Annotated in this window: 54 protein-coding genes (1 of these 54 only partly in view); 24 read left to right on the top strand and 30 right to left on the bottom strand. The window is 69.1% G+C overall.

Translation table 11 applies throughout. The annotated features are described in order from the left end of the window. The 6 genes from ACL03I_RS21750 to ACL03I_RS21725 all read left to right on the top strand — a co-directional run. On the top strand, positions 1–121 hold the final stretch of the coding sequence (locus tag ACL03I_RS21750) for a DUF6912 family protein (RefSeq protein ID WP_379254974.1). Its footprint begins 425 nt before the window's first position; the window shows 121 of its 546 coding nt (coding positions 426–546); its start codon lies beyond the left edge, outside the window; its stop codon occupies positions 119–121. 125 nt (positions 122–246) lie between these two features. Then, entirely contained in the window at positions 247–1,401 is a 1,155-nt protein-coding gene (locus ACL03I_RS21745) for a ferredoxin reductase (protein WP_355077117.1), read from the top strand. A gap of 45 nt (positions 1,402–1,446) precedes the next feature. Beyond that, entirely contained in the window at positions 1,447–2,883 is a 1,437-nt protein-coding gene (locus tag ACL03I_RS21740; protein ID WP_355077119.1) for a fatty acid desaturase, read from the top strand. A 99-nt stretch (positions 2,884–2,982) separates the two neighbouring features. Continuing rightward, positions 2,983–4,239, top strand: a complete 1,257-nt coding sequence (locus tag ACL03I_RS21735) for a fatty acid desaturase family protein (protein WP_412806837.1) — start codon at positions 2,983–2,985, stop codon at positions 4,237–4,239. 103 nt (positions 4,240–4,342) lie between these two features. After that, complete coding sequence (gene bluB, locus ACL03I_RS21730; protein WP_364432698.1) at positions 4,343–4,963, top strand: 5,6-dimethylbenzimidazole synthase; 621 nt, start codon at positions 4,343–4,345, stop codon at positions 4,961–4,963. A gap of 136 nt (positions 4,964–5,099) precedes the next feature. Continuing rightward, entirely contained in the window at positions 5,100–5,270 is a 171-nt protein-coding gene (locus tag ACL03I_RS21725) for a hypothetical protein (protein WP_356967360.1), read from the top strand. A gap of 33 nt (positions 5,271–5,303) precedes the next feature. Here ACL03I_RS21725 and ACL03I_RS21720 read toward each other — a convergent pair whose 3' ends face one another. After that, entirely contained in the window at positions 5,304–6,596 is a 1,293-nt protein-coding gene (locus ACL03I_RS21720) for an acetyl-CoA C-acyltransferase (RefSeq protein ID WP_364432462.1), read from the bottom strand. Between the two features lie 305 nt (positions 6,597–6,901). Here ACL03I_RS21720 and ACL03I_RS21715 point away from each other — a divergent pair, with 305 nt between their 5' ends. The 4 genes from ACL03I_RS21715 to ACL03I_RS21700 are packed head-to-tail and all read left to right on the top strand — an operon-like array spanning position 6,902 to position 9,777. Then, positions 6,902–7,603 (top strand): helix-turn-helix domain-containing protein, encoded by a 702-nt coding sequence (locus ACL03I_RS21715; protein ID WP_355077127.1) that lies wholly within the window; start codon positions 6,902–6,904, stop codon positions 7,601–7,603. 10 nt (positions 7,604–7,613) lie between these two features. After that, a complete protein-coding gene (locus ACL03I_RS21710) occupies positions 7,614–8,051 on the top strand; it encodes a hypothetical protein (protein WP_355077128.1) in 438 nt (145 codons plus the stop codon). Between the two features lie 47 nt (positions 8,052–8,098). Beyond that, positions 8,099–8,623: a hypothetical protein gene (locus ACL03I_RS21705; RefSeq protein ID WP_355077130.1), complete on the top strand. Its 525-nt coding sequence runs from the start codon at positions 8,099–8,101 to the stop codon at positions 8,621–8,623. Then, the gene (locus ACL03I_RS21700) at positions 8,620–9,777 is read left to right on the top strand and encodes an MAB_1171c family putative transporter (RefSeq protein ID WP_364432469.1); all 1,158 of its coding nucleotides are present in this window, start codon (positions 8,620–8,622) and stop codon (positions 9,775–9,777) included. Before ACL03I_RS21705 ends, ACL03I_RS21700 begins: the two co-directional genes overlap by 4 nt. Here the strand turns inward: ACL03I_RS21700 and hpf are convergent. The 15 genes from hpf to cofD all read right to left on the bottom strand — a co-directional run bounded on the left by hpf (position 9,753) and on the right by cofD (position 25,097). Beyond that, positions 9,753–10,361 carry a ribosome hibernation-promoting factor, HPF/YfiA family gene (gene hpf / locus ACL03I_RS21695; RefSeq protein WP_412806847.1) on the bottom strand — a complete coding sequence of 203 codons (609 nt, stop codon included), beginning with the start codon at positions 10,359–10,361 and terminating at the stop codon, positions 9,753–9,755. The two genes, ACL03I_RS21700 and hpf, sit on opposite strands and share 25 nt — an antisense overlap. Positions 10,362–10,661: 300 nt before the next feature. Then, on the bottom strand, positions 10,662–11,306 hold the full coding sequence (locus ACL03I_RS21690) for a ComF family protein (protein ID WP_364432472.1): 645 nt from the start codon (positions 11,304–11,306) through the stop codon (positions 10,662–10,664). A gap of 216 nt (positions 11,307–11,522) precedes the next feature. Next, positions 11,523–13,346, bottom strand: a complete 1,824-nt coding sequence (gene lpqB, locus ACL03I_RS21685; protein ID WP_355077135.1) for an MtrAB system accessory lipoprotein LpqB — start codon at positions 13,344–13,346, stop codon at positions 11,523–11,525. Then, complete coding sequence (gene mtrB / locus ACL03I_RS21680) at positions 13,343–15,343, bottom strand: MtrAB system histidine kinase MtrB (protein ID WP_355077137.1); 2,001 nt, start codon at positions 15,341–15,343, stop codon at positions 13,343–13,345. The genes lpqB and mtrB overlap by 4 nt, the downstream gene beginning before the upstream one ends. Next, complete coding sequence (mtrA, locus tag ACL03I_RS21675) at positions 15,340–16,017, bottom strand: MtrAB system response regulator MtrA (RefSeq protein ID WP_039800350.1); 678 nt, start codon at positions 16,015–16,017, stop codon at positions 15,340–15,342. The genes mtrB and mtrA overlap by 4 nt, the downstream gene beginning before the upstream one ends. 78 nt (positions 16,018–16,095) lie before the next feature. After that, a complete protein-coding gene (locus ACL03I_RS21670) occupies positions 16,096–16,743 on the bottom strand; it encodes a dTMP kinase (protein WP_356967349.1) in 648 nt (215 codons plus the stop codon). 136 nt (positions 16,744–16,879) lie between these two features. After that, a complete protein-coding gene (gene ahcY / locus ACL03I_RS21665; protein ID WP_355077141.1) occupies positions 16,880–18,358 on the bottom strand; it encodes an adenosylhomocysteinase in 1,479 nt (492 codons plus the stop codon). A 105-nt stretch (positions 18,359–18,463) separates the two neighbouring features. Then, positions 18,464–19,600, bottom strand: a complete 1,137-nt coding sequence (locus ACL03I_RS21660; protein WP_355077143.1) for an alkane 1-monooxygenase — start codon at positions 19,598–19,600, stop codon at positions 18,464–18,466. 190 nt (positions 19,601–19,790) lie between these two features. After that, entirely contained in the window at positions 19,791–20,411 is a 621-nt protein-coding gene (locus ACL03I_RS21655) for a TetR/AcrR family transcriptional regulator (protein WP_355077145.1), read from the bottom strand. A 40-nt stretch (positions 20,412–20,451) separates the two neighbouring features. After that, positions 20,452–20,634, bottom strand: a complete 183-nt coding sequence (locus ACL03I_RS21650; RefSeq protein WP_355077147.1) for a rubredoxin — start codon at positions 20,632–20,634, stop codon at positions 20,452–20,454. Then, a complete protein-coding gene (locus ACL03I_RS21645; protein ID WP_355077148.1) occupies positions 20,631–20,804 on the bottom strand; it encodes a rubredoxin in 174 nt (57 codons plus the stop codon). Before ACL03I_RS21645 ends, ACL03I_RS21650 begins: the two co-directional genes overlap by 4 nt. After that, a complete protein-coding gene (locus tag ACL03I_RS21640) occupies positions 20,801–22,060 on the bottom strand; it encodes an alkane 1-monooxygenase (RefSeq protein ID WP_355077149.1) in 1,260 nt (419 codons plus the stop codon). Before ACL03I_RS21640 ends, ACL03I_RS21645 begins: the two co-directional genes overlap by 4 nt. A gap of 187 nt (positions 22,061–22,247) precedes the next feature. Further along, a complete protein-coding gene (locus tag ACL03I_RS21635; protein WP_355077151.1) occupies positions 22,248–22,766 on the bottom strand; it encodes an NUDIX hydrolase in 519 nt (172 codons plus the stop codon). A gap of 34 nt (positions 22,767–22,800) precedes the next feature. Next, positions 22,801–24,147, bottom strand: a complete 1,347-nt coding sequence (locus tag ACL03I_RS21630; RefSeq protein WP_355077152.1) for a coenzyme F420-0:L-glutamate ligase — start codon at positions 24,145–24,147, stop codon at positions 22,801–22,803. After that, positions 24,144–25,097, bottom strand: a complete 954-nt coding sequence (gene cofD, locus ACL03I_RS21625; protein ID WP_355077377.1) for a 2-phospho-L-lactate transferase — start codon at positions 25,095–25,097, stop codon at positions 24,144–24,146. The genes ACL03I_RS21630 and cofD overlap by 4 nt, the downstream gene beginning before the upstream one ends. A 537-nt stretch (positions 25,098–25,634) precedes the next feature. On the opposite strand from cofD, the gene ACL03I_RS21620 reads away from it, so the two are divergent. Together ACL03I_RS21620 and ACL03I_RS21615 are read left to right on the top strand one after the other, a co-directional pair. Beyond that, complete coding sequence (locus ACL03I_RS21620) at positions 25,635–25,868, top strand: WhiB family transcriptional regulator (RefSeq protein WP_029901515.1); 234 nt, start codon at positions 25,635–25,637, stop codon at positions 25,866–25,868. A gap of 124 nt (positions 25,869–25,992) precedes the next feature. After that, positions 25,993–26,472 carry a metallopeptidase family protein gene (locus ACL03I_RS21615; protein WP_168434228.1) on the top strand — a complete coding sequence of 160 codons (480 nt, stop codon included), beginning with the start codon at positions 25,993–25,995 and terminating at the stop codon, positions 26,470–26,472. A 116-nt stretch (positions 26,473–26,588) separates the two neighbouring features. Here ACL03I_RS21615 and ACL03I_RS21610 read toward each other — a convergent pair whose 3' ends face one another. Then, positions 26,589–26,756, bottom strand: coding sequence for a hypothetical protein (locus ACL03I_RS21610; RefSeq protein ID WP_412806836.1), 168 nt, complete (start codon positions 26,754–26,756; stop codon positions 26,589–26,591). Positions 26,757–26,769: 13 nt separating this feature from the next. Here ACL03I_RS21610 and ACL03I_RS21605 point away from each other — a divergent pair, with 13 nt between their 5' ends. From ACL03I_RS21605 to ACL03I_RS21585, 5 genes are all read left to right on the top strand, one after another. After that, positions 26,770–27,150, top strand: a complete 381-nt coding sequence (locus ACL03I_RS21605) for a DUF3499 domain-containing protein (RefSeq protein ID WP_039800382.1) — start codon at positions 26,770–26,772, stop codon at positions 27,148–27,150. A gap of 52 nt (positions 27,151–27,202) precedes the next feature. After that, positions 27,203–28,579 carry a phosphomannomutase/phosphoglucomutase gene (locus ACL03I_RS21600; RefSeq protein WP_412806835.1) on the top strand — a complete coding sequence of 459 codons (1,377 nt, stop codon included), beginning with the start codon at positions 27,203–27,205 and terminating at the stop codon, positions 28,577–28,579. A 118-nt stretch (positions 28,580–28,697) separates the two neighbouring features. Beyond that, positions 28,698–29,900: a serine/threonine-protein kinase gene (locus ACL03I_RS21595; RefSeq protein ID WP_355077157.1), complete on the top strand. Its 1,203-nt coding sequence runs from the start codon at positions 28,698–28,700 to the stop codon at positions 29,898–29,900. Further along, positions 29,900–31,120 carry a mannose-6-phosphate isomerase, class I gene (gene manA / locus ACL03I_RS21590; protein WP_355077159.1) on the top strand — a complete coding sequence of 407 codons (1,221 nt, stop codon included), beginning with the start codon at positions 29,900–29,902 and terminating at the stop codon, positions 31,118–31,120. Before ACL03I_RS21595 ends, manA begins: the two co-directional genes overlap by 1 nt. Before the next feature lie 74 nt (positions 31,121–31,194). Continuing rightward, positions 31,195–32,121 carry a cation diffusion facilitator family transporter gene (locus ACL03I_RS21585; protein ID WP_364432508.1) on the top strand — a complete coding sequence of 309 codons (927 nt, stop codon included), beginning with the start codon at positions 31,195–31,197 and terminating at the stop codon, positions 32,119–32,121. A 23-nt stretch (positions 32,122–32,144) separates the two neighbouring features. On the opposite strand, the gene ACL03I_RS21580 is transcribed toward ACL03I_RS21585, so the two are convergent. Continuing rightward, positions 32,145–33,614 (bottom strand): phytoene desaturase family protein, encoded by a 1,470-nt coding sequence (locus ACL03I_RS21580; RefSeq protein WP_364432511.1) that lies wholly within the window; start codon positions 33,612–33,614, stop codon positions 32,145–32,147. A 39-nt stretch (positions 33,615–33,653) separates the two neighbouring features. Continuing rightward, on the bottom strand, positions 33,654–34,088 hold the full coding sequence (locus tag ACL03I_RS21575) for a TetR-like C-terminal domain-containing protein (protein ID WP_412806834.1): 435 nt from the start codon (positions 34,086–34,088) through the stop codon (positions 33,654–33,656). Between ACL03I_RS21575 and ACL03I_RS21570 the strand changes: the two genes are divergently transcribed. Beyond that, entirely contained in the window at positions 34,071–34,286 is a 216-nt protein-coding gene (locus ACL03I_RS21570) for a DUF4287 domain-containing protein (protein WP_355077166.1), read from the top strand. The genes ACL03I_RS21575 and ACL03I_RS21570 overlap by 18 nt on opposite strands. Positions 34,287–34,340: 54 nt before the next feature. Here ACL03I_RS21570 and ACL03I_RS21565 read toward each other — a convergent pair whose 3' ends face one another. Further along, a complete protein-coding gene (locus ACL03I_RS21565; RefSeq protein ID WP_355077168.1) occupies positions 34,341–35,699 on the bottom strand; it encodes a cation:dicarboxylate symporter family transporter in 1,359 nt (452 codons plus the stop codon). 122 nt (positions 35,700–35,821) lie between these two features. On the opposite strand from ACL03I_RS21565, the gene ACL03I_RS21560 reads away from it, so the two are divergent. Together ACL03I_RS21560 and ACL03I_RS21555 are read left to right on the top strand one after the other, a co-directional pair. After that, positions 35,822–37,393 carry a sensor histidine kinase gene (locus tag ACL03I_RS21560; protein WP_356967325.1) on the top strand — a complete coding sequence of 524 codons (1,572 nt, stop codon included), beginning with the start codon at positions 35,822–35,824 and terminating at the stop codon, positions 37,391–37,393. Then, positions 37,390–38,091 carry a response regulator gene (locus ACL03I_RS21555; protein WP_355077172.1) on the top strand — a complete coding sequence of 234 codons (702 nt, stop codon included), beginning with the start codon at positions 37,390–37,392 and terminating at the stop codon, positions 38,089–38,091. Before ACL03I_RS21560 ends, ACL03I_RS21555 begins: the two co-directional genes overlap by 4 nt. Here the strand turns inward: ACL03I_RS21555 and ACL03I_RS21550 are convergent, their stop codons facing one another. The 3 genes from ACL03I_RS21550 to ACL03I_RS21540 all read right to left on the bottom strand — a co-directional run bounded on the left by ACL03I_RS21550 (position 38,092) and on the right by ACL03I_RS21540 (position 41,782). Next, positions 38,092–39,393: a cytochrome P450 gene (locus ACL03I_RS21550; RefSeq protein WP_355077173.1), complete on the bottom strand. Its 1,302-nt coding sequence runs from the start codon at positions 39,391–39,393 to the stop codon at positions 38,092–38,094. 106 nt (positions 39,394–39,499) lie between these two features. After that, the gene (locus tag ACL03I_RS21545) at positions 39,500–40,222 is read right to left on the bottom strand and encodes a TIGR03089 family protein (RefSeq protein ID WP_355077175.1); all 723 of its coding nucleotides are present in this window, start codon (positions 40,220–40,222) and stop codon (positions 39,500–39,502) included. Positions 40,223–40,225: 3 nt separating this feature from the next. Then, positions 40,226–41,782: an LCP family protein gene (locus ACL03I_RS21540; RefSeq protein WP_412806833.1), complete on the bottom strand. Its 1,557-nt coding sequence runs from the start codon at positions 41,780–41,782 to the stop codon at positions 40,226–40,228. A 162-nt stretch (positions 41,783–41,944) separates the two neighbouring features. Here ACL03I_RS21540 and rfbD point away from each other — a divergent pair, with 162 nt between their 5' ends. The 3 genes from rfbD (at position 41,945) to manB (ending at position 45,214) form a co-directional block, all read left to right on the top strand. Beyond that, positions 41,945–42,763, top strand: a complete 819-nt coding sequence (gene rfbD, locus ACL03I_RS21535; RefSeq protein WP_355077381.1) for a dTDP-4-dehydrorhamnose reductase — start codon at positions 41,945–41,947, stop codon at positions 42,761–42,763. 430 nt (positions 42,764–43,193) lie between these two features. Then, positions 43,194–44,090, top strand: a complete 897-nt coding sequence (locus ACL03I_RS21530; protein WP_355077177.1) for a glycosyltransferase family 2 protein — start codon at positions 43,194–43,196, stop codon at positions 44,088–44,090. A gap of 44 nt (positions 44,091–44,134) precedes the next feature. After that, positions 44,135–45,214, top strand: a complete 1,080-nt coding sequence (gene manB, locus ACL03I_RS21525) for a mannose-1-phosphate guanylyltransferase (protein WP_356967317.1) — start codon at positions 44,135–44,137, stop codon at positions 45,212–45,214. Positions 45,215–45,348: 134 nt separating this feature from the next. Here the strand turns inward: manB and ACL03I_RS21520 are convergent, their stop codons facing one another. The 7 genes from ACL03I_RS21520 to ACL03I_RS21490 form a co-directional block, all read right to left on the bottom strand. After that, positions 45,349–46,944 carry a carboxylesterase/lipase family protein gene (locus tag ACL03I_RS21520; protein WP_412806832.1) on the bottom strand — a complete coding sequence of 532 codons (1,596 nt, stop codon included), beginning with the start codon at positions 46,942–46,944 and terminating at the stop codon, positions 45,349–45,351. 211 nt (positions 46,945–47,155) lie between these two features. After that, complete coding sequence (locus ACL03I_RS21515; protein WP_412806831.1) at positions 47,156–50,929, bottom strand: ABC transporter ATP-binding protein; 3,774 nt, start codon at positions 50,927–50,929, stop codon at positions 47,156–47,158. Further along, the gene (locus ACL03I_RS21510) at positions 50,926–52,272 is read right to left on the bottom strand and encodes an LLM class flavin-dependent oxidoreductase (protein ID WP_355077185.1); all 1,347 of its coding nucleotides are present in this window, start codon (positions 52,270–52,272) and stop codon (positions 50,926–50,928) included. The genes ACL03I_RS21515 and ACL03I_RS21510 overlap by 4 nt, the downstream gene beginning before the upstream one ends. 12 nt (positions 52,273–52,284) lie before the next feature. Beyond that, positions 52,285–53,007 carry an ABC transporter ATP-binding protein gene (locus ACL03I_RS21505; RefSeq protein ID WP_412806830.1) on the bottom strand — a complete coding sequence of 241 codons (723 nt, stop codon included), beginning with the start codon at positions 53,005–53,007 and terminating at the stop codon, positions 52,285–52,287. Next, the gene (locus tag ACL03I_RS21500) at positions 52,983–53,831 is read right to left on the bottom strand and encodes an ABC transporter permease (protein ID WP_355077189.1); all 849 of its coding nucleotides are present in this window, start codon (positions 53,829–53,831) and stop codon (positions 52,983–52,985) included. Before ACL03I_RS21500 ends, ACL03I_RS21505 begins: the two co-directional genes overlap by 25 nt. A gap of 34 nt (positions 53,832–53,865) precedes the next feature. Next, positions 53,866–54,909, bottom strand: a complete 1,044-nt coding sequence (locus tag ACL03I_RS21495; protein WP_412806829.1) for an ABC transporter substrate-binding protein — start codon at positions 54,907–54,909, stop codon at positions 53,866–53,868. 168 nt (positions 54,910–55,077) lie between these two features. Next, positions 55,078–56,214 carry an ROK family transcriptional regulator gene (locus tag ACL03I_RS21490; protein ID WP_364432543.1) on the bottom strand — a complete coding sequence of 379 codons (1,137 nt, stop codon included), beginning with the start codon at positions 56,212–56,214 and terminating at the stop codon, positions 55,078–55,080. Positions 56,215–56,333: 119 nt separating this feature from the next. Between ACL03I_RS21490 and ACL03I_RS21485 the strand changes: the two genes are divergently transcribed. Continuing rightward, positions 56,334–56,561 carry an FmdB family zinc ribbon protein gene (locus tag ACL03I_RS21485; protein WP_355077194.1) on the top strand — a complete coding sequence of 76 codons (228 nt, stop codon included), beginning with the start codon at positions 56,334–56,336 and terminating at the stop codon, positions 56,559–56,561. The last annotated feature ends 10 nt before the right edge of the window (positions 56,562–56,571 follow it).

The raw sequence follows: 56,571 nt of genomic DNA, 5'->3' as shown, positions 1-56,571 counted from the left end.
CGTGGTGGACGCGGCCGATCTCGGCGACACCGACGCCGAGTTCGTCCTCGGCGACGCCGAGGACCATCAATTGGCCTGGTACGCGGCCCAAGAGCTGCCGTTTCTGCTCGAGCTCCTCTGAATCGCCGCGGCGGGCGCCCCACTGACCTGCCGCCGTAACCTACGATGCCGTAACCTTGCTGGCGAGGCCTCCGATCGGCGAGACGGCGGCCCGCGCATCCGACGACAGGGAGACCAACGGCAGCGATGGGTTCGAAAATTGGGAGCTCCGTGCGAAGCGTCCGTGCGTGGCTGGAGGCGCCCGCCGCGAGCGTCGCCGAGCGCGGCGGCAAGCTGAACGTGCTGCGCGGAGCCTTTGCGCGCGTGACCACACCGCTGCTGCCCGACGACTACCTGCACCTGGCCAACCCGCTGTGGTCGGCTCGCGAGCTGCGGGGACGCATCGTCGAGGTACGCAAGGAGACCGCCGATTCCGCGACGCTGGTGATCCAGCCGGGATGGGGCTTCGACTTCAAATACCAGCCCGGCCAGTACATCGGCATCGGCATCCTGGTGGACGGCCGCTGGCATTGGCGCTCGTATTCGCTGACCTGTCCGCCGAATTGGTCCGACCCCGGCCACGGCGGCAAGCGGCTGATCTCCATCGCCGTGAAGGCGATGCCGGAAGGCTTCCTGTCCAGCCACCTGGTCAGCGGCGTGCCGGTCGGCACCGTCGTCCGGCTCGCCGCCCCGCAGGGCGGTTTCGTACTGCCGTCCCCGCCGCCGGAGAAGGTGCTGTTCCTCACCGCGGGCAGCGGCGTCACGCCCGTGATCGCCATGCTGCGCGCGATGGACCGCCGCGAGGTGTTCACCGACGTGGTGCACCTGCACTCCGCGCGCACTTCCGACGACGTGATGTTCGGCGCGGAGCTGGGCGCGCTGCGCGACCGCAATCCCGGCTTCGACACCCGCCTGCATCTCACCGCCGAGCGGGGCAAATTCGCCCTCGCCGATCTCGACACCGAGATCCCCGACTGGCGCGAACGCCAGACCTGGGCGTGCGGCCCGGCCGGAATGCTCGACGAGATCGAGAACCACTGGCGCGACGCGGGGCTGTCGGACCGGCTGCACGTGGAGCGCTTCGAGATCGAACGCTCCGCGGTCGGTGCGGGCGGCACGGTCACCTTCGGCAAGACCGGTCGCAGCGTCGCGGCCGACGGCGCGACCAGCCTGCTCGAGGCCGGTGAGTCCGCCGGTGTTCAGATGCCGTTCGGCTGCCGGATGGGCATCTGCCAGACCTGCGTGGTCACCTTGAGTTCCGGACACGCGCGCGACCTGCGCAACGGTGAGGAGCGCCGCGAAGGCGACAAGGTGCAGACCTGCATCTCGGCGGCGGCGGGCGACTGCACCCTGGACGTCTAGTCCGGCAGGTACCCTCGAGGTGTATCGAGTAGGGAAAGGACCCCGGTGGCCATCACCGACATCAAGACGTTCGCGCATCTCACGGCGGCCGATATCGAGACACTGGGGCAGGAACTCGATTCCATCCGGCGTTCGGTGGAGCTGTCGCGCGGCGAGCGCGACGCGAAGTACATCCGGCGCACGATCGCGGCGCAACGCGGTCTCGAGGTAGCCGCCCGGGTGGTGCTGTTCGGCAGCCGCAACCGCTGGGCCTGGCTGGCAGGCACCGCGATGCTGTCGGTGGCCAAGATCATCGAGAACATGGAGCTCGGGCACAACGTCAGCCACGGGCAATGGGACTGGATGAACGACCCGGAGATCCACTCCAGTTCGTGGGAGTGGGACATGACCGGCCCCTCCGCGCAGTGGCGCCGGGCGCACAACTACTCCCACCACACCTACACGAATGTGCTGGGCAAGGACGAGGACCTCGGTTTCGGCATCCTCCGGATGACCCGGGACGAGCAGTGGCGGCCGATCCATCTGGTGCAGCCGCTGGCGAACTTGCTGCTCGCCGCGACCTTCGAGTGGGGCATCGCGCTGCACGACTGGAGCATCGACAAGGAGCTGTCGGACACCCCGCGCTGGGAGGTCGCCTCCGGTCCGAACGTGGAGTTCGCCCGCAAGATCTGCCGTCAGGTGGCCAAGGACTACCTCATCCATCCCGCGCTGACGGGTCCGGCGTTCAAGCACACGCTGAAGGCCAACGCGATGGCGAACCTGGTGCGCAATCTGTGGGCGTACGCGGTGATCTTCTGCGGGCACTTCCCCGACGGCGCGGAGAAGTTCACCGTCGAACAGCTGGAGAACGAGACCAGCGGCGAGTGGTATCTGCGCCAGATGCTCGGCAGCGCGAACTTCGAAGCGGGGCCCGCCATGGCGTTCATGAGCGGCAACCTCTGCTACCAGATCGAGCACCATCTGTTCCCCGACCTGCCGAGCAACCGGTATCAGGAGATCGCGGTACGGGTCCGCGAGCTGTGCGACAAGTACGACCTGCCCTACACCACCGGGTCGCTGGGCAAGCAGTATCTGCTGGCCTTCCGCACGATCCACAAGCTGGCCCTGCCGGACCGGTTCCTCAAGGCTACCGCCGACAACGCGCCGGAGACCTCCTCCGAGCGCAAGTTCGCCGGTATCACGCTGCCGTCGCTCGGCGCGGAATCCACGCACTGGCTGCGCGTCGATCCGGAGACCGGCGAGCGGCGCGGCCTGCGCTCGGCGCTGCACGAGGCGAAGATCGCGCTGCGCGAGAAGGCGCGGCAGGAGAAGGAGATGCTCCGCGAGGCCAAGGCGGCCCTACAGGAGAAGGCCGAACACGAGCGGCAGGTGCTGCGCGAGGCCAAGCTCGCGTTCCAGGAACGGGCCCGTCATGAACAAGCGGCGCTGCGCGAAAAAGCGAAGCGGGACAGGCGTTTTCGCTTTCCGGGCAGGGCGCGCTAACCTACCATTCGACAGCCGGGATCGCAATAAGGTATTTGACACATCCGTGCGGCGCACCTCGCAACCTACGGTTTCGTAACTTACGGTAAAGTAACCCGCATGGCGATCTCGGATGTCAAGGAATATGCGCACCTCACCGAGGCCGACGTGGAAGCACTCGGCGCGGAATTCGACGCGATCCGGCGGGAAATCGAAGCCTCGCGCGGCGCACGCGACGCGAAGTACATCCGCAACGTCATCCGGTTGCAGCGCGTTCTCGAGATCAGCGGCCGTGCGGTGCTCTTCGCGAGCCCGAAGCGCCCCGCGTGGCTGGCAGGCGTCGCACTGCTCGCCACCGCCAAGATCATCGAGAACATGGAGATCGGGCACAACGTCATGCACGGGCAGTGGGACTGGATGAACGATCCGGAGATCCACTCCAGCTCGTGGGAGTGGGACAACACCGGCGCGGCCAAGCACTGGAAGCACACCCACAACTACCTGCATCACAAGTACACCAACGTGCTCGGCATGGACGACGACATCGGCTACGGCCTGCTGCGCGTGACCCGCGACCAGCGCTGGAAGCCGTTCAACCTGGGCAACCCGGTCTACAACCTGCTGTTGCAGCTGTTCTTCGAGTACGGCGTCGCCATCCAGCACCTGGAGCTGGGCAAACTGGTGGCGGGCCGGTACAAGCCCGGTTCCCCCGAACGGGCCGAGTTCGAGCGCAAGCGCGACGAGGCGCTCACCAAGATGGGCAAGCAGGTCCTCAAGGACTACGTGGTCTTCCCCGCCCTCACCGGTCCCGCGTTCTTCTCCACGCTGACGGCCAACCTGGCCGCGAACGCGATCCGCAACGTCTGGTCCAACGCGGTGATCTTCTGCGGGCACTTCCCCGACGGGGCGGAGAAGTTCACCAAGGCCGACATCGACGGCGAAACGCACGGCCAGTGGTACCTGCGCCAGATGCTCGGCAGCGCCAACATCTCCGGCGGCCCGGTCATGCACTTCATGACCGGCAATCTGAGCCACCAGATCGAACACCACCTGTTCCCCGATCTGCCGAGCAACCGGTACGCCGACATCGCCGTGCGGGTGCGCGAGCTGGCCGACAAGTACGACCTGCCCTACACCACCGGCTCGCTGCCGGTGCAGTACTTCAAGGCGTGGCGCACCATCCTCAAACTGGCGTTGCCGAACAAGTACCTGCGGGCCACCGCCGACGATGCGCCCGAGACCGCCTCGGAACGCAAGTTCGGGGGCCACACCGCCGCCTCCATCGATCCGGTGACGGGCCGCCGCCGCGGTCTGCGCACCGCGCTCGCCGGGGGACGGCGGCGGCTGGCCCGGCGCCGCGTGTCCGCGGCAGGCTGACTTCCACTCCCGCCACGCCGCGGTCGGTCGGCGACGCAGGAGCCAACGCCGTGTGCGGCGAGTTCGCCGGGTTTGATTGACTCGGGCGGTGCATGCTGAAGTTCTGAGCGTCTACGAGGCCATCCGGCGCCGTCGTGACGTACGCGCGGAGTTCACCGGCGAACTCGTCGACGATGCGACACTGTGGCGGCTGCTGGATGCCGCGCACCGGGCGCCGAGCGTCGGGAATTCGCAGCCCTGGGATTTCGTGGTGGTCCGCGAGCCGGCGACGCTGCGCGAGTTCGCCGAACACGTGGCACAGAAGCGCATCGAGTTCCGCGACGCGCTGCCACCCGAGCGCGCCGCCACCTTCGAGCCGATCAAGATCGAGGGCATTTCGGAGAGCGGTACCGGGATCGTGGTCTGCTACGACCACGATCGCGGCGGGCCGCAGGTGCTCGGCCGGGCCACGGTGCCCGAAACCGGTATCTACTCCGCGGTTCTCGCCATCCAGAACCTTTGGCTGGCCGCCACCGCCGAAGGCATCGGCGTGGGGTGGGTGTCGTTCTACGATCCCGGTTTCCTGTCCGATCTGATCGGCCTCCCGGAGGGCGTCCGCACGGTCGCCTGGCTGTGCGTCGGGCCGGTGCGCGAGTTCCAGCGCATTCCCGATCTGGAGCGCTTCGGCTGGCGCGCGGGCAGACCCCTCACGGACGCGGTGCACCGCGAGACCTATCGGGGCTGACCTTCCGCGCATCGTTACCCAAATGTGCGGATCGTTCATGCTTCAATCGGATCCCCACTGGGTACGACAAGGGCGAAACTGTCACTTACGCAGTGCGCTTCATCGTGGTTTTCGTCGGTTCCAGGAGGTTTGTGCAATGGCCAATGTCGATGCTGTTCGGCTGTCCAGCGAGCTGGGCATCGATCTGGCACAGGCGACGTTGCGCCTGCGTCGAGAAGGCGTCCCCGGCGAGACCAAGCACCAGACCTGTCTGCGCATCCTCGCGGACGAGGGGCGCAAGCGCCGGGGCTTCACAGGCAAGGCCTGAGAGAGGCTCCGGCAGGGCCACTCATACGTCGCCTCAGACGCGTTCGAGCACCGCCGATGCGCCGATGCCGCCCGCGGCGCAAATACCGAGCAGGGCCGCGTTCTTGCCCGTGCGAGTCAGTTCGTTGGCCATGGTGGTCACCATGCGCGCCCCGGTGGCGCCGAACGGGTGACCGAGCGAGATCGAGCCGCCGTGCACGTTCAGCTTGTCGACGTCCACCTCGCCGACGGCGGTATCGCGATCCAGCCTGGTCTTGGCCCATTCGTCGCTGGCCAGTGCGGTAAGCACCGCCAAGGTCTGGGCGGCGAAGGCCTCGTGGATATCCACGAGATCGACGTCGGCCAAGGACATTCCGGCTTTCTCCAGCGCGCGTGGCATCGAGATGGCCGGCCCGATTAGCACCTGATCGGCCGGGTCGACGCTCACGTAGCTCCACGACCGGAACGCCGCCAGCGGCCGATATCCGAGGGCGTGCGCTTTCTCTTCGCTCATCAGCAGCACCGCGGCGGCACCGTCGGTGAGCGGGCTGGCGTTGCCAGCGGTCACGCTGCCGTCGGCGGCGAAAACCGGTTTCAGCGCGGCCAGTTTCGCGACGCTGGTGTCGCCGCGCACCAGACCGTCGCGCCGGATCTCCGCGTCTTCGGGCGTGCGGATCCGCAGCACCTCGTCATCGAACCGGCCGGAGTCGATGGCGGCCGCCGCGCGGTGATGCGAGCGGGCGGCGAACTCGTCCTGGTCCGCGCGGCTCACGCCGTGGATACGAGCCATCTTCTCGGCCGACTCGCCCATCACCTCGCCGGTGGTGCGCTCGGCGATCTTGGGCCTGCTCGGTAGCAGGTCGGTGAACGGCGCCAAGCGCGCGACCGCGGACAAGTAGTCCTTCGGCTTCGGCTTGCCCAGCGCCAGCGGCGCCGCCGCGTGCACGACCTTTTGCGGCAGCTTGACCTCGGCGTTGGAGGTGGAATCGCTGCCGCCCGCGATCATGACGTCGTATTCGCCCCGCTCGATCGCGGCCGCCGCCGACGTGACCGCCTGCAGACCGGAGGCGCAGGCCCTGGTCACGGTGTAGCCCTCACAGCCCGGGTCCAGCGCCAGGTCCAACGCGACTTCGCGGGCGATGTTCGGCGCCGCGCTGGGCAGGATGACCCCGCCCCACACGATCGCCTCCACTTCCGCACCGGGCAGCCCGGTGCGCTCCAGCAGTCCACGGACCGCGGCATCGGCCAGCGCGATGGAGTCCATCCGGGTGTATCCGGTGAACGCACGCAGGAACGGCGTGCGCGCACCGGACACGATCACAGCACGGCGAGCAGCTCTGGTGGCCATGCGATTTCCTTTCGAAAGCCTGGGACCACCAAACTTACTTCAAAGTAAGTTCACCGTCGACCCCCTTCGCCGACGGTGAACCCCGACGCAGCGACGATCCCCTCCACCGCCGCTGAACCGGTCCGCCGCGCGCCGTTGCGCGACGGACCGAGACGCCCGTCCCGGCGAACGCCCCTGCCCGTCCCGGAACCGTCGCATGCACTCCGTCATCCGACGCAAAGAACCGTAACAAACTTTCGACTAACTTTCCAAATAGTTTCTATTTGTTTGCCTTGAGCCTCCCATCGGCTTACCATGAACGCACTATGCATAGCCCTTCGGAGCTGTCGCGGCAGAAGAGATTCGGGCGAATCATCAAAGAACGCCGGGACGAGCTCGGCCTCACCCAGCTACAGATCGGCGACCTCGGGGGACCTTCGGCGCCGACCATCAGGAAGATCGAGGACGGCGAAGCGACCATCAGCATGCAGACGCTGAACAAGCTCGACGCGCCGCTGCGATGGCTGCCGGGCAGTGCCGCACGCACCTACGCGGGCGGCGTACCCGCCGCCGACGAACCCGCGAACTCCGCGCGCGGCGCGGGCGACTCGGTGGTGGCGGGGCCGGACGCGATCCGCTTCGAAATCTCCGACCTGACCGGCCTTCTCGCGGCATCGGGCAGTCTCAACGACGCCGTCGAGCACGGCCGCACCACCGACCCGCAGGTGGTCGCCGCGATCGCGGAACTCAACCGGGTGGTCTCCAAGCTGTCGGCGCGATACGCGACCGCCATGCTCGAACGCAACGGTGGACCGGGCAAGCAGTTGCATCCGCTGGTGGAAATGGCCTTCGCGCACTTGCTCGCGGTCCCCGCGGAGTCCAGCGACCCCGACGAGCTACAGGAACGCCGGTACCGCCGCTGGCTGGCCGGTCGATCGGAGGATATCGATGCAGCGACCGAAGCCCGATTCCGCGCACGCTGGCTGGCGGCCAACCTGGCCACGACAGCGGTTCGAAACGGCGAGTGACGAGGCAGCCATGACCGACCACGGATCGAATCGCCCGGAGCTGACCCTCAGCCACAAGATCAATCGGCTGTTCTCCGTCGTGCACCCGCGCAACGCACCGGAACGCAGCACCGAATCCGTCGCCGAGCAGATCGGCGAATTCCTCGGTCGCACGGTGCCGCCCGGTTACCTGGAGCGCCTGCGCGACGGCGAGTTCGACGACCGGAACGCGGGCGCCACAGCGGATGTCGAGATCCTCGCGGCGGTGGCGCGCAGTTTCGGCGTGGCGGCCGACTATCTGCTCACCCGCGGACCCGCGGCGGACGCGATCGACCGGGAACTCGAACTCCTCGCCACCATGCGAGACGCGAACGTCGCCAGCGTCGCGCTGCGCGGTTCGAACATCGATCGGGCCATGCTCGCCAGGATCATCCAGAGCACAGAAGGATCGATGCCGCCGAGTCGGTAACATGCTTCCCTACATGGGCCACTGAGCTTTTGTAGGAGACCGATCACATGGCCATCCAGGCCCGGTTCCGGAGCTTGACCCGGGACCTCCCGATACCCCACCCATGGAATCTGCAGACCTACCTCGATGCCGTCGCGGCGCACCGTGGTCGCAGCATCAGCCTGCTGCCGATCGATACCGCGCTGCTCGCAGGCACCGGTTGCGGCACGGGCAGCGGCCTGTGGATCGCGAAGCAGGACAGCGACGTCATCGTCTACGGCGCGGACACCACCGAATGGCATGCCGAGCACATCATCGTGCACGAACTCGGGCACATGTTGCTCGGGCACGGCCCGGAGCAGCACCGGCCCGGTGAGCCGCCCGCGGGCACGCCGACGGTGGCGGCGGTCGCCGACCTGCTGCCCTCGATCTCGCCCGAGTCGATCGCCCACGTGCTCGGCCGCACCGACTACGGCACCCTGCGCGAGCGCGACGCGGAGACCTTCGCCGACATGGTGATGCTGCACGCCATGCGTCCACCGCGTCGCGATTCGCTGCTGCACCGCACGTTCTTCCGCGACCGGCGGCGGTGAACTCGCCGATCCCCGCGCCGATCGCGATACCGCTGATCGTCTTCGTCGCGGTGGTCGTCCTCGGACGGTTGATCGTGCTGCACCACGCCGCCGTCGACCGGCTGCTCAATCGAGCCTTGCTGTGGGGTACGGCCACGCTGGTCCTGCTCGAGCGCGGCGTCGCTCCGGGGATCGGCAGTCTGCTGCACCAGCTTTCGATGGTCACACTGCTGATGGAGGTGGCCGGTCTGTACGGTGCGGCCCGGCTGTGGTCGGGCGCCGACCCGGTCTCCGCATCGGCTCGGCAGCGGGTCTACGACTTCACCGGACTGGTGGGTGGCGCGATCATCCTTGCCGTCGGCACTCCGGCCCGACAGGAGGGCAGGCTGCTGGGGCAAGCATCGGACTGGCCGACGGTAGTGGTCTGGTCGATCCTGTGGCTTCCGCTGCTCGCCGCCGGTCGGCTGGCCTGGCGCGCGGCACTGCGCGAATTGCGCTCGGCCGAATCCACCGCCGCCGAACGGATCGTCTACGCGACCCTGCTGGCGACGCTGGTCGTCGGTTCCGCGGGCCTGGTCGTCTCCGCCGTGCGGCTGGCGGCGCCTGGTACGGCCGCGGACCCGGCCATGGTGCGCTGGGCGGCACCGACTTTCGCCGCCTCGACGCTCGGCGCGGCGCTGCTCGCCGTGCCGCTGCTCGCCGGGCTGCGGGCCCGCGCGGGCTGGGACCGCGCCGGACGGTACTGCCGTCGCCTGCGGCCGCTGTGGCGCGATCTCACCGCGGCCGTGCCCGAGGTCGTGCTCGAGCCGGACATCCCCCTCGGATCCGAAGCGCGGCTGATCCGGATGACGGTGGAGATCCGCGATGCCCTGATGCACCTGCGGCACTACCTGCCCGGGGAGACGAGCCGGCCGGACTACGTGGAACAGATCGTGCAGGCCATCGCCGCGAAGACGAACGGCGCGGCCGTGACCCCGCGGCAGTTCGACCAGCCCGTGCGGCTGCCCGTCGGCGACATCGACTCGGATCTGCGGCTGCTGCTCGCGCTGGCCCGCCGCTGGCCCGCCGAGGGCGCATCGACGAAAATCTCCGGGCATCCGGCCGGTGAGCCGAATGCCCGGAGAAGTGGGGACGGGTGGTTTCCGTTTCGTCAGGCCAGGCGGATCAGGCCGTAGTCGAAGGCGTGACGACGGTAGACCACCGAAGGCCGGTCGGTCTCTTTGTCCTGGAACAGGAAGAAGTCGTGGCCGACGAGCTCCATTTGGTACAGGGCGTCATCGACGGACATCGGCGTCGCCGCGTGCTCCTTCGTGCGCACGATGTGGCCGGGACCCTCCTCGTATTCCGGTTCCCGCTCTTGGTGCGCGTGGGCAGCGCCGGACTCGGCGAGCCGGTCGAACAGGGAGTCGTCCACCAGATCGGCAGTGGCCTGGGCGACCGACAGCGGCGTCTTGTCGCCGTAGTGCACCCGGCGCCGGTCCTTGGTGCGGCGCAGTCTGCTCTCCATCTTCGCGGTAACCGACTCGAATGCGGCGTAGAAGCTGTCCGCGCAGGCCTCGGCCCGCACGACGGGACCCTTTCCGCGCGCGGTGATTTCGACGCGCTGACAGTTCTTGCGCTGACGACGGTTGCGCTCGTGGAACAGCTCGACGTCGAAGAGGAAGATCGACGGGTCGAAGCGTTCTAATCGGGAGAGTTTTTCCGCGACGTAGATACGAAAATGATCGGGCACCTCGACGTTGCGGCCCTTCACCACGATGTCGCCGCGCGGCGCTCGTGGTCGTTCCGCAGTGGGTTGCTCGAGTGCTTCCTGGGTGCTGGGCTCCAGCACCGAAGCAGCGGGATCTTTCACTGAAGGTCGTGAAGAAGTCGTCACGCGTACCTCCCGGATCTGGCCGCACCGACCGATTCCAGTGCGGCGGGATTGAACCGTGCCGAACGACGATTGCTCGGCACTAGACGTCCGAGGCGCCACCTCCAAACTTGCGGTTCGGGTGTGTGTCCGCGACGCTAGTCCGCCGACGGGCTGATCGCCAGTGTTCACGCAAATTTCCCGGAGTCAAGCAGCACAAGTAACCAGAACGCCACGTGTCGGCAACCCGGCGCGCTGTAGCGCGCGCACCGACTCGAAGGCCGTCGCACCGGTGGTCAGCACGTCGTCGACCAGCACTACCTCGGCATTCGCCGGTACTCCCCAGTCCGCGGCAGGGCCGGGCGTCGTGGTCACCCGCCCCTTCAGGTTGCGAGCGCGCTCGGCGGGTGTCAAGCCCACCGAATCGCGCACCCCTTGCCCCACTCGCAACACCGGCACCACTCGGCAGTTGGGCAGCCATCGGGTAGCTACCGACGCCGAGCGAAGCACCGGATCGCCGCCCCGGCGCCGCGCCGCCACGCGTCGGCTCGGCGCGGGCACCAGTACCAACGGAACACCCGGCGAACGCAGTTCGGCGAGCGCGCCCGCGAACGCCTTTCCGAGTGGCAGCGCCAGATCCCGCCGTCCCCGTTCCTTGGCGGCGAGCACCGCCCGCCGCGCGGGCCCTGCGTACGGCCCCAGCGCCCAGCACGGAATGCCCGGGTCGTTGCGCGGCCACACCCGCACCGGCGGACCGGCCAACGTGACGGCGCAATCGGCGCACCAATCGGCTCCGGAACGTCCGCAGCCCGCACAGGCGGCGGGCAACACCAGATCGAGCAGGGTTCGCATCGACCGAGTGTGCGCCCGCCCCCTGACAGAATCGCTCGATCATGTCGACAGCATGCACCTGGCAGAACGCTATGCCCTTGCGGCGAAGTCTTTTACGCTGCGCTCGCACCCTGCTCGAACCGCCATGCGCGCCCGCGCCGGATTCTTCCGAGTGTGAGCGAGCCTTCCGAAGTGCCGACGTGCGGCCGGCCTCGCGTACTCGCGACAGATCGCCGCTCAGCCGGGCAGGACGGGCGTGGCGTTCGCGCCCAGACCCGGCACCTCACGCCAGTAGGGCTGGCCTTGGTCCGGGGCGGAGGTCAGCTCCAGCACCGCACGTGAGTCGGCGACGTACTGATGGTCGGGGCTCGCGCTCACGGACCGCACCGGGGCGGTGAGGTTCTGCGACGTCAACGGGGTCGGCTCCGAGCCGTCCACCGACACCGTGCTCACGGGGTCCACATTCCCCTCGCGCGCGATGATGATCGTGTCCGCGTCCAGCCAGTCCACCGACACCGCGGCCGTGCTGAGTCCGACACCGACGGGCACCGCCGAAGTCAGCGCCAGCTTCCCGTCCGGTTGCGGCGCGACGACCGCGACGTACACCCGGCCGTCGGCGATCATCGCCGCCCGCGCCCCGGTCCGGGAGATCCGGAGTTCGGTGATCGGTAGCCGCGGCGCCGTGGCCGAGGATGCCGCCGTCAACCTCGAGATGTCGACGTTCTGAATCGAGACGTTTCCGGTGCCGCGGTCGTTGACCGCGCGGATCACCCGGTCACCGTCGACCACCGCCCATGCCGCGCTGCCGTCCGCCGTCCACGAGGGCCGGGTGATGGTGAAGCCATCGGCCACCGGAAAAGCGTTGCCGCCGTAAGTGCCGACCATCAAGATCCGCGACGGCGCGCCCGGCGGTCGTCCGGCTTCCGCCACCGCGGCGACGAGCTGACCGTCCGCGGACAGCGTCGCCGACTGCAGGTTGTTCACTCCGCCGAAGTAGCCCGGAGCGGGAGTGATACCGCCGTTGTCGGCGATCTGCACCAGCCCGCCGCCGCGCAGAGCGTGCAGCCCGACCTGGTTGCGCGCGGCGGTCGCCGGATTGAACTGCTGCACGTCCGCCACGCTCCAGCCGTTCGCGGCGAAGCGCTCGTCCAGCGGCTTGCCGTCGGCCAACAGCATGTACGGCCCGAGGATGTCGGCGCTGGACAAGGTGAGCACCACCTGCGCGGCCAGCAGTTCGCGCTCGCGCGGATTCAGCGCCGACGCGCCCGCGAAATCGATCCGGACACCGCCGAGCCCGATGCCGACGCCGTCGGGATCACCGTTGGCCTTGGTGATCGCCCCGCGCACCGCGATCGGCGGCGTCAGCTCACTGTGCAGCACCGACGCCAGCGCGGGCTGCGGCCCCTCCAGCAGCGAGCTGATCAACCGCTGGGTCAGCTGCGCTTTCGGCACCGCGAGCCAGCGCAGGTCCGGCACGGCCATATTGCCGCCCGGATCGATGAAGTACAGCGCGTAGCGGCGGTAGGACTTGAAGAACGCGGTGGAGTCCATGACCACGCCGTCGGGCAACTCGTCGATGCGCCACTCGCCGTTGATCTTGGTCAGCTCGATCTTGTTCTCGACGAACGGAATGTCGTCGTTGGGCCGGTACCCGCCGTCTGCGGACAGCTCGCCGACCTTGCGCGCGCGGATCAGATAGTTGGCCTTGTCCCCGGAACGCGACTCCCGCAGGGTGTCCGGTTTCTCGACGATGACCGTGCCCGCCGCGTCGTCCCACTGGGTGGAGGCCGCAGGGGTCATGTATTGCCTTGCGGCCAGATGCCGGTTGGCCGGATCGGCGGTGGCCTGAAGGAAATCGCGCAGCAGCAGATCCGGATCGCGGTTGGCCAGCGGGGCCGGCGGGCCCTCGGAGGTGGGCTCACGATTGATGGTGCCGAGCGCCTCCGGCGCGGAGGACTCGGGGAGGCTGGCACAGGCGGTGAGCGGCATCACGACCGCGAGGACCGCCGCTGTCAGTACGGTCAGCCGCCGCATCCGCGCAGATCCGACACGCATTCTCATGACTGTACGTCCCCCGGTTCGCGCGCCGCGCCGCCCCCGGTCTGCGCCGACTCCGAGGCGGGCGATCCGTTCGCCCCGGACGCGAGCGGCTCTTCGGCCGCGGCGCTGTCGGTGGGCGTCGCCGTACCGTCGGCCGCTCCGGGCGACTCGCTCACGCTCGGCTCCGCGGCCGCGCCGCCTTCGACGTCCGTGCCGTCCAGCTCATCGCTGTCGGTCTCGGCCGCCTCGCTCGCGCCCTCCGCACGCACGCCGACCGGATCGGATGTGCCCGCGTGCGCGCCCTGTGGCGCGGCGTCGGTCACCTGCGCGGCGCCCGGCTCGGCGGCGACCGGCAACGCCGTATCGGTCGTGTCGCGATCGGCGGACGGTTCCGGCTCCACCACGTGCATCGTCTTGCGCGCGGGCTCCAGCGGCAGCGGGCTCGGGCCGAGCTTCTTACCGCGCACCAGCGGCAGCGTCAGGCGGAAGCTGGCGCCGATCCCGACCTCACCCCAGGCTTCGAGTCTGCCTTCGTGCAGGTTCGCGTCCTCCACGCTGATCGACAGACCGAGGCCGGTGCCGCCGGAGCGGCGCATGCGCGACGGGTCCGAACGCCAGAACCGGTTGAAGACCAGCTTCTCCTCTCCGGGGCGCAGGCCGACGCCCTGGTCCCGCACGACGACGGCGACCGCGTTGCTCTCGACGTCGCCCCGCATCCGGATCAGCACCGGCTTGCCCTCGCTGTGGTCGATCGCGTTGGCGAGCAGATTGCGCAGCACCCGCTCCACCCGGCGCGGATCGACCTCGGCGACGAGCGGATCCTCCGGCATGTCGCTGATGATCTCCACCCCGGCGTCCTTGGCGAGGTGGCGCACGGTCGAGATCGCGGCCCGCGCGCACATCCGCACGTCCAGCGATTCGACCTGGAGTTCGGCGACGCCCGCGTCGTGCCTGCTGATCTCCAGCAGGTCGTTGAGCAGGCCCTCGAACCGGTCCAGCTCGTTGACCAGCAACTCGGCGCTGCGGGCCAAGGCGGGGTCGAGGTCGTCGCTGCTGCCGTGGATCAGGTCGGCGGCCATGCGCACGGTGGTGAGCGGTGTGCGCAACTCGTGGCTGACGTCGGAGGTGAACCGGCGCTGCAGATTGCCGAATTCCTCCAGCTGGGTGATCTGGTTGGACAGGCTCTCGGCCATCTCGTTGAACGCCTGAGCCAGCCGAGCCATGTCGTCCTCGCCGCGTACCAGCATGCGTTCCTTGAGCCTGCCATCGGCGAACCGGCCGGCGATCCTGGCCGCGGAGCGGATCGGAAGCACCACCTGCCTGGTGACCAGCGCGGTGATCGCGGCAAGCAGGACCAGCAACACGATGCCGCCGACCAGCATGGTGCCGCGCATCAGCGACAGGCTGCGTTCCTCGTTGGCCAGCGGGAAGATCAGGTAGATCTCCAGGGTCGGAACCTCGGCGCTCGGGCTGCCGATGATCAGCGCGCGACCGCTGTAGCCATCCGCGTCCTCGACGGTGGCGAACTGGTAGCTGACCTGGTTGCGCTGCACGAACCGGCGCAGCTCGTCGGGCACCTCCTGGATCGGGCCGCGAGGGATCTGCTGCGGCGGCATCCCGCCGATGACGCTCAGCGCCGAGACGAAGCTGCCCGCGGCGCCGGTGGACTGGCCGCTACCGCCGCGATTGGACAGTGCGTTGCGAGCCTCTTCCAGTCGCTGCGGTTGAGCACCGATGTCGTGCACACCGGCCAGCTGGCTCTCGACCGTGTTACGCGCACGGTCCATCTCCTCGACCGCCGCGTTGATCTTGGCGTCCAGCAGCCGGTCGGTGATCTGGCTGGTCAGCACCACACCGAGGATCGTGATGACAATCAGCGACAGCGTCAGCGTGGACACGATGACGCGCAACTGCAGCGAACGACGCCACAGGTGGCCTAGGGCAATACCGACCGCTTGGAACCAGGCCACCACCGGAGCCAGCGATCGTTCCAGACGCGCGAAGACGCCATGGATCACGGCGGTCCGGCCTTGTAACCGACACCGCGGACGGTCAGCACGATCTCCGGGTTCTCGGGATCCTTCTCCACCTTCGCCCGCAACCGCTGCACATGGACGTTCACCAGGCGGGTGTCCGCGGCGTGCCGGTAACCCCAGACCTGCTCGAGCAGGACCTCACGGGTGAACACCTGGCGCGGCTTGCGGGCCAGGGCGACGAGCAGGTCGAACTCCAGCGGCGTCAGAGAGATCTGCGCGCCACCACGGCTGACCTTGTGCGCGGGCACATCGATCACGATATCGGCGATCGACAGCAGCTCGGCGGGCTCCTCCTCGGTGCGGCGCAGACGGGCCCGCACCCGGGCGACCAGCTCCTTCGGCTTGAAGGGCTTGACGATGTAATCGTCGGCACCGGACTCCAGACCCAGCACGACGTCGACCGTGTCGGTCTTCGCCGTGAGCATCACGATCGGAACTCCGGAATCGGCCCGCAGCACACGGCACACGTCGATGCCGTTCATGCCGGGCAGCATCAGGTCCAGCAGCACCAAATCGGGGCGGATCTCGCGAACCGCCGCCAGGGCCTGTGTGCCGTCGCCGACCACGTGCGGGTCGAACCCTTCCCCGCGCAAGACGATCGTGAGCATCTCAGCGAGTGCCATATCGTCGTCGACGACCAGAATCTTCGGCTTCATAACTACTATGTTGTCATCTCCCAGGCCAGGATCGGGCCGCCACGCCAACACTGGTGTGAACCCGCGGCACAACCAACCTTATCGACCAACGATTTCGGCGATGCGCGCGGCCAGCGTCGCCGGACCGTCGTCGGATCGGTATGTCCACCAGGGTCCGCGCCAGTCGCGTTCGGCCAGCTCACGGTACACCGCGCCGGTGCGATGCTGCAGACCGCCGTCGCGTTCGTAGGCGTCGAGCGCGCGTTCGGCGTCGAGTTCGCCACGCCTGCGGGCACGCTCGGCGGCGAGCTCGGTGGGCACGTCCAGCAACACTTGCAGCGCGGGCTCGGGCAGAGCGAATCTGCCGAACTCCAATTCGCCCACCCATGTAACGATTTCGCCGTCCGCCGACTGCCCCAGCCGGGCGGCCGAATAGGCGGCGTTGGAAGCGACATAGCGATCGAGTAGCACAACGTCGTTGTCGGCCAACAGTTTCGACAGCTCGTCCGCGGCGTCCGCGCGGTCCAGCGCGAACAGCAGAGCCATGCCGCTGACCGAGCCCGCGAGGTCGCCGTGCGCGCCGCGCAGCGCCTCGGCGGCCAGATCGGCGTGCACCGAGACGCGGTAGCGCGGGAAGGCCATCGTCGCGACGCGCAGTCCGCGACCACGCAGATCGGCGACCACCCGCTCGATCAGCGTCCGCTTACCCGCGCCGTCGAGCCCTTCGACCGCTATCAGCACTCCCATGACCAGGCACACTACCCCGCCGCACACCGGACGCCCGCAGCGGCTGACCAGCGTGGATGCCGGGCGCTGCGGGCGGGCGCGAGGTGACGGGCGCCGGTGTCCCCGCCGACCGTCGGCGGGGACACCGGCAGCGCGTTCAGTAGCGGTAGTGATCCGGCTTGTACGGGCCCTCGACGTCGACGCCGATGTACTCGGCCTGGTCCTTGGTGAGCTTGGTCAGCTCGCCGCCGAGCGCTTCGACGTGGATGCGCGCGACCTTTTCGTCCAGGTGCTTCGGCAGCCGGTAGACCTCGTTGTCGTACTCCTCCGGCTTGGTCCACAGCTCGATCTGCGCGATCACCTGGTTGGAGAAGCTGTTCGACATCACGAACGACGGGTGGCCGGTCGCGTTGCCGAGGTTGAGCAGACGCCCCTCCGACAGCACCAGGATCGAGCGGCCGGTCTCCTTGAACGTCCACAGGTCGACCTGCGGCTTGATCGTCAATTTCGTTGCGCCGGAACGCTCCAGCGCCGCCATGTCGATCTCGTTGTCGAAGTGACCGATGTTGCCGAGGATGGCCTGGTCCTTCATCGCCTTCATGTGGTCGAGGGTGATGATGTCCTTGTTGCCGGTCGCGGTGATGACGATGTCGGCCTCGCCGATCGCCTTCTCCACGGTCACCACGTCGTAGCCGTCCATCAGCGCCTGCAGCGCGTTGATCGGGTCGATCTCGGTGACCTGCACCCGGGCGCCCTGTCCGGCAAGCGATTCCGCGCAGCCCTTGCCGACATCGCCGTAGCCGCAGATCAATATCTTCTTGCCGCCGATGAGCACGTCGGTGCCGCGGTTGATGCCGTCGATCAGCGAGTGGCGGGTGCCGTACTTGTTGTCGAACTTGCTCTTGGTGACCGAGTCGTTGACGTTGATCGCGGGGAACACCAGTTCGCCCGCCGCCGCGAACTGGTAGAGCCGCAGCACGCCCGTGGTGGTCTCCTCGGTGACGCCCCGCACCGATTCGGCGATCTTGCTCCACTTGCCGCGATCGGACTCGAAGCGCTCGCGCAGCAGGTTCAAGAAGACCTTGTACTCGGCCGAGTGGTCCTCGTCCTCCGGCGGCACCACGCCCGACTTCTCGAACTGCGCACCGCGCAGCACGAGCATGGTGGCGTCGCCGCCGTCGTCGAGGATCATGTTGGCCGGCTCGCCCGGCCAGGTGAGCATCTGCTCGGCGGCCCACCAGTACTCCTCCAGGGTCTCGCCCTTCCAGGCGAACACCGGGGTGCCCTTCGGCTCCTCGACGGTGCCGTTGGGGCCGACGACCACGGCGGCCGCCGCGTGGTCCTGGGTGGAGAAGATGTTGCAGGAGGCCCAGCGGACCTCGGCGCCGAGGCTGGTCAGGGTCTCGATCAGCACCGCGGTCTGCACGGTCATGTGCAGCGAGCCGGAGATGCGCGCGCCCTGCAGCGGCCGCACCTCGGCGTACTCACGGCGCAGCGCCATCAGACCGGGCATCTCGTGTTCGGCCAGACGGATCTCTTTGCGGCCGAAATCGGCCAGCGACAGATCCGCCACCTTGTAGTCGATGCCGTTGCGGACATCGGCGGTCAACGACGTGCGAAGTTCTGAGGTGGTCATCAGCCTCTCCTGGTTCGGCAAGTACCGAGGCAAGGCTAGTCGCTCACGACGGGGTGCGGTTTACGCGGCCGTCCCTCCGACGGGCGGACCGGCCTCGGATTCGGCTCACGCCGTGACGCCGCGGGCCGCCAGGATGCGACGCCGCTTACGCGGCTGAATGTTCGCCAGTGTGATGTCGCCGCCGTAGTGGGCGAGCACGCGGCCGTCCATAATCCGCCGCCACAGCGGCGGGACCGCTGCCAGCACGATCATGGCGGCGTAGCCCGCGGGCAGTTGCGGGGCCTGCTCGGAGGTGCGCAGCGTCTGGTAGCGGCGGCCCGGGTTGGCGTGGTGATCGCTGTGCCGCTGCAGGTGGAACAGGAAGATGTTGGTGACCAGATGGTCGCTGTTCCAGCTGTCGCGCGGCGAGCAGCGGGCGTACATGCCGTTCGGGCGGCGCGCCCGCAGCAGGCCGTAGTGCTCGACGTAGTTCACCGTCTCCAGCAGGCCGAAGCCGATCACGGCCTGCAGCAGCAGCCAGGGCAGCACCTGGTAGCCGAACGCCGCGACCAAGGCGCCGAACAGCACGAGCGTCATCGACCAGGCCTGCAGGATGTGGTTCTGCACGCTCCACCAACCCTTGCCCTTGCGTGCGAGCCGCTCGCGCTCCAAGACGATCGCCGAGCGGAAACTTCCGGACACGCTGCGCGGCAAGAACTCCCACAGCGACTCGCCGAGGCGCGCGCTGGCCGGATCCTCCGGAGTAGCCACCCGCACGTGATGGCCGCGATTGTGCTCGACGAAGAAGTGCCCGTATCCGGACTGGGCGAGCGCGATCTTGGCCAGCCAGCGCTCCAGGCGCTCGACCCGGTGCCCGAGCTCGTGGGCGGCGTTGATGCCGATACCGCTGACGAATCCGAGAGTGGCGGCCAGACCCAGCTTGTCGACCACGCTCAGTTCGTCCCCGGCCCACATGTAACTCGCGATCACCAAGCCGATCAGCTGCACGGGGAGCATCAGGTAGGTGCACCACCGGTAGTACCGGTCGTTGGAGAGCCGCTCGTAGTCCTCGTCCCTCGGATTGTTGCCGTCCACGCCGATCGACCAGTCCAGCACCGGGATCACGATCAGCACGATGATCGGGCCGATCCACCAGAAGATCGGGATGCCGGTGTGCAGCACCAACTGCGAGGGCAGCAACGCGGACGCAGGCGGAAGCAAGCCGAGGACCCACAGATGGCGTTTGGGATCGGGCGATCCCACGGGTTTGCCAACCGTTTGCACTTTTGCCCCACTCGAAGAAGACCCGAACACCGTCGCATGAGAATACTTCTTGAGTTGTTGTCTGTTACAACCAAGTGGTGGGTTGAGACATGATCGCTATTACAAGCTACGCAGTCGGTTTTCAATGTGCTGCATATGCGCCAGTCGCGCGCCGGTTGCCCGCGCGGGCTCAGCTCTGCACCCGCGCGGCCAGGATCGCTTCGACGTAGGGACTCAGCAGCGCGCTCAATTCCGCGGGCGCGTCCCGCCCCGGACCGGGCGGAGTGGGGATGTAACTGAGGGCGATCCGCACCAGCGCGTGCGCGATGACGTCCGATTCGGCCGCCGTCGACGCCACCCAGCTGTACTGGAAGGCGCGCGACAGCCGCGCGGTCGCGTGCTCGAGCAACGGCCCCGCGTCCAGGGTGATCAGGCGCAGCAGATCCAGCTTCACCTCGCCCGCGACCAGCGACTGCACCAGCGGGTCGGAGGCCGCGTCGAAGAAGAAGTTCGCCATGCCGTCGCGGAACGCCGCGCGGACGTCACCGACGTTGCCGTTGATGGCGGCGTCGACGTGATCGACCAGGAAGTCGGCCAGGCGCAGGGCGTAGGCCTGGGTGAGGCCGCCACGTGAACCGAACTCGTTGTACAGGGTCTGCCTGCTCACGCCCGCTCTGGCCGCGACGTCGCCGAGCGTGATCTTGGACCAATCCCGTTCGGTGAGCAGCTCGCGCATCGCGTCCAGGACCGACGTCCGCAGCAGGTCCCGCGCGGCCTCCTGGTAGGGAATCCTGGTTCCGGTGCGCGGCATACCCGCGACACTGTCACGGGCGCCTGCCGCAGTCAAAATCTCACGACCGCTCGATTTCGACCATGAAGAAATCCGCCTTGGCGGCGCCGCAGTCCGGACAGGTCCAGTCGTCGGGGATGTCGTCCCAGCGGGTTCCCGGCGCGATGCCGTCCTCCGGCCAGCCCTCGGCTTCGTCGTATTCGAAGCCGCACTGGATGCACTGATAAAGCTTGTACTCGTTCATTTCGTGGCCCCTATCGGTTCGAAGTCGATCTTCTCCCGCACGCCGCAATCCGGGCAGCACCAGTCGTCCGGCACCGTCTCCCACCGGGTGCCCGGCGGAAAACCCTCGTGCGGCTCACCTTTCGCCTCGTCGAAGACGTAGTCACAGACGGGGCAGCGATACGCTTTCACGCCGCGTCCTTTCCGGCAGCGTTTTCCGCCCGACCCGAGCCGTAGCGCGCCAGCACTTTCTCCCGCTTGCCGGGATCTATATTGGCCCGGGTGATGTCGCCGTCGTAGTGCGCGAGTACGCGCTTGTCCATGACGCGACGCCACAGCGGCGGGAAGTAGGCGAGCATGATCATGCTGGCATAGCCGCTCGGCAGGTTGGGCGCGCCGTCCCAGCTGCGCAGCGTCTGGTAGCGGCGGGTCGGATAGGCGTGATGATCGCTGTGCCGCTGCAGGTGGTACAGGAAGATATTGGTGACGATGTGGTCGCTGTTCCAGCTGTGCACCGGGGCGGGCCGCTCATACCGGCCGCTCGCCGTGCGCTGCCGCACCAGGCCGTAGTGCTCCAGGTAGTTGACCGCCTCCAGCAGGCTGAATCCCACCACGGCTTGCAGGATCAGGTATGGCAGCAACTCGATGCCGAACACCGCGACCAAGGTCGCGAACAGCACCGCCGACATCAGCCAGGCGCTGAGTACTTCGTTGCGCAGACTCCACGGCTTCTTGCCGAGCCGGTCCAGCCGGGCCTTCTCCAGCTGCCAGGACGACTTCAGGCTGCCCCATACCGTGCGCGGCCAGAAGGCCCAGAACGTCTCGCCCACACGGGAACTCGCCGGGTCCTCGGGCGTCGCGACGCGCACGTGGTGGCCGCGGTTGTGCTCGATGTAGAAGTGCCCGTAGAAGGACTGGGCCAGCGCGATCCGCGACAGCCAGCGCTCCAGGTCCACCTTCTTGTGGCCGAGTTCGTGTGCGGTGTTGATGCCGATGCCGCCGATCATGCCGACCGTGATCGCCAGCCCGATCTTGTCCACCAAGTGCAGCCCGCCATCGATGCCGAGCCAGCTCACGTCGTCGGCGGTGATCAGATAGGCCGCCATCACCAGCGAGGCATATTGGAACGGCAGGTACAGGTAGGTGAGGTAGCGGTAGTACTTGTCGTTCTCCAGGTACTCCATCACCTCGTCCGGCGGGTTGTCGCCGTCCGGGCCGAAGAAGATGTCCGCGATCGGGATCAATACGTAGATCAGGATGGGCCCGAGCCAGAACGGCACCTGCGCGAGGCGATGCCAGCCCAACTCGTTCAGCCCCCAGATCAGCGGCAGACCGATGATGAACAGGCCGGCCGGAGCGAACAAGCCCCACAGCCACATGTAGCGCTTGCGATCCCGCCAGGCCGGCACCTCCACCGGCTGAGCGGACATGTCCGCGTGCGTCGACATCGTTGTCTCCATTCCCGAAGGGCACGCCACATGTGACGTGCATTACCTCACTTCTGGACGATATACGGACATTTGTCGCTTGTCTAGACAAATCACGCAATTTGTAAACTTCCCTCCGGGTCCAACGAACCGAGCCCCGGCCGGAGACAACTCCGCCCGGGGCTCGGCGTGGAATGAAGGGACCGACTCAGCGCAGCAGCACGTCGGCGTCGGCGGGTAGGGCGTTCACCGGCCACCAGCGCAGGTCGGTGGATTCGTGGCTGCGAACCGGGATCGCGCCCGCGGGGGCGGTGATGCGGAACAGCAGGTCGAGGTGTCTGGTGGGGACGCCGAGCGAGCAGGTGATCGGATGCGCTTGGGCGCCGTAGAGCCCTGGCTCCAGCCGTAGGTTCGCGATGCCGGATTCCTCGGTCGCTTCGCGCAACGCGGCGCCGGCGACCGTCTCGTCCCGCTCTTCGCAGTGGCCGCCGAGCTGGATCCAGCGTCCGACCCGCGGGTGCAGAGTGAGCAGCACCTCGCGGCCGTCGTGGGAGAAGACGACCGCGGAGGCGGTGATGTGGCCCGGCGCGTGCTCACGCAGGCAACCACGCGGGGCCGAACCGAGGAAGGCCAGCATCGCTTCCCGCAGCGATCGCTCCGGATCTGTTCCGGGACACCAAGTCTCGAGCAACTCGGTGGCCGAAGCGTGCAGCGACTCCACGCTCACCGGCGACACTCTCGCACTGCGGAATCGAGGCGCATCACAGCTCGACCAGTCCGGACCCCGCGCCCGCGGGCTGCCGCGGGGTCGGCTCCTCGAGCGGATGACCGATGGCGATGGCGCCCAGCGGACTCCAGTCCTCGGCCACGCCCAGCACGTCCCGGGTGACCTCGGGGGCGAAGATCGTCGACCCGATCCAGCAGCTGCCGATGCCCTCGGTGGCCAAGGCGACCAGCAGGCCCTGCACCGCCGCGCCCACCGCGACGGTGAACATGGTGCGTTCGTTCGCTCGCCTGCGCTCGTCCGGATAGTCGTGCGCGCCGTCCGGCACACAGAACGGAATGATCACCTCGGGTGCGTCGAACAGAATGCGCCCACGCGCGACCCTGCGCTCGATCCGCTCCGGCGACAGCCCGTCAGCGGTCAGTTCGGTGCGCCATTTCTCCGCCATCGCCTCGAGCAGACGAGCGCGCAGCTCCGGCGTGCGCAGCCACACGAACCGCACGGGGCGGGTGTGGTGCGGAGCGGGCGCGGTCAGCGCGACCGACACGGCCGAGCGGATCCGTTCGGGATCGACCGGCAGGTCGGCGAACTGGCGAATCGAGCGACGCAGGAGAATCGCCTCCTTGCGACCGCGTTCGATGGCCTCCGCGGTGCCCAGCCAGAACAGGTCGTCGGTGCCGCCGCGCAGGAGATCGGCGGCGCCCGATCCGTCGTCGACGATCGGCAGCCCGCGCACCACGGCGACCGGGACACCCCCGAGTTTGCCCTTGACCAGGTCCGCGGCGGCGGCCAGCTCGTCCGCCACGGCCACCTGGGTGACGAAAAGCTCGTTGCCCTGGCCGTCGACCGCGCCCGCGTAGTCGTGCAGCACCCGCAAGCCCGCGGCGCCGATGGCCGCGTCGGTCTGCCCGTTGCGCCAGGCTCGGCCCATCGTGTCGGTGACGAGCACCGCGACCGTCACGCCCAGCCGTTCGGCGAGCGCGGCGCGCAGCGCCTTGGCGCTGGCGTCCGGGTCGGTGGGCAGCAGCACGAGCTCGCCCTTCTCCACGTTCGAGCCGTCGACACCGGAGGCCGCCTGCACGATGCCCAGCTTGTTCTCGGTGATCAGAGTGCGGCCCTTGCGGGCGAGCACCCGCACCGCCTCCTGGTCGACGAGCCTGCGCCGGGCCGCGTCGCGCTCCTCGGGGTCCAGCGGCGCTTCCACGATGCGTCCCTCGACCTTGGCGACGATCTTGCTCGTGACCACCAGCACGTCACCGTGGGCCAGCCAGGGCGCGCAGCGGGCGATGTGCTCGGCGAGGTCGTCGCCGGGCCGGAATTCGGGCAGCCCGGTGACGGGCAGGATGCGCAGCTCTCCGGCCGCGTGGTCGGTCGGTGTGCTCACAGGGCGACTCCAGCGAGATCCAGCGCCTGACGCACCATTTCGGCGGTGGTCGGCGGGTCGGTCATCAACAACGGCACGCTACGCACCTCGACCCCTGGCACCTCGGCGGTGTCGGTGCTGTGGATCAGCCAGCCGTCCAGGATGCCGGTGGCGGAGCGTGCGCCGTAGTGCCTGCCGATCGCCTCGGCCGTCGTCTCCACGCCGATGACCGACAGGCACTCGTCGGCCATACCGCGCAGCGGCTTGCCGTCGATCACGCCGGACACGCCGATCACCTTCGCCGGGGTGGTGCGCAGCGCGCCCCGGATGCCGGGCACGGCGAGGATGGCGCCGATGCTCACGACGGGGTTCGACGGCGCGAGGAGGACCACGTCGGCGGATTCTATGATATTGATCACATTTGGGGCAGGTTTGGCTTCATCGGCGCCAATTGTGGCGAATCCATGGGTGTCGATGTTCGCGCGGTAGCGAACCCACCACTCTTGAAAATGGATCGCGCGCCGTTCGCCAGGCTTGTCCGGATCCGACACCACGACATGCGTTTCACAGCGATCGTCGGTTGCCGGGATCAGTTTCACGCCCGGCTGCCACCGGTTGCACAGCGCCTCGGTGACCGTGGAGAGCCGGTATCCGGCGCGTAACATTTCGGTGCGGATCAGATGCGTGGCGATATCGCGGTCCCCCAAGCCGAACCAGTCCGGCTGGGCATGATATTTCGCGAGCTCCTCCTTGGCGTGCCAGGTCTCGCCGACCCGGCCCCAGCCGCGCTCGGTATCGATACCGCCGCCGAGGGTATACATGCAGGTGTCGAGGTCGGGGCAGATCTTGAGCCCATGCATCCAGACGTCGTCGCCGACGTTCACGATCGCGGAGACGTCCGCCTCGGGCAGCAGCTCCCTGACGCCCTGAAGGAAACGCGCGCCACCGACACCGCCGACCAGCACGGCGATCCGGGGTCCGTTCGCGAGCGTGGCGTCCGCTTGTTGTCCAGTCACATCCGCACAGCCTATGCGCTGACGCGAAGGCTCCCGTTCGCGGCAAATTTGCTATATATTTGCTATCGCAGATCACAAGAGTGACTCGGAATGCGGCTGCGGATAGTAACGGAATAGCGACGGCGGCTTGACCATCGCAGCGTCCGGCGTGTCTAATCACAGACATGTCATTCCGGGTTCGCGCGAGAGATCAACGCGCGAACGGCATTTCGAACAAGTGTTCGCATCGGTGTGACAAGCTCGGGGACGTCCGCGGGACAACGTCGCGGGGTATGGCCGTCGGTATGCGTGTTGGTCCGACGGAAAGAATCATTCTGCGCTAACACACAGTGAGGAGGCGGAGCGATGGCCAACGAGATGGTCTCGCCGACCGATTCCACAGCAGGCGCAGCACGTGGCGTCTGCGCAGATAACGGCGGCTGGAAGGACCAAGAGGGGGGTGACGGAGTCACGGCGCCCCGGCTCAGCCTGGTCGTGACCGGCTTCGACGAGATGTTCGAATCCATCGAAGAGCAGTGGCAGGAGCGCGCCCTGTGCGCGCAGACCGATCCGGAGGCGTTCTTCCCCGAGAAGGGCGGCTCGACCCGCGAGGCCAAGCGGATCTGCATGGGTTGCGAGGTACGCGACGAGTGCCTGGAGTACGCGCTCGCGCACGATGAGCGCTTCGGCATCTGGGGCGGCCTCTCCGAGCGGGAGCGCCGCCGCCTCAAGCGCGGCATCGGCTGACAGACATCCGCGATGCCCGGAGCCGCCCGTCCACCGTGGCGCTCCGGGCACGCGCGACACGACCGGACAGTTCCCGACCGCCTCGATGCGGACGACCGGAGCCGACTGGCCTAGATTTTCTCTCATGGCACGTTCCCGTAAGCGTCGACCGCCGACCGCGCGGTCGGTGATCCGCCGCGGCCGCGGAGTGCGCGGGCCGATGCTGCCACCCACCGTGCCCGCTTGGCGGACCCGAGGCCAGAAGTTCGACCGGCTGGTGCTGGAGGCGTTCGCCCCCTTGGACTCCCGCTGGCACGACCGGCTCACCAAGCTCGACATCGCGGTCGACGACGTTCCGAAAATCCGTCCGCTGCATCCCGATTCGGTCACCTGGCCGGACGAGGTCGTGGCCGACGGCCCGGTTCCCCTCTCCCGGCTCATCCCGGCGGGCGTCGACCGGCACGGGGCGGCGACCAGGGCGCGGGTGGTGCTGTTCCGCAAGCCGCTCGAGCTGCGCGCCAGCGACCCCGACGACCTGGTGGATCTGTTGCGTGAAGTCCTGGTCCAGCAGGTCGCGACCTACCTCGGCGTCGATCCGGACGTGATCGACCCGGAAGCGGAGTGAATCGCACCCATCCGGGTGGCGGCGGCTCCCGAATGCCGTTGCGGGGCAGGCGCGGGCGTGTAGGCCGGTCACCGGCTGGGTACTCCGTGAACCCACGCCACGACGCACCACCGATGTCACGCACCGGCGACACCGTCGCCCGCGCGTACGGCGAAGTCGTCCAGATCACCGCGGGGCCCGTCACGGCCCTGTGGGACGTCGTGCTGCCCTCGTTCCGCGACGTACGGACCGAGATTCTTCAAGCGTGTCTGTCCCCATCGACGCGCCAGGGGGGTTACTCTCATCGGCGTGATTCCCATGCGTCGTTGCTGCCGACCAGGCTGCAAGAATCCGGCCGTCGCGACGCTCACCTATGTGTACTCGGACTCGACGGCGGTGGTCGGACCACTCGCGACGGTCGCCGAACCGCACTCCTGGGATCTCTGCGAAACGCACGGCTCACGCATCACCGCTCCGAAGGGTTGGGAACTGGTTCGCCACGAAGGCGGATTCTCCTCCAGCACACCGGACGACGACGACCTGACCGCGCTGGCGGAGGCGGTGCGGGAGGCGGGGTTGCGCCGCCGCCCACCGGAGCGCGAACAGCGTGGCTATCGCGACTACGCTCCCCCGCCGCCGCGCACCACACGAACGGGTCGCCGCGGCCATCTGCGCGTGCTGCCCGACCCGCCGTCCTGATCGGACGAGGACGGTGTCGGACCGGTCCGGCGCAACCACTAGGGTATTGGGCATGACAGTCGCCCGCTCTGCCGAATTCGTGAACGCGGTGATCAAGGCCTACGACGTTCGCGGTGTGGTCGGTGATCAGATCGACGCGGAATTCGTCAGGGACGTCGGCGCCTCCTTCGCACGGCTGATGCGCGCCGAGGGCGCGAACCGGATCGTCATCGGTCACGACATGCGGGATTCCTCCCCCGAGCTGTCGGCCGCCTTCGCCGACGGCGTGCTCGGCCAGGGCCTCGACGTGGTGCACATCGGTCTCGCCTCGACCGACCAGCTGTACTTCGCCTCCGGCCGCCTGGACTGCCCGGGCGCCATGTTCACCGCCAGCCACAACCCGGCCCGCTACAACGGCATCAAGCTGTGCCGCGCCAAGGCCCTTCCGGTCGGGCAGGACACCGGCCTGGCCGCCATCAAGAACGAACTCGTCGACGGCGTGCCCGCGTACCCGGGCGAGCGCGGCAGCGCGACCGAATCGAACCTGCTCACCGAGTACGCCGACTTCCTGCGCGGCCTGGTGGATCTGGGCGATATCCGCCGGCTCACCATCGCGGTGGACGCGGGCAACGGCATGGGCGGGTACACGGTGCCCGCGGTGCTGGGCACGCTGCCCCAGGTGACGATCGTGCCGCTGTACTTCGAGCTGGACGGCACCTTCCCGAACCACGAGGCCAACCCGCTGGACCCGGCGAACCTGGTGGACCTGCAGAAGCTGGTCCGCGAGTCCGGCGCGGACATCGGCCTCGCCTTCGACGGCGACGCCGACCGTTGCTTCGTGGTGGACGAGAACGGCGACCCGGTGGCGCCGTCGGCGATCACCGCTCTGGTCGCCGAGCGCGAACTGGCCAAGGAGCCCGGCGCGGTGATCATCCACAACCTGATCACCTCCCGCGCGGTACCGGAGCTGGTGCACGAACTGGGCGGAACGCCGGTACGCACCCGGGTCGGCCATTCCTTCATCAAGCAGGAGATGGCCGCCACCGGAGCGGTGTTCGGCGGCGAACACTCCGCGCACTACTACTTCCGCGACTTCTGGGGCGCCGACTCCGGGATGCTCGCGGCGTTGCACGTGCTGGCCGCGCTGGGCGAGAAGGACCGGCCGGTGTCGGAACTGATGGCGTCCTACGCCACCTACGCGGCCTCCGGCGAGATCAACTCCACCGTCGCCGACGCCGAGGAGCGGACGCTGGCCGTGGTGGACGCCTTCGCCGACCGGGCGCACTCGGTGGACCGGCTGGACGGGGTGACCGTGCAATTGGCCGACAACGCCTGGTTCAACCTGCGCGCGTCGAACACCGAGCCGTTGCTCCGGCTGAACGTCGAGGCCCGATCGGCGGAGGAAGTAGACGCACTCGTGACCGAGATCCTGAGCATCGTGCGGTCCTGACTGGAATAGTGGAATCACAGGCCTTGGATTCGCCCGACTCGGTCTCGGTGTGGCAGCTGGACCGGGTGGGCGCGGGGGCGGAAAAGACACAGCGCGATGAGGGGAGGTGGAACGCCCGATGATCGCTGGAACACCGGTGCTCGACCTCGACGATGCCGCTTCACTCGAAGCCGCCGACGCAGGCGGCGCCCTTCGCTCGGCCGCCTCTGGCGGCGCCCAGGTGCGTGCCACCGCGGCGGCCGTCGGTGAGGACGCGCTGGCCCGGCTGGCCGATCTGCGACCGCGCAGCGTGGTGCTGGTCTCCGGTTCCGGACGCGCCGCACGTGCCGCCGGACTGCTCGTGGCCGCGCTCGGCGATCGCGCGGGCCTACCCGTCGTGCCCGCCGCCGCCCTGCCGCCGTGGGTGGGGCCGCTGGACGTCGTCCTGGTCTCCGGTGACGACGCGGGTGATCCGCGCCTGATCGACGCCGTCGACCGGGCGCTGCGTCGCGGCGCCGAGGTGGTCGTCGCCGCGCCGCACGAGGGGCCGCTGCGCGCCGCCGCGGCCGGACGCGCCGCCGTCCTGGAACCGAGGGTCCAGGTTCTCGGGTACAACCGCCTGTTGCGCTTCCTGGCCGCCGGAATCGCGGTCCTGCGCGCGGTCGACCCCCAGCGCACCGGCGCCGCAGTCCCGGAACTCGCCGACCTGGCCGACGTGCTGGACGCGGAGGCGCTACGCGACGGCCCGCACAACGAGGTCTTCCACAACCCCGCCAAGACGCTGGCCGCCCGGATGCAGCAGCGGGGCATCGTGCTCGCGGGCGACTCGCCCGCCGCCGCCGAACTCGCCGAGCACGGCGCCGAAGTGCTGTTGCAATCCGCGGGCAAGGTCGCCACCGCGGTGGATCTGGCCGAGGCCGTGGCCGCGCGGACCCGGATGGCCGAAGCGGCAGGCGAATCCGCGCCCGACTTCGACCCGATGTTCCACGACGAGGAGTTGGACGGGCCCGCGCCGGTTGAGCGCGTCCGGGTGTTCGTGCTCAGCGCCGATCGCGATCGGGCGGCGGCACGCCGTCGCATCGCGGTGTTCGGTGGCGAGGGCGGGAACCTGGTGGACGCCGATCTGGTGAACGCCGACGTCGACCTGCTGCACACCGAGATGACCGACCCCGCCGCGCCCGCGCAGACCCATGCCGAGGAGTCCGCGCAGGCGAACGGCACCGAACTCGAACAGCTCGCGGTGCTCGCGCTGCGACTGGAGATGGCCGCCGCCTACCTGCGGCTGCTCGGCTCGCGGACGGCTCCGGCCGACAGCCAGGGGCAGTACGGGGGAAGCTACTAGTGCACGAACTCGTTGGTGCGCTGCGCTCGTATGCCTGGGGCTCGCGCACCGCGCTCGCTCAGCTGTGCGGCAGGCCGGTGCCGTCGGCGCATCCGGAGGCCGAACTGTGGTTCGGCGCCCACCCGGCCGATCCGGCGCACGTGAAAACCGGTGACCGCACCACGTCGCTGCTGGAACTGATCGCCGCCGACCCGAGCCGGGAACTGGGCTCGGCCGCAGAACGATTCGGCGAGAAGCTGCCGTTCCTGCTCAAGATCCTGGCCGCAGAGGAGCCGCTGTCGCTGCAGGCGCACCCGAGCACGGAGCAGGCGCGGGCCGGCTTCGCGCGGGAGAACCAGGCGAAGGTGCCGCTGGACTCCCCACTGCGCAACTACCGCGACGAGAACCACAAGCCCGAGCTGGTAGTCGCGCTGGACCGGTTCGAGGCGCTGGCCGGTTTCCGCGATCCGCACCGCACCGTCGCACTGCTGCGCGCACTGGCGGTGGACGGATTGCGCCCCTACTGCGAACTGCTTGCCGCGCAACCGGACAAGGCGGGCCTGCGCACGCTGTTCACCACCTGGATCACGCTGCCGCACCACGTGCTGACCACGCTGCTGCCCGAGGTGCTCGACGGCTGCGTGCGGTATCTGTCGGGCAAAGGCGCCCGTGAGTTCACGGCCGAGGCGCGCACGACCCTCGAATTGGCCGAGGCCTATCCGGGCGACGCGGGCGTGCTGGCGGTGCTGCTGCTGAACCGGGTGACCCTGGAGCCGGGCCAAGGATTGTTCCTCGCGGCCGGCAATCTGCACGCCTACCTGCGCGGGGTGGGCGTGGAGATCATGGCCAACTCCGACAACGTGCTGCGCGGCGGGCTCACCCCCAAGCACGTCGACGTGCCGGAACTGTTGCGGGTGCTGGATTTCGAGCCGATCGACTTGCCTGCCGTGTTACCCGAGCCCGCCGGTGACGGGTCGGTGCGCTATCGCACGCCCGCACCGGAGTTCGCGCTGCGCCGCTTCGACCTGGTCGCGGGCTCCGCCCGGGTGCCGCTGACCGCGGCGGGACCGGGCATCGTGCTGTGCACCGCGGGGACGGTGCGGCTGTTCCGCAACGACTCGTCGCTGGAGCTCACCCGGGGTGGCGCGGCGTGGATCTCCGCCGTGGACACCGATATTCGCGCCCAAGCGGTGGACGGCGACGTCCAGCTGTTCTGCGCGTCCGTCGGCGCGACCGGCTGACCGATCCGGAACGCCGGATTCCAGGTGTCCTAGTCTGTTCGCGGGTATCTCGAAAACAGAGAGGACATGCTTCCATGTCGGCTGGCGGTGGCAAGAAGGCGATCATCGCGGCGTTGTCCGCGAACGCGGGGATCGCGGCGGCGAAGTTCGTCGGTGCGGCGATCACGGGCTCGGGATCGATGCTCGCCGAGGCCGTGCACTCCGTGGCCGACACGGGCAACCAGGCACTGCTGCTGCTCGGCCAGCAGCGCGCCGCGAAGGAAGCCGACGAGCTGCACCCCTTCGGCTACGCGCGCAACCGCTACTTCTATTCGTTCATCGTGGCGCTGGTGCTGTTCACCCTCGGGTCCGGCTACGCCATCTACGAGGGCATCCACAAGATCCAGCATCCGGAGGAGCTGAGTTCGCCGATCGTGGCGGTGATCATCCTGGTGATCGCGATCGCGTTGGAGTCATACAGCTTCACCACCGCGGTGCGCGAGTCCGCACCACTCAAGGGCGACGCGAGCTGGTGGCGGTTCATCCGCAATTCACGCAGCCCCGAGCTGCCGGTGGTGCTGCTGGAGGACACCGGCGCGCTGATCGGCCTGGTTTTCGCGTTCGCGGGCGTCGGCCTGACCATGCTCACCGACGACCCGGTCTGGGACGGCGTCGGCACGCTGGCCATCGGCGGGCTGCTCGGCGTCATCGCGGTCGTGTTGATCGTGGAGATGCAGAGCCTGCTGATCGGCGAGGGCGCCACGCCGCAGGAGAACCGGCTGATCCGCGCGAACCTGGTCGACCGGACCCGCATCGACCGGGTGATCCACCTCAAGACGCAGTACCTCGGCCCGGAGGAACTGCTCGTGGCCGCGAAGGTCGGCGTCGTTCCCGGACTCGACATCGCGGCGATCGCCGGTGCCATCGATGAGGCCGAGTCCCGCGTCCGCGCGGCGGTACCCGCGGCGCGCGTCATCTACCTCGAACCCGATCTCTACCGCACCGAGCCCGCCACGAGTTAGCGACTCGGCGACCGGGGCAGTCCTCAGCGATGCTGGAAAGCCGGGGTGCGTAAGAGGTCGAGCGGATCGGTGCGGATGTCGAAGCGGTCGCGCAGGGCGTGGCGCGCGGCGTGCAGCCCGCACATACCGTGTACCCCGGGGCCCGGGGGCGTCGCGGACGAGCAGAGATAGACACCGGGAATCGGTGTGGCGTATGGGTTCCAGCGCGGAGCCGGGCGGAAGGCGAACTGGCGCAGGGTCATCGCGCCCGCCGAGATGTCGCCGCCGATGTAGTTGGCGTTGTGCGAGGGCATTTCGGTGGCGGTGATCACGTTCTTGGCGACGATCAGATCGCGGAAACCCGGCGCGAACCGCTCGACCTGGCCGATCACTTCCTCGCTGACATCGCGGGTGGAGCCGTTGGGCACGTGTGCGTAGGTGTAGAACGTGTGGCCGCCCTCGGGCGCGCGAGTGGGATCGACCACGCCCGGCTGGATGGACAGCACGTAGGGCCGGTCGGCGTGTCGTCCCATGGCCACGGCGTGCTCGGCGGCCATGGCCTCGGCGCGGGTGCCGATCACGTGCACCGTCCCGGCCAGCGCGCAGCCCTCGGCTCGCCACGGCACCGGCCCGGAAAGGGCGAAGTCGATTTTGCACGCCGCGCCGCCGTACCGGAAACGACGCAGGCGCTTCGCGTACCGCGCGGGCAACCGATGCCCGGCGATACGCAGCAGTTCGGCCGGGGCGAGATCGAGCAGAACGGCGCGGGCGCCGGCGAACTCGTCGATCGAGTCGACCCGGTGGCCGGTGTGCACCCGTCCGCCGAGACGTTCGAGTTCGGCGATGAGGGCGTCGGGAATCGCCTGACTGCCGCCGCGCGGAATCACCCAGCCTTCGACGTGGGCCAGCGTGCCGAGCAACAGCGCCGCGCCCGCGGCGGTGACGGCGCGCGGGGGAATGATCGCGTGGGTGGCGATGCCGGTCAACAGGGCGGGCGCGACCTGGTCGCGAAACCTGATGTCCCACAGCGGCGAGCCCTGCTCCAGGGTGCGCAGGCCGAAACGGATCGAGGTCGCGAGGCCGGATGGGATGCGGCGCAGATCCGACATCGCGATGTCGACCACGTCCGGCCAGTGCCGCACCAGCGGAGCGAACAGTTTGCGCCACGCCGGGCCGTCGGCACCGAGGTCGTCGACGGTCCGATCCAGATCTCGCCAGGCCAGTCCGGCCACACCGCCGTCGAGCGGATGCGCGTAGGAGACCTCCGGTGCGAGCAACTCGACACCGTGCGCGGTCAGGTCGAACGCGCGGAACAGCGGCGCGGCCGCCGCCATCGGATGCGCGCCCGCACACAGATCGTGCCGGTAGCCGGGCAAAGTGAGTTCCGCCGTACGGGACCCACCTCCGGCCGTCGCCTCGGCCTCGTACACCTCCACGGCGAGCCCCGCCCGAGCCAGGATCACCGCGGCGGCGAGGCCGTTCGGTCCGGAGCCGACCACCACCACATCAGCCATACCCCCACGCTACCGGCGACGGGCATGCCGACACGGACGTCAGGCCCGCGCCGCGCCCACGGCGGCGAGCCGTTCCGCCACCAGCCAGACCAGGCGTCGATCGCGCAGTTCCGGCCGCAGCCGTCCACCCCCGCCCAGCGTGGCCAGGCCGTGCAGTGAGCTCCAGGCGACCTCCGTGCGGGCGCCGAGGTCGGGCGCATCGACGAAGGGCCGGAACATGGCTTCCAGCTCGCCGAAGGCCGCCCGCAGCGGCAGCTGCGCCTCTAAGCCGAAGGTGAGGGCTGTGTTCATCAGGAACATCGCGTCGTAGAGCGACGGATTCGCCACCGCGAAGTCCAAGTAGGCCCGCGCGACCCGCAGCGGCGAGTCCGCGGCGGCATGACGGGCCGGTGCGATGATTTTCCGGCAGCTGCCCCGTCTGCACCATCGAACGCACGACGAGCAAGGAGATCGACCATGGCGACCAAGCCGCACGGCCCCGCGTCCTACTTCCCCTCCATCGAGGCCAAGTACGGCCGCACCATCGAAGAGTGGAAGGCCGCCATGCGCGAGACCGGTTTGGCCGCACACAAGGAACTCGTCGAGTGGCTGAAGACCGAGCACGGTTTCGGGCACGGCCACGCCAACGCCCTCACCCAGCACCATCTGCACCCGGAGAAGTGGGAGGCCTGATCCCGGACGCCACGAAGGGCCCGCAGATCCTGCGGACCCTTCGTCGTGCGCGCGCTATGCCTGGACCAGATCCTTGGCCTCGGATTCCTGCGCCTGCGCGGGCGTCCCGTGGTCGTCGTCGACCATGGTCCGCTCGTCGAACGGCAACTTGCGATCGAGCACTTCGCGCACCCGATCCACGTCGACGGTCTTGGTCCAGGTGCCGATCAGCACCGTGGCGACCGCGTTGCCGGAGAAGTTGGTCAGCGCCCGCGCCTCGGACATGAAGCGGTCGATGCCGACGATCAAGCCGACACCGTCGAGCAACTCGGGCCGATGACTCTGCAATCCGCCCGCCAGCGTGGCCAGTCCCGCGCCGGTGACGCCCGCCGCGCCCTTGGACGCGATGATCATGAAGACCAGCAGCCCGAGTTGCTCGCCGATGGACAGCGGCTTGCCCATCGCCTCGGCGATGAACAGCGATGCCATGGTCAGGTAGATGGCGGTGCCGTCCAGGTTGAACGAATAGCCGGTGGGCACAACGACGCCCACGGTAGTGCGCTCGACGCCCATGTGGTCCATCTTCGCGATCAGCCGTGGCAGCGCCGATTCCGACGACGAGGTCGCGACGATCAGCAGGTACTCCCGCGCGAGGTAGCGGACCAGCTTGAAGATCGACACCCGCGACACGCTCCACAGCAGCAGACCGAGCACGCCGAAGACGAAGACCACGCAGGTGAGGTAGAACGCGAGCATCAGCGTGCCCAGCTTCGCCACGGCGTCCAAGCCGGTCTTGCCGACCACGTTGGCGATCGCGCCGAACGCGCCGATCGGCGCCAGCCACAGGATCATCACCAGGATGCGGAACACGAGTTTCTGCAGCAGCGCCACGCCGCGCAGGATCGGCTCGCCCGTCGTGCCCATGGCCTGCACCGCGAATCCGACCAGCAGCGCGACGAACAGCGCCTGCAGCACGTTGCCGGTGGTGAGCGAGGACAGCAGCGTGGACGGCACGATGTTCTGGACGAATTCCCAGGTACCACCCGCGCTGTGCGCGGTATCGGCGAGGTTGTGACCGGCTTTGGCCGAAGTGGCGATGTTCAGTCCCGCGCCGGGTTGCAGCAGGTTGCCGACGACCAGACCGATGCCGAGCGCGATGGTCGACATGACCAGGAAGTAGCCGATGGCCAGTCCGCCGACCTTGCCGACGGTGGCCGCCGCGCGCACCGAGCCGATCCCGAGGACGATGGTGCAGAAGATGACGGGAGCGATCATCATCTTGATGAGATTGACGAAAATGGTTCCCAGCGGGGCGAACGACTGCGCGGCGCCCGGCGCCAGCCAGCCGACGAGGACGCCCGCGACCACCGCCACGATGACGGACAGATAGAGCCAATGGGTGCGGTCGCGCCGCGTTCGAGTCGTGTCGCTCATAGCGAGGATTTCCCTTCGAAAGGTACCGACGCGAAGTGGCTCACGCCTTCCAGGCAGAATGATGGTCGGCCGGGTGATCCCGGTCACTGTTTGGTGCATTACGTTCAGCGGAGGCAGAGCTTGTGAGACGCGGTCGGCTCTCCCTCGCCGGGCAGGCGTTCGTCTTCCAGTTGGTCGTGTTGGCGGTGATGATCGGGATCGGCGTGGTGCTCGCGGTCCTGGACGCCAGGCACGACAGCGACGTCACCACCACCAGGGAGGTCACCGACGTCGCGGTGAGCGTGGCCGATGCGCCCTCGACCATCGACGCGCTGCACAGCGCGGATCCGACGGCGTTGTTGCAGCCGGTGACGGAGGAGATCCGGCGCGAGACCGGCATGGATTTCATCGTGGTCATGGCGCTGGATCGGACCCGCTACACGCACACCAACCCCGCGATGATCGGACTGCCGTTCAGCGGCACCATCGATCGCGCGCTGGCGGGCGAGACGTTCACCGAGACCTTCACCGGCACGCTCGGCCCCTCCATCCGGGCGGTGACTCCGGTCCACGACCACGGGCGGATCGTCGCTCTGGTCTCCGCGGGCGTGACCCGCGCGAAGATCGGCGACCAGGTCGCCACTCAGTTCCCGCTGATCCTCGGCGTCGCCGCGGCCGGGCTGGCGCTGGCCGCGGGCGGATCGTTCCTGCTGAGCCGCAGGCTGCGCAGGCAGACCCACGGCCTGGCGCCGGACGAGTTGCGCGCGATGTACGAGCACCACGACGCCGTCCTGCATTCGGTGCACGAGGGCCTGGTGGTGTTCGGCGCGTCCGGCGAGGATGCCGAGGTGGTCAACGACGAGGCGCGCCGCCTGCTCGACCTGCCCGCGGGTGACGTGCGGCGCAGCGACCTCCCGCTGTCGCTGCAACGGATGAGCTGGGGCACCGTCCGCGACGAGATGCACGTGACCACCGACCGGATCCTGCTGGTCAACCAGGACACCGTGGAGTGGGAAGGCCGGGCGATCGGCACGGTGATGACCATCCGCGACCACACCGAGTTGCAGGCGGTGATGGGCGAACTCGATTCCGTGCGCAGCTTCGCGGCGTCGTTGCAGGCGCAGGCGCACGAGTCGGCCAACCGGTTGCACACTGTGGTCACCATGGTCGAACTGGGCCGCCACCGCGAGGCCGTCGAGTTCGCCACGGCTGAACTGGAGCTGTCCCAGTCGCTGATCGATCGGTTGTTCGCCGCGGTGGGCGCGCCTGCCCTGGCCGCTCTGCTGCTCGGCAAGGTGAACCAGGCCGCCGAGCGCGGCATCGAGCTGACGATCACCGACGACACCGCGCTCGACTCGGTGGACCCGCTGTCCCCGCACGAAACCGTCACGCTGGTGGGCAATCTCGTCGACAACGCGATCGATGCGGCGGCGGACAGCACCTCCGGCTGGGTGGAGGTCACGCTGCGCCACCAATGGGCGGACGCCCCGGACGAGTCCACGCTCTACATCCGGGTCGCCGACAGCGGCCCCGGCATGTCGGCGGAGACGTTCGCCCGCGCGTCCCAGCGCGGTTATTCGACCAAAGCCGACCACCACGGGCTCGGTCTCGCGCTGGTCCACCGGCTGGTGGCCCGTCACGGGGGAAGCATCCATACCGAACGGGATCCCGAAAGCGCGGTCACCGTGACGATCCCACGAAAGGAGGCACGATGATCCGCGTGCTGATCGTCGAGGACGAGCCGCTGATCGCCGAGGCACACCGCGCCTACGTGGAGCGCATCGCCGGATTCACACCCGTCGGCATCGCCCACACCGGACGCGAGGCGATGCGCGCGGCGGCCGACGCCGCGGCCGAGGGCACGCCGATCGATTTGGTGTTGATGGACATCGGTCTTCCGGACGCCAGCGGCCTCGACGTCGCCGCCGCACTGACCGGCCTGGCGCCGCGCCCGGACGTCATCGCCATCACGTCCGCGCGGGACCTGGCCATGGTGCGCACCGCGGTGTCGCACGGCGTCGTGCTGTATCTGCTGAAGCCGTTCACCTTCGCCGCATTTCGCGACAAACTGGACCGCTATCGCGAGTTCCGCACCGCGCTCCCTGCCGGGGAGAGCGCCATCTCCCAGCACGACATCGACCGGGCGTTGAGCGCCCTGCGCACCACCGACCAGCGCGCGACGACTCCCAAGGGCGTCGCGCCGCAGACCCTCGACGAGATCTCCCGCACCGTGCGCGCGGCCGAGGCCGAGGGTGTGACGGCCGCGGACACCGCGACCTCGATCGGCGTCTCGCGCATCACCGCATGGCGTTATCTGGAGAAGCTGGCCGACGACGGGTTGGTCGTCCGCCGCTCCGACTACGGCCGGGCCGGGCGCCCGAAGACCCGCTACGTCTGGAAGACCACGGGCTGATCAGACCGGCTCCGGGGCCTGCGCGCGCTGGCCGAGGTGCACCGGCATGCGCTCGTACCCGTGCAGGGTGAACAGCGCGCGCCGCCGCAGCGGACCGTCCAGCCGCAGGTCGGGGAACCGCTCGAACAGGGCTTGCAGGGCGTAGACGCCTTCCATCCTGGCCAAACTCGCGCCCAGGCAGACGTGCACGCCGCTGCTGAACGACAGGTGGTCCTTGGCGTTGTCGCGCCCGACGTCGAAACGCCCGGGATCGGCGAAGACCGCGGGATCGCGGTTGGCGCCCGCCAGCGACAGCACCACTGTGTTGCCCTCGCGCACCCGGACGCCGTCGATCTCGACATCGGTCAGCGCGGTCCGCGCGGTGGTCTGCACCGGGGAGTCGAAACGCAGGATCTCCTCGACGGCGTTCGGCCACAGCTCCGGCTCCTCGCGCAGCCGCTCCAGCTGATCCGGATGGGCCAGCAACTGCGCGACACCGTTGCCGATCAGGTTGACCGTCGTCTCGAAACCGGCGCCCATGAGCAGGCTCGCGGTGGCCTTGAGCGCGTAGGAGTCCAGTTCGCCCGCGGCGACCAGGCTGCTGAGGATGTCCTCGCCCGGCGCGCGACGCAACCGTTCGATGTGCTGGTCGAGGTAGTCGTTCATCACCTCCATGGCACGCATCGCTTTCCGGTGCGCGTGCCAGGGGATGCCGACGTCCAGCAGAGGCGTCATCTGATCGCCCCAGTCCAGGAACAGCGCCTTGTCCTCGTCCGGGAAACCGAGCATCTCCGAGATGATCGCGATCGGCACCTGGGCGGCGAACGAGCGGATCAGGTCCGCCGAACCGTGCGCGGGCAGATCGTCCAGCAGTTCCTCGGTGACCGTCTCGACGCGGTCGCGCAGCCTGCGGATCGCGCGCGGGGTGAAGGCCGAGGCCACCGGTTTGCGCATGGCTGTGTGCTCCGGCGGATCGATGACCAGCATCGACGGCGGCTCCACCGGATTCGGCGGCAAGGGGAAGCGTTCGGCGAGCTTCTGCAGCGGCTTGGGAATGTTGAAGCTCTCCGTGGTGCGCACCCCGAAGCGGCTGTCGCGCAGGATGGAGCGGCACAGCTCGTGGTCGAAGGTCGCCCACGCGATCGAGGTGCGCATCAGCCTCGTCTCGCCGCGCAGACGTTCGATCAGCGGATAGGGGTCGTCGAAACCGGCCGGTCCGCCCATCAGTTCGGCGAACGGGTCACCGCGACGCGCCTGCAGGCGCAGAACGAGACGAGGCGCGCCCTGCACGGACAACCAGCGGAACCAATAATGTGGCTTCATAAGTCCAACCCCGTCGTCGTCGCCGATGAGTCCACCGTACGGAACCCGGCCCGCTTGTGGAACGTCCTCAGGTCGGATTCGGCGCTTATACCGTGGTAGGAGCCGCTCAGCCGCGCTGCGCGGTCACCCGCTCCGAGGCGACGCGCCGCTCGCGCAGCGCCGGATCCGGGTTGACCACCTGCACCAGCGAAGCGCCCGCGGCCAGCACCGCGAGATATCCGTCGATCAGTTCGGCCGGGGTGTCCCACGGCGTGCTCGACAGCACTCGGTCGCCTTCGGCGAAGCCCTGGCGCATCGCCGATTTCCGCGCCTCGGCGAGCACCTCGGCGACCGGCATGCCGTCGAGCGCGACGCCGGCGCCGCGGGGTAGGAACTGGTCGCCGTGCACGCGCACCGAGGTGGCGAAGTCGGTGACGCCCACCGGCAGGTCGCGCACCGGCGAGCCCATGGCGTCCAGCGACAGGGCCGCGACCTCGCCCGCTCCGTCGGCGTCGTCCAGGCGGTCCGGAGTGACCAGGGCCAGATCAGCGTCCCGGTCCGGACGCAACACCACCTCGGTGCCCGCCCACCAGCAGCCCAGCAGCACCGCGGCGGTCTGCCAGTGCGCCGGGAGCAGGACGGCGACCCGCGCGCCCGGGCTCAGGCCGAACTCGTCGCGAATCAGGTTGGCGGTCTTGGCCGCCCAATTCGCCAGCGTCGCGCCGGACAGCTCGATGCGGGCGCCGGTGGCGTCGTCGTAGTAGGTGACGCGCGGGCCCGCGGGTTCGCGGGCGAGGATGGGATCGAGCACCGCTTCGGTGAGAGTGTGTGCCTGGTCGATGTCACGCATGGTTCAGTTCACGCATTTCGGTCCGTTCTGGCCTGCGTCGATCGGTGGAGCGGGCGGGACTGGTGTGGCCGCGGTCGACGTTCCGGACAGGTCGAACATCCGGCTCGCCGACGAGCCCGGACCAGAATAGTCGCTCGCCAGCACGACACTCACCGAATCCGGGGACAGAGCCGGATCGGCGAGCACCGTCAGCCCGCCGAGCGCCTTGGCGACCGCCTGCGCCTTCGGACTGGAGGTGTCCGCCGCGAGCACGCGGCTGCCGGTGACGTGGCCGCCGCTGTAGTTGGACACCGTGCCTTGACGGAAGCCCTTGGCGCTCAAGGCCTGCGCGACCTCGGCCGCGAGTCCGCCGATGCCGCCCGCGTTGTAGACGCTGACCGTCACGGTCGCCGGATCCAACCCCGGCTCGGCGTTGCGCGGGGCCGGGTCGCCGCCGACCAGCGAGGCGACGTAGGACTTGACCGCCTTGGGCTCGACCTTGACCACGGATTCACCGTTGCCGGTCTCGCCGTTGAGGTCGGCGACCGGAATGGTCTCGAATTTCACCTGCCCGCCGGACAGATCCTTCAACCGCTGCAGGAACGCCAGCACGTCCCAGTCCTCGTCGAGCACGATCGTCCGGCCCACCGCGTCGCTGAGTTGCTGGAGCTTGGCCGGGTTGCCGAGCATCTTCGCGCTGAGCAATTGCTGCACCAGCTGTGCCATGAACACCTGCTGGCGCACGATGCGGTCGATGTCGCCGCGCGGCAGATCGTGGCGTTGGCGCACGAAACTCAACGCTCGCGGCCCGTCCAGGCGCTGGCGTCCGGCGGGGAACTTGGCGCCGGACATCCACTCGTCGACCGGGTTCCGCAGACATACCTCGACGCCGCCGACGGCATCGGTGAGCAGCGCGAAGCCGAGCAGGCTCACCTCGGCGTAGTGATCGACGGTGATACCGGTGAGCCCGGCCACCGTCTTGATCAGCGCCTGCCTGCCCGCCTGGGTGGACTGCCGCTCCGCGTCGGCGTTCGAGACGCCCTGGTCGAGGAGCTTCTGGAACTGTGCCGCCTTGGTCGCGCCGTAGGCGGAATTGATCTTGCCCATGCCGAGGCCGGGAATGCTGACGTAGGAATCGCGCGGGATCGAGATCGCGGTGGCCGAGCGTCCGTCGTTCGGCACGCGCAGCAGCACGATGGTGTCGGTGTTGGTGCCGACCTCGTCGCCCGCGTGCAGCATCGCGCGCTCGGCGTCCGACAGCGGGTTGCCGTGCGCGTCGGTACGACTGTCCACACCGACCAGCAGGATGTCCACCGCGCCGTCGCGACCGCCGCCGAGGCCCAGATCGCCGAGACGCTCGATGTCGGCCACCAGCCCGTCGACGCTGTGCCAGGCGAAACCGGTGAGCACCAGCACGATCACGGCGGCGGCCACGGCGAGCGAGCGCAGCGGCCCGAAGGCCCGGTCGCCGGGCCCGGTCGCCCGCGACGCCGCCGATGTGCCCCTCCGCTGCGACAAGTCCGCATCCTCTCGCCGAAACTCGGTGTCCTGGCGACGCGTGCGCAACCGATCCGCCACCATGGTTACCGCTCGCCCCGCCCGGTTTCGGGATCCCCCGATAGCACAAGGCTATCGAACGGCGGGCGCGAACGGCCGCAACCGAGGACGTGGCGGCGTGCCAGACTTGCGCCCGTGACCGACCCCACCGCGCCCGACTCCACCGCGTCCGCTCGGCTCGTCGTCATGGGCGCGCACGGGCAGGTGGGCCGGGAACTGCGTCGTCTCGCTCCGGCCGCCAGCGGCTACGGGCGCGCCGAACTCGACATCACCGACCCCGCCGCCGTGCGCGCGGTGCTCACGCCCGGCGACGTGGTGCTGAACTGCGCCGCCTATACCGCCGTCGACCTGGCCGAAACCGAAACCGAGGCGGCGTACGCGGGCAACGCCACCGGACCGGCCGTGCTCGCCGACGTCTGCGCCGACCTCGGTGCCCGGCTGATCCATCTGTCCACCGATTACGTCTTCCCAGGTACCCAGGATCGGCCGTACGACACAGCCGATGTGACCGGACCGACGTCGGTCTACGGGGCGTCCAAGCTCGCCGGGGAACAGGCGGTGCTGAGCCGCTGCCCGGACGCGCACGTGGTGCGCACCGCGTGGGTATACACCGGGCGCGGCGGCGATTTCGTCGCCACGATGCTGCGGCTGGAGCGCGAACGCGACACGGTCGACGTCGTCGACGACGAGGTCGGCTCGCCCACCTACGCCGCCGACCTGGCCGTCGCGCTGCTGGAATTGGCGGGCAGGCCGGACGCGCCGCGGGTGCTGCACGCCACCAACGCCGGGCGGGCCAGCCGATTCGAGCTCGCCCGAGCGGTGTTCGCCGGTGTCGGCGCCGATCCGGGGCGCGTCCGTCCGTGCGACTCCTCCGCCTTCCCCAGACCCGCACGCCGCCCGGCGTTTTCGGTGCTCTCGCCGCGGGCCTGGAACGACGCCGGGCTCACGCCGCTGCGGGATTGGCGGACCGCGTTGGGAGACGCGCTGGCGCGGCAGGCCGATTGAGGCGTACCTCCGCCTTCATTCCGGTCATGCGGGCTGATGGACGACAGCTGGCTCCGTCCGCCAGGCGTACCTTGCCTTCGCGGCATGCCGAGCCATCGACGGAGGGGTCGAGCTGCGCGCGTTGGGCCTACCTCCGCTGTCACTCCGACCACGCGCAGGCTGTCGACCGATGACGTCCGGCTGCGCCCGTCGGGCGTACTCTCGCACCCCGGTCATGCGCAGATCGTCTCCCGCAGCGCCCGTCAGGGGTCTGCGCTTTCATTCCGGCCACGCGCAGGGTATTCCCGAGGATGTCCCGCTGCGCCAGCCGGGCGGGCCTCCGCTCGACACACGATGCGCGCTCGCCTGTCCGGCATCCTCCACCTCGGCAGCGGACGAGCGCGAGCCATCGACGGACGGCTTGCGGTTGCGCCCGTTAAGGTTGGCTGTCGTGAGTGATTCCGAATCCGCCGCGCCCGCGGGCCTGGCCGTCGTCACGGTGACCTACTCGCCGGGTGAGCACCTAGAGCACTTCATCAGCACTCTAGCCGGGGCCACCGCCGAGAAACCTCAGGTGATCCTCGCCGACAACGGGTCGGTCGACGGTGTGCCGGAGCTGGTCGCCGAGGCCAATTCGCACGTGCGGCTGCTGCGCACCGGCGGCAACATCGGTTACGGCGGCGCGATCAACCGGGCGGTCGCGGAGATCGATCCGGCGATCGAATTCGTCGTGATCGCCAACCCGGATATCCGCTGGGGCACCGATTCCATCGACAAACTGCTCGCCGCCGCCAAGCGCTGGCCGCGCGCGGGCGCGCTCGGTCCGCTGGTGCTGGAGCCGGACGGCAGCGTGTACCCGTCGGCCCGCCGGGTGCCCGGCCTGCTCGACGGCGCCGGACACGCGATCCTGGGCACGGTGTGGAAGTCCAACCCGTGGACCCGCAGGTACCGGCAGGAGAACGAGGAGATCTCCGAGCGAGCCGTCGGCTGGCTGTCGGGGTCGTGCCTCCTGGTGCGGCGCGCGGCGTTCGACTCGATCGACGGTTTCGACTCGCGCTACTTCATGTACATGGAGGACGTCGACTTCGGCGACCGGATGGGCAAGGCGGGTTGGCACAACGTTTTCGTGCCGGACGCCGAGGTAACCCATGCCAAAGGTCACGCAGCGGGCCGCCATCCCGAAGTGATGCTGCCCGCCCACCATGCCAGCGCCTACCGGTTCCAGGCCGACCGGCATCCGCACTGGTGGCAGGCTCCGCTGCGGTTGGCGCTGCGGGCCGGACTTGCGGTCCGCTCGCGGATTGCGGTTCGATCTGCCCTGCGCCAGCAGGCGCGCGACGCCGGGTAACCGGCGACGGCGGCGAGAAACGACCTTGTGAACAGGGGAGCTTGATGGCAGGAAATACAGGCACCGACGCGGTGATCCTGGTCGGCGGGCAGGGCACGCGGCTGCGGCCGCTGACCCTTTCGGCGCCCAAGCCGATGCTGCCGACGGCCGGGCTCCCGTTCCTGACCCATCTGCTCGCCCGTATCGCCGAGGCCGGGATCACGCACGTGGTGCTGGGCACGTCGTTCAAGGCCGAAGTGTTCGAGGAACACTTCGGCGACGGCTCCGAGCTGGGCTTGGAGATCGAGTACGTCACCGAGACCGAGCCGCTCGGCACCGGCGGCGCGATCCGCAACGTGCTGCCCAAGCTGCGCGCGGACAACGTGATGGTGTTCAACGGCGACGTGCTCGGCGGAACCGACCTCGGCGCGGTGCTCGACACCCATGAGTCGACCCGCGCCGACGTGACGCTGCACCTGGTCCGGGTCAGCGACCCGCGCGCGTTCGGTTGCGTGCCCACCGACGAGGACGGCCGGGTCACCGCGTTCCTGGAGAAGACCCAGGATCCGCCGACCGATCAGATCAACGCCGGGTGCTACGTCTTCCGCCGGGAGTACATCGAGAAGATCCCGGCGGGGCGTCCGGTGTCGGTGGAGCGCGAGGTGTTCCCTGCGCTGTTGACCGAGGGCGCCCGCGTCCAGGGGTACGTCGACGCTTCCTACTGGCGCGACATGGGCACGCCCGAGGACTTCGTGCGTGGCTCCGCCGATCTGGTGCGCGGCATCGCGCCCTCCCCTGCCCTGCCGGGGCAGCGCGGTGAATCGCTGGTGCATCCCGGCGCGGGTGTCGCTCCGGGTGCGGTGCTCATCGGCGGCACGGTCGTCGGCCGCGGCGCCGAGATCGGCGCGGGCGCGCGCCTGGACGGCGCGGTCGTCTTCGACGGCGCGGTGATCGAGGCGGGCGCGACGGTGGAGCGCACCATCATCGGCTTCGGGGCGCGCATCGGCCCCCGCGCGCTGGTCCGCGACGGCGTCATCGGAGACGGCGCGAACATCGGCGCCCGCTGCGAACTGCTGCGCGGCGCTCGCGTCTGGCCCGGCGTGGAGATTCCCGACGGCGGCATCCGCTTCTCCACCGACGTCTGAGGCGCTCACGCTCGCCGGGTGCCCGATCGACCAGGCATCCGGCGGCGGCGCGATCGGGCTGATGTTGCCGCCACTTCCGGCGCCTGCCGACGGCGCGGACGACCCGAATTCGCGTGCTGCGGGAAGAACGTCTGCTAGGAGAACCCGACGGCTTGCTGTCCCCAGGCGGTGTGCAGGTCGCGGTCGGGGTCGTCGACCACGCGATCGACGCCGTCGATGAGCAGTGTGGCGCGGTCGCCCAGGCGATACGGCCGCCAGTGTTTGGAGCCGTCGAGCGCGGCGGGGACGCCGTGCGCGGCGAAGGCCAGCCAGCGGCGCATCACGCGCCCGGAGACCTCCATGGCCGCTTTGCGGCCGCCGAGCCAGAAGGTCGGATCGAGGTTCAGTGTCCCGAAATTGCCGAAGACGTAAGGCAATTCGGTGGCGTGACCGGCGCCGACGCGGGCGGCCCTCAGCATCGGGGTCGCGTAGTCGAAGCGGTACATCCACGTGGGCGAGTGCTCGGCGTGACCGTCGGCCACCCAGTGCGCAGGCATCCGGAACGCCGCGTCGGTGGACATCGCCAGCGCCCCGCGCGCCTTGTTCAGGTCCGGGTAGGCCGAGGTGATCTCGGCGATGCGCTCCGCGGACATCTCCGGGTGGCTCGCCGCGACGTCGCGCAGCATCGCGTTCACTGCGTCCGGCGTCACCGGCATGATCGGCGAGCGCAGCAGCCGGAACAGCGACGCCTCGTCCTTGTTGGTGCCGATGATCAACGGCACCCGGTGCGACTGTCCGCGCTGGAACCGGTCGATCGGGTAGGTCGGCAGCAGATCGCCGTCGACCACGGGCGCGGCCGCAAGTCGGCCCGGCTCCTTCAGCGGTATCTCGTCGAGCAGGACCCCCGCCGCCGCCACGATCCGCTCGATCGGGCAGTCCAGCAGCTCTTCGGCCCTGGTCGCGGGCAGCTCGATCAGCTCGAGGAACCGCTGCGCCACCGTCGCGGCCCGTTCCTGCCCGAACACCGTCGTAGCGGGCGGGCTCTGCGCGATCGCCCGGTGGAACAGCCCGGCGGCGCGGGGGGCGGTCAGCAGTGCGGTGACGCAACCCGCGCCGGAGGACTCGCCGAAGAGCGTGACGTTGCGGGGATCGCCGCCGAACGCGGCGATGTTGTCGCGTACCCACTCCAGTGCGGCGATCTGGTCGCGCAGGCCGAGGTTCGGCGCGAAGTCGTCGCCGAGCGAGGACAGGTCGAGGAAGCCGAGCGCACCGAGCCGATAGTTGACCCCGACGACCACGACGTCACCGGCCGCGGCCAGCTTGCGCCCGTCGTAGATCTGCTGCGCGGCGGTGCCCAGGCAGTACGCGCCGCCGTGCAGCCAGACCAGCACCGGGCGCGGCTCGGTGTCCGGGCCACGGGTGGGATCGCCCGTCTCCGGCCGCGGTGACCAGACGTTGAGCCACAGACAGTCCTCGCCCATGGCCAGGCCGGAGTCGACGGGGACCATGGTGCCCATCGTCTGCGGCGCGATCTGCCCGAAAGCGGTGCAGTCGCGCACACCGTCCCAAGGCTGCGGGGCCCGTGGCGGAGCGAATCTGGCCGGACCGGTGGGAGCCGCCGCGTAGGGGATGCTGCGCCAGACCGACACCGGCCCTTCGCGCACACCACGCACGTCGCCGTAGGCCGTTCGCGCGATGGGCTCGGCCGAACCGTCGGGACCGGGCACCGCCTCGGAGAACTGAGCGCGCATCGCAGACCTCCTCATACTTCTTTTTCGAGAGTACGTCGAAGATCAGTACGAGAGCGTCGCGATGCCGTGACATTGCCGCGTCGACTCCCATTCATCCGCTGTTCAGGCCCCTGGCCGGCGCCGCGGTGTCGAATCGGTCACGCGAGCGCAGGCACCCACCGCCACCTGGGGATAGCCAGGAGAATGCTCCTGCTGTCACGGTGGCGCGGGATCAGGTCGCGGCCTCCGATTCCCGGTCACCGACCGACGCCGTGTCGTCGCCGACGTACGCGGCCCACAAGCGGCGATACGGCCCGTCCTCGCCGAGCAGTTGCGCGTGCGTGCCGGTCTGCAACAGCCGCCCCTCGCCCACCACCGCGATGAGATCCGCGTCCGCGGCGGTGGCGAGCCGGTGCGCGACCACGATGGTCGTGCGCCCGGCGGTGAGCACGTCCACCGCGGCCCGCACCCTGGCCTCGGTCGCCAGATCCAGCGAGGCGGTGGCCTCGTCCAGGATCAGGATGTCCGGCTCGACGAGCTGGGCCCGCGCGAGCGCGAGCAGCTGGCGCTGGCCCGCCGACATGCTGCGTCCGTGGTCGCCGGTGGGCTGGTAGTACCCGTGCTCCAGCGCGGCGATCATCTCGTGCGCGCCGACTGCCCGCGCCGCCCACTCGATGTCGGCGGGCGTGGCCTCCGGCTTGCCGTAGGCGATGGCCGCGCGCACGGTGTCGCCGAACAGGAACGGTTCCTGCGGGACCACGCCGAGCCGCTTGCGATACTCGCGCAAGCGATAGTCGCGCACGTCGACGCCGTCGACCAGCACCGCGCCCTCGGTCGGGTCGTAGAACCTGGCCAGCAGCTTCACCAGCGTCGACTTGCCCGCGCCCGTCTCGCCGACCAGCGCCACCTTCTGTCCCGGCTCGATGCGCAGATCGATGCCGGAGAGCACCGGCTCGGCGCGGGTCTCGTAGGTGAATCCGACTCCGCGCAACTCGATCGCACCGTTCAGGCGGGTCACCGGACGCGCGTCGGCGGCGTCCGGGGTGGCGACCGGCGTGCGCAGCAGTTCGCCGAGCCGATCGACGCCGACCACGGCCTGCTGGTAGCTGTCGAAGACCTGGGACAGCTGCTGGATCGGCGCGAACAGCAGATCCACGTAGAGCAGGAAGGCGATGAGCGTGCCCGCGGTGAGCACGGCCTCGCGCACCTGGTGCACGCCCACCGCGAGCACCGCAGCCGTGGCCACCACGGACATGAACTCGATGAACGGGAAGAACACGGCCATCAGGATCTGGCTGCGCAGGCGCGCGTCGCGATAGTCCCAGGACCGTCGCTCGAACTCGGCCCGGTTGCGCTCCTCGCGCCGGTAGGCCTGGGTGACCTTGATGTTGTCGACGTTCTCCTGCAGGTAGGCGTTGACGATGCTGACCCGCTCGCGTGCGAGGTTGTAGGCGGGCACCGACGCGCGCCGGAACGCCGCCGTCGAGATCACCAGCAGCGGGAGCAGCGCGAGTACCACCAGCGCCAGCCGCGCGTCGATGACCAGCAGTGCGATCACCACGCCCGCGATGGTCACCGTGCTGGTGAGCGCGGTGGCCAGGCCGGTTTGCAGGAACGCGGAGAGCCCGTCGACGTCGGTGGTCATCCTGGTCATGATCCGGCCGCCGAGTTCGCGCTCGTAGTACTGCAAGCCGAGCCGTTGCAACTGCGCGAAGGTCTTCACTCGCAGGCCGTACAGCAGCCGTTCGCCCGCGCGACCGGTGACCCGCACCTGCGCGACGCTGATCGCCCAGTCCACCGCGACCACGAGCAGCGCGAGCGCCGCCGCGACCAGCAGCACGTCGCGCGCGCCGGCCAGGACCCCGTGGTCGATGCCGTAACGCACCAGGAAGGGAATCAGTACCTGCGCCAGGGCGTCGAGCCCCACCAGACCGAGCCCGGCCAGCAACGGCGCCGCGAACGGCCGCAGCAGCCGCGGCAGCGAGAACTCCGGATCCGGTGTGTGCGAGAAGGATTCGGAGACCTCCGGTTCGCCGGTCAGCGCGGGAAGGCGGTCGATCAGCTCCTGCACGTCACCGCTGGGCGGCGCGGCGGCGAGCATCCCCGGCCCCGCCGCCCGGCCCGCTCCGGCAGGAGCACCGGCGGCACGCTGGGAGAACGCCTTCGCCACCTGCTCCAGGGTGCGTGCGCCGTCATCATCGTCCCCGGCGGGCTCGACCCACAGCGGGGAGGTCGGCGCCTCGGGCCGAGCGAGCCCGGCGTCCACGCCGATTCCCGTCACCTCCGGCGGGGTGAACAGCGCGCGGAACAACTCGCCGGAGTGTTGCAGATCGCGCAGCGTGCCCAGTTCCGCCACCCGTCCGTCGTCGAGCACGGCCACCCGGTCGGCGAGCGCCAGGGTGGACAGGCGATGCGCGACGACGATGGTGGTACGCCCGCGCACCTCGGCCGCGATCCTGGCGTAGATCTGTTCCTCGACCTGCGCGTCGATGGCCGAGGTGGCGTCGTCGAGAACCAGGATGGGCGCGTCGGTGAGCAGCGCGCGGGCCAGCGCGATGCGCTGCCGCTGCCCGCCGGACAGCCGCTGCCCGCGCTCGCCGATCCTGGTATCCAGACCCTCGGGCAGCGTCTGCACGAACCCGTCGGCCGCGGCGAGATACAAAGCGTGCCAGACCTCTTCGTCCGTGGCCGCCGGACGTCCATATGCCACGTTGGCCCGGATGCTGTCGGCCATCAGGTGGGTGTCCTCGAACACCATCGCCACTTGGTCGCGGGCGTCGGACAGGTAGCGGATGTCGACGCCGTCGAACAGGACGGCCCCGGCGTCCGGGTCGACCAGACGCGGAAGCAATTGCACCAGTATCGATTTGCCGCTGCCCGCACCGCCCGCGATCGCCATGGTCTCGCCCGGCTCGACGGTCAGTTCCAGCCCGTCGAGCACCCGGGTGCGGTCGAAACCGAAACCGACGCCGCGGAACTCGACGCGCGGGGGCGTACTGCCGCGCACCGTCTCGACCTGGGGACGTTCCACCGGCGTCGGCGCCTCGATCACCTCGCGCACCCGGTCCAGCGACGCCTTGCCCTGCTGGCTGACCGTCAGCAGCATGGCGAACTGCCGGATCGGGCTGACGAACGAGCCGAGATAGGTCATGAACGCCAAGAAGGTGCCCAGCGTGATGGACTGCGACAGCGCCAGCAGCCCGCCCGCGATCAGGATCAGCGCCTGTCCCGCCGCGGGCACGGCCTGCATCGCCGGGGTGAACCGGCTGGTGATGCGCGCGACGCGCAGCCGGGAGCGGTACAGCTCCCGTGCCTTGGCGGCCAATCCGTCGAGTTCGTGCCGTTCCTGGCCGAACCCCTTCACCACTCGCACCCCGGCGACCGCGGCCTCCACCCGCATCGCCACCTCGGCGGCGCGGGCCTGCGCGTCCCAGTTGGCCGGGAAGAGTTTGCGCTGGCTGCGCCGGGTGATGATCCACAAGGCGGGAACCACGAGCAGCGCGATCACGGTCAGGGCGGGCGACATCAGGGTCATCAGGGTCAGCGCACCGGCGAGCAGCACCACATTGCCCGCCACCATGGGAATGAGCTGCACGAACATCTGGATCAGCGTGACGTCGGTGATCGCCCGGCTGACCACCTGACCGGTCCGCAGGTCCGCCTGCTCGCGGCCGTCCAGCCGCAGCAGCGCGGCGAAGAGGTCCCGGCGCAGATCGTGCTGCACACCCAGCGACAGCTGGGACGACGCCACCCGGCGCGTGAACGACGACCCGAATCGCGCCGCGCCGACGACCAGCAGCAGCGCCGCCCACGGCGCCACCGACGCCGCGGTGGTGGTGAGCGTGTCCACCACGTGCCGCACGATGAGGGGCAGCACCGCCGTCAGCAGCGCCGCCGCGAGCGCACCGGCGCCCGCGGCCACGACCAGGCGGCGGTGCTCGAGACAGCGGCGCGTCAGGTACCGGATCCATCCCGGCTGGGACGGATCCGGTTGAACCGAGCTCATCGGGCGACCACGAGCGCGTCCGCGGTGTCGTACTGGTTGGCCGGCCGGTCCAGGCCGTAGTGTCCACGCAGGGTGGTCTCGGTGTACTCGGTGCGGAACAGCCCGCGCTGCTGCAGGATCGGCACCACCTGGTCGACGAAGCGCTCCAGTCCCGAGGGCAGCACGGCAGGCATGATGTTGAACCCGTCGGCGGCGCCCTCCCGGAACCAGTGCTCGATGGTGTCGGCCACCTGTTCGGGCGTGCCCGCGAAGGTGCGGTGCCCGCGGCCGCCGCCGAGCCGCCCGATCAGCTGACGCAGCGTGAGTCGTTCGCGCCGGGCGAGGTTCACGATGAGCGTGAACCGGCTCTTGGCGCCCTGGATCTCGTCCTCGGTGGGCAGATCCTCCGGCAGTTCGCTGTCCAGGTCGAGTTGCTCGATCGGGAGTTTGAAGTGCGCGGCCAGCTGGCGGCGCGCGTACTCCGGCGAGATCAGGCGCTCGAGTTCGGCGTCGAGTTCGCGTGCCTGTTCCTCGGTGTCGCCGATGACGGGGACGATGCCGGGCAGGATCTTGATCGTCTCCGGGTCACGGCCCAGCGCGACCGCGCGCTGCTTGAGATCGGTGTAGAACGCCTTGCCGTCCTCGAGCGTCTGCTGCGCGGTGAACACCGCTTCCGCGTAGCGGGCGGCGAAGTTCTTGCCGTCCTCCGAGGAGCCGGCCTGCACCAGCACCGGGTAGCCCTGCGGCGAGCGCGGCACGTTCAACGGACCGTCGACCTTGAAGAACTCGCCGTGGTGGCCGATCTTGCGAACCTTGCTCGCGTCGGTGTGGATGCCGAGGCCCTTGTCCGCGACGATCGCGTCGTCGTCCCAGCTGTCCCACAGCTTGGTGGCCACGTCGACGAACTCGGCGGCTTTCTCGTAACGCAGCTGGTGGTCCGGGGTGTCGTCCAGACCGAAGTTGCGCGCGGCGTCGGCGCCCGCGGTGGTGACGATGTTCCAGCCGACCCGGCCGTTGCTCACCCAGTCCACCGAGGAGAACCGGCGTGCCAGGTTGTAGGGATCGTTGTAGCTGGTGGACGCGGTGGCGATCAGGCCGATCCGGCTGGTCTGCACGGCCACCGCGGTGAGGATCACGGTCGGCTCCAGCTTGCCGCTCGGCCTGCGGCCGGGATCGCCCATCAGCACCGGGCTGTCGGCAAAGAAGATCGAGTCCAGCTTGCCGCGCTCGGCGGTGCGGGCCAGCTCGACGTAGTAGTTGATGTCGGTGTGCGCGTACGGATCGCTTTCCGGCAGCCGCCAGGCCGCCTCGTGGTGTCCCACCGACATCAGGAAGGCGTTGAGATGCAGTTGTTTACCGGACATGGTCGGGTCCTTTCAGACAGCGGCCGGGGCGACGCCCAGCGAAGCGAGCAATGCGCGACGGACGCGCTGGAATTCGGGCAGACTCGGGTCGCGCTCGGCGGGCAGGTCCACCGGCACGTCGACCGTGATGCGCCCCTCGTCGAGCACGAGCACCCGGTCGGCGAGCGCGATGGCCTCGTCCACGTCGTGGGTGACCAGCAGCACGGTCGGGCGGCGGCGCCGGATCAGCTGCCGCAGCAGCTCGTGCATCTTGATCCTGGTCAGCGCGTCCAGCGCGCCGAAGGGTTCGTCGGCCAGCAGCAGGTCCGGCTCGCCCACCAGGGAGCGGGCCAGCGAAACCCGTTGCTGCTCGCCGCCGGAGAGCTGGTTGGGCCACGCCCGTTCGCGTCCGGCGAGACCGACCTCGGTGAGTACCCGCACCGCCGCGGCCTTGCGCGAGCGCGGCTGGCCGTAGAGCACGTTGGCCAGAACCCGTTGCCATGGCAGCAGGCGGGAGTCCTGGAACACCACCGACGTCTTGGCGGGCACCCGCAGCGTGCCCGACCCGGCGACGTCGTAGTCGAGTCCGGCCAGCGCGCGCAGCAGCGTGCTCTTGCCCGACCCGCTGCGGCCGAGCAGGGCGACGAACTGCCCGGCCGGGATCGTCAGCGTGATGCCGTCCAGCACCTTGCGTTCACCGAAACCGCGCGTCAGTCCGCGGACCTGTACGCCTACCCCGCGATCGTCCGTCGCCACGACAGCACCTTCCGCTCGACCAGCCGGATAACACCGTCGGACAACAGTCCGAACGTGCCGTAGACCGCGAGGCCCACCAGGATCACGTCGGCCTGGCCGTAGTTCTGGGCGTTCTGCATCATCTTCCCCAACCCGTCGATGGCGTTGACGGATTCGACGACGATCAGCGCCAGCCACGCGCCGGTCACCGAGAGTCGCAGGCCGAGGAAGAAGCCGGGCAGCGAACCGGGTACCACGACCTTCCTGATGAACGTGGCCCGCGAAACCCGCTGCACCTCCGACAGTTCCACCAGCCGCTGATCGATGGTGGTGAGCGAGGCGTGCGTCTGGATGTACATGGTGATCACCACGCCGAGGGTGATCAGCACGATCTTGAACGATTCGCCGATGCCGAGCCAGAGGATCATCAGCGGAATCAGGCCGAGGCTTGGGATCGCCCGCTTCACTTGGATCGGGCCGTCCACCAGCGACTCACCGAATCGGGACAGGCCCGCGATCAGGGCGAGCGTCGTGCCGACCAGCACGCCGATGCCGAGGCCGATGCCCGCGCGCTGCAGCGAGGCGGATACGTTCGCCGCCAGCGAACCGTTGACGAGCAGGTCCCAGCCCGTTTCCAGCACGGTCCACGGCGCCGACAGCTTGCGTTCGTCGAGCCAGCCGAAGTGCGCGCCTGCCGCCCAGAGGCCGAGCACTACTAGGACGCCGAGCATCCGGGCGAACGGAACGGACTTGCGTAACCCGAGCCTGCGCAATTGCCTGCGTTCGACGAATCCGTCGGTCCGTGACGGCGGCGCCGCTACGGTGCGAGTCAGTGCGATGGTCATGGCGACTCCTGTGTTGTGCGGGCGCTCGAGCGGTTCACCGGGTGTCCTGGGTGCGGTAGTTCGCGGTCACCGCCTCGGCGGCGACTCGTTCGAAGCGGCGGTCGAAAAGTTCGTTCGCGTCGAACCGCTTGCCGAAATAGCCCGAACCGGTGAGCAAGTCGACGGTGCCCTGCTCCCATGCGATCGCTTTGTCCCAATTGTCCGGGAAATAGGGGCGCGGTGTCGTATCCAGAATTCGCCTGCCGTCCGCCGCGGAGACTTCCTGGTCTTTCACGTAGTAAGAGGAGATCCATTGTTCCTGGTGCTCCCAGGCCCAGACATCGCCGCGCGCCCAGAACTCGACGAATTGCCGGACGGCCGCGAGTTTGGCCGAGTCGCGCAGGACCGCGGTCGGCGCCCACAGCACGGTCAGCGCGTCCACCGCGGGCGTGGCCACCGCCGTGGCGCCTTGCCCGCGGTATTTGTCCAGGTATTTGGTCAGCGTCGGCTCCCCCAGCGGGGCGACGTCGATCTGCTTGCCCTGCAACGCGGTAAGGAACTGCGGGCTGTTGAGTTCCACCAGTTGCACTTCGTTCAGGCCGATGCCCGCGGCGCGCAGGGTGCGCAGCACCACCACGCCCTGGGCCTGACCAGGCGAGAAGCCGATCTTCTTGCCGCGCAATTCCTGGATCGAGTTGACGGTCACGCCGGGCGCGGTGGCCAGCTGATAGTTCGGGATGTCACGGACTTTGACGCCGACGATCTTGGCGTCGAGACCGGTCGCGTGGGCGTGGATGGGCGGGATGCCCGCGTTCGTCGCGATATCCACCGAACCGCCACGGAAGGCTTGGATGACGTCGGGGCCCGCGGAGACGGCGGGCCAGGCCGACACGGTGAACGGCAGCTTGCCGATCTCACCGGAGGTTTCCAGCGCGACGCGGGTGGTGTTGACCGCCACCGACAACGAGGTGCCTGCCGGAACGGTGGTCGGCAGCGCGGATTTCAGATCGGTGTCGCCGCCCTCATCGGTGGCGCACGAGACGGCGAGCAGAGCGGTGGCGGAGGTGACGAGTGCTAATCGCCGGAGAGAATTGCGCACGGTGATTTCCTGGGTCGAATCCGGTGTTCTCGGGAATATCTCGCTCCCGGACAACACCGCAGTTGCGATCCGGTCCCGGCAATGGCTCGGTGCATTTCTTTCATGAAAGAACTTTCCCGAATAACCGTGCCGCACGTCAATATTCGTTCTACTTAAAATAAGTCGGAGTCAAACAGCAGCCTCCAGCGCGCGCAGCGGAGTGTGGAACAGGCTGTGCAGCACCACCGCCCCCGCGGACATCTCCAGGACTCGCCCCTCGAACGACGAACCGACCACCAGTTCGGCCGGGTCGGTACACAACAGCGAATGTTCGCGTACTGCCGCGAGATACGCCTCCCACACGCCGCCGACGCGACGGCCGCGGTCGACCACTACCACCGATTCGGGATCGAGCAGATCGATCAGCGCCGCGACGACCCGGCCGAGCACGCGGGCGCGCTCCAGGAACAGCCCGCGCACGGGCGCGCCTTCGGCCGCCACCGCCACCAATTCGGGCATGGTCGACGCCACGCCGCAGCGCTCGAGCAGCGCATGATCGGAGTAGTAGTCGTCGAGCGAGGAACCCCCCTGCGGGCCCGCGCTCTTTCCCGCGCCCAGGCCGAGCAGCGACTCGATCGATCCGGCTCCAGACCGCGGCCCGTAGTGCACCTGCCCGTGCACCGCGATGGCCACATCGATCACGTTGCCGACGAACAGCACCACCGAGCTCGCCGTCGCGCCCATGCGGCCGAACAGCTGCTCGGCGTGCATCAGCGCTCTGGTGTGACTGTCGAGCTGGGTCGGCAATCCGGTGCGCGCGGCGAGATACTCCCGCACCGGGACGTCACGCCAGCGCAGGAAGGAATGGTCCACCACCGACCCCGCCGTTCGGTCGACCCGGCCGCCGGTAGCCACGCCCAGACCCACGATCCGCAGGCCGTCGGACTCGTCGCGGACCCGGCACACCTCGGCGGCGGCGGTGGCCAGGATGTCGTACGGGGCGTGCGTGCGGTGCGGCACCTTCGTGGTTTGCCGGAGCGTGCCGCCGATGTCCACCACGGCGACGGTGGTGTGGGTGGCCGCGATGTGCACCGCTATGGCCACGTTGTCGGCGGTGTCGAGCGCCAGCGGGCTATGCGGTCGGCCGATCCCGGACGCGCCCGCGGTCTCGGGCAGCTCGACGATCAACCCCGCCTCCAGCAGCGCGCGAGTTTGCCACGTCACCGTGGCGGGTGAGATTCCCGCGTGTCTGGCGATCGAACTGCGCGGAGCCGGACCCAGCTCGAGCAACGCTCGAAGTACCGCTCCCGCGCTGCCGTCCGCCATCGCCGTCACCTCTTCATCGCCGCGCTGCCCAGCCACGCTACGGACGCGGCCCGCGGCTGCGAAGCATTTGGCGCAGGCCGATCCGAACACACCGGCGGCACAGGCCCTAAACTGAGCGGATGCCGAGTTACAGCTATCGGTGCCGCAGCTGCGGTGACACGTTCGAGGTGACCCGTCCGATGGCGGAGTCGGCCGCGCCGGCGACCTGCCCGATCGGCCACGACGACACGGTCAAGTTGCTGACCACCTTCGCCACCGTCTCCCGAGGCGGCGCGAGCGCGCCCGCACCAACCCCGGCGGCGCCCCCTGCGGGCGGCGGCTGCTGCGGTGGCGGCTGCTGCGGCTGAGTTCCCGGCG

This window comes from Nocardia sichangensis (genome assembly GCF_047200615.1).
Lineage (GTDB): Bacteria > Actinomycetota > Actinomycetes > Mycobacteriales > Mycobacteriaceae > Nocardia > Nocardia sichangensis.
Note: the sequence above shows the minus strand (reverse complement) of the source record. Positions and strands in the feature narration are given on the sequence as shown.

Bases quoted from the DNA above. Each gene is read 5' to 3' on its own strand.
- ACL03I_RS21705 (WP_355077130.1), top strand. From the start codon at position 8,099: ATGGCCATCCAGGCCCGGTTCCGGAGCTTGACCCGGGACCTCCCGATA.
- ACL03I_RS21710 (WP_355077128.1), top strand. From the start codon at position 7,614: ATGACCGACCACGGATCGAATCGCCCGGAGCTGACCCTCAGCCACAAG.
- ACL03I_RS21720 (WP_364432462.1), bottom strand. From the start codon at position 6,596: ATGGCCACCAGAGCTGCTCGCCGTGCTGTGATCGTGTCCGGTGCGCGC.
- ACL03I_RS21490 (WP_364432543.1), bottom strand. From the start codon at position 56,214: ATGGCGGACGGCAGCGCGGGAGCGGTACTTCGAGCGTTGCTCGAGCTG.
- ACL03I_RS21655 (WP_355077145.1), bottom strand. From the start codon at position 20,411: ATGCCGCGCACCGGAACCAGGATTCCCTACCAGGAGGCCGCGCGGGAC.
- ACL03I_RS21640 (WP_355077149.1), bottom strand. From the start codon at position 22,060: ATGTCGACGCACGCGGACATGTCCGCTCAGCCGGTGGAGGTGCCGGCC.
- ACL03I_RS21735 (WP_412806837.1), top strand. From the start codon at position 2,983: ATGGCGATCTCGGATGTCAAGGAATATGCGCACCTCACCGAGGCCGAC.
- ACL03I_RS21610 (WP_412806836.1), bottom strand. From the start codon at position 26,756: ATGAGAGTAACCCCCCTGGCGCGTCGATGGGGACAGACACGCTTGAAG.
- ahcY (WP_355077141.1), bottom strand. From the start codon at position 18,358: ATGACCACCTCAGAACTTCGCACGTCGTTGACCGCCGATGTCCGCAAC.
- ACL03I_RS21515 (WP_412806831.1), bottom strand. From the start codon at position 50,929: ATGAGCTCGGTTCAACCGGATCCGTCCCAGCCGGGATGGATCCGGTAC.
- mtrA (WP_039800350.1), bottom strand. From the start codon at position 16,017: ATGAAGCCGAAGATTCTGGTCGTCGACGACGATATGGCACTCGCTGAG.
- lpqB (WP_355077135.1), bottom strand. From the start codon at position 13,346: ATGAGAATGCGTGTCGGATCTGCGCGGATGCGGCGGCTGACCGTACTG.
- ACL03I_RS21595 (WP_355077157.1), top strand. From the start codon at position 28,698: ATGATCGCTGGAACACCGGTGCTCGACCTCGACGATGCCGCTTCACTC.
- ACL03I_RS21715 (WP_355077127.1), top strand. From the start codon at position 6,902: ATGCATAGCCCTTCGGAGCTGTCGCGGCAGAAGAGATTCGGGCGAATC.
- ACL03I_RS21745 (WP_355077117.1), top strand. From the start codon at position 247: ATGGGTTCGAAAATTGGGAGCTCCGTGCGAAGCGTCCGTGCGTGGCTG.
- ACL03I_RS21545 (WP_355077175.1), bottom strand. From the start codon at position 40,222: ATGCGTGACATCGACCAGGCACACACTCTCACCGAAGCGGTGCTCGAT.
- ACL03I_RS21690 (WP_364432472.1), bottom strand. From the start codon at position 11,306: ATGCGAACCCTGCTCGATCTGGTGTTGCCCGCCGCCTGTGCGGGCTGC.
- ACL03I_RS21615 (WP_168434228.1), top strand. From the start codon at position 25,993: ATGGCACGTTCCCGTAAGCGTCGACCGCCGACCGCGCGGTCGGTGATC.
- ACL03I_RS21540 (WP_412806833.1), bottom strand. From the start codon at position 41,782: ATGGTGGCGGATCGGTTGCGCACGCGTCGCCAGGACACCGAGTTTCGG.
- ACL03I_RS21555 (WP_355077172.1), top strand. From the start codon at position 37,390: ATGATCCGCGTGCTGATCGTCGAGGACGAGCCGCTGATCGCCGAGGCA.
- ACL03I_RS21580 (WP_364432511.1), bottom strand. From the start codon at position 33,614: ATGGCTGATGTGGTGGTGGTCGGCTCCGGACCGAACGGCCTCGCCGCC.
- ACL03I_RS21510 (WP_355077185.1), bottom strand. From the start codon at position 52,272: ATGTCCGGTAAACAACTGCATCTCAACGCCTTCCTGATGTCGGTGGGA.
- ACL03I_RS21550 (WP_355077173.1), bottom strand. From the start codon at position 39,393: ATGAAGCCACATTATTGGTTCCGCTGGTTGTCCGTGCAGGGCGCGCCT.
- rfbD (WP_355077381.1), top strand. From the start codon at position 41,945: ATGGGCGCGCACGGGCAGGTGGGCCGGGAACTGCGTCGTCTCGCTCCG.
- ACL03I_RS21620 (WP_029901515.1), top strand. From the start codon at position 25,635: ATGTTCGAATCCATCGAAGAGCAGTGGCAGGAGCGCGCCCTGTGCGCG.
- manB (WP_356967317.1), top strand. From the start codon at position 44,135: ATGGCAGGAAATACAGGCACCGACGCGGTGATCCTGGTCGGCGGGCAG.
- ACL03I_RS21670 (WP_356967349.1), bottom strand. From the start codon at position 16,743: ATGGGAGTGCTGATAGCGGTCGAAGGGCTCGACGGCGCGGGTAAGCGG.
- ACL03I_RS21520 (WP_412806832.1), bottom strand. From the start codon at position 46,944: ATGCGCGCTCAGTTCTCCGAGGCGGTGCCCGGTCCCGACGGTTCGGCC.
- ACL03I_RS21485 (WP_355077194.1), top strand. From the start codon at position 56,334: ATGCCGAGTTACAGCTATCGGTGCCGCAGCTGCGGTGACACGTTCGAG.
- ACL03I_RS21650 (WP_355077147.1), bottom strand. From the start codon at position 20,634: ATGAACGAGTACAAGCTTTATCAGTGCATCCAGTGCGGCTTCGAATAC.
- ACL03I_RS21585 (WP_364432508.1), top strand. From the start codon at position 31,195: ATGTCGGCTGGCGGTGGCAAGAAGGCGATCATCGCGGCGTTGTCCGCG.
- ACL03I_RS21605 (WP_039800382.1), top strand. From the start codon at position 26,770: ATGCGTCGTTGCTGCCGACCAGGCTGCAAGAATCCGGCCGTCGCGACG.
- ACL03I_RS21600 (WP_412806835.1), top strand. From the start codon at position 27,203: ATGACAGTCGCCCGCTCTGCCGAATTCGTGAACGCGGTGATCAAGGCC.
- ACL03I_RS21570 (WP_355077166.1), top strand. From the start codon at position 34,071: ATGGCGACCAAGCCGCACGGCCCCGCGTCCTACTTCCCCTCCATCGAG.
- ACL03I_RS21565 (WP_355077168.1), bottom strand. From the start codon at position 35,699: ATGAGCGACACGACTCGAACGCGGCGCGACCGCACCCATTGGCTCTAT.
- ACL03I_RS21725 (WP_356967360.1), top strand. From the start codon at position 5,100: ATGGCCAATGTCGATGCTGTTCGGCTGTCCAGCGAGCTGGGCATCGAT.
- ACL03I_RS21500 (WP_355077189.1), bottom strand. From the start codon at position 53,831: ATGACCATCGCACTGACTCGCACCGTAGCGGCGCCGCCGTCACGGACC.